The 55,811-nt window shown below is 67.1% G+C and carries 56 protein-coding genes, 5 tRNA genes, 1 other RNA gene and 1 pseudogene (1 of these 63 running past the window's edge); 23 read left to right on the top strand and 40 right to left on the bottom strand.

The window, feature by feature from the left end:
• The 5 genes from clpX to AC1DZV_RS16760 form a co-directional block, all read right to left on the bottom strand.
• Positions 1-342 carry the beginning of an ATP-dependent Clp protease ATP-binding subunit ClpX gene (gene clpX, locus AC1DZV_RS16780; RefSeq protein WP_476856918.1) on the bottom strand. Its footprint begins 942 nt before the window's first position, so only the first 342 of its 1,284 coding nucleotides appear in the window; its start codon is at positions 340-342; the stop codon falls past the left edge of the window.
• A 131-nt stretch (positions 343-473) separates the two neighbouring features.
• Positions 474-1,133: an ATP-dependent Clp protease proteolytic subunit gene (locus AC1DZV_RS16775; protein ID WP_026266422.1), complete on the bottom strand. Its 660-nt coding sequence runs from the start codon at positions 1,131-1,133 to the stop codon at positions 474-476.
• 38 nt (positions 1,134-1,171) lie between these two features.
• Complete coding sequence (locus tag AC1DZV_RS16770; protein WP_028277848.1) at positions 1,172-1,810, bottom strand: ATP-dependent Clp protease proteolytic subunit; 639 nt, start codon at positions 1,808-1,810, stop codon at positions 1,172-1,174.
• Between the two features lie 280 nt (positions 1,811-2,090).
• Positions 2,091-3,485 (bottom strand): trigger factor, encoded by a 1,395-nt coding sequence (tig, locus tag AC1DZV_RS16765; RefSeq protein ID WP_476954160.1) that lies wholly within the window; start codon positions 3,483-3,485, stop codon positions 2,091-2,093.
• Between the two features lie 68 nt (positions 3,486-3,553).
• Positions 3,554-3,628, bottom strand: a tRNA-Pro gene (locus AC1DZV_RS16760).
• 132 nt (positions 3,629-3,760) lie between these two features.
• On the opposite strand from AC1DZV_RS16760, the gene AC1DZV_RS16755 reads away from it, so the two are divergent.
• A tRNA-Gly gene (locus AC1DZV_RS16755) sits at positions 3,761-3,831 on the top strand.
• Between the two features lie 117 nt (positions 3,832-3,948).
• Here AC1DZV_RS16755 and AC1DZV_RS16750 read toward each other — a convergent pair.
• The 3 genes from AC1DZV_RS16750 to AC1DZV_RS16740 all read right to left on the bottom strand — a co-directional run bounded on the left by AC1DZV_RS16750 (position 3,949) and on the right by AC1DZV_RS16740 (position 6,600).
• The gene (locus tag AC1DZV_RS16750; protein WP_476954159.1) at positions 3,949-4,866 is read right to left on the bottom strand and encodes an Fpg/Nei family DNA glycosylase; all 918 of its coding nucleotides are present in this window, start codon (positions 4,864-4,866) and stop codon (positions 3,949-3,951) included.
• Positions 4,866-5,357, bottom strand: coding sequence for a ribose-5-phosphate isomerase (locus tag AC1DZV_RS16745; protein ID WP_476954158.1), 492 nt, complete (start codon positions 5,355-5,357; stop codon positions 4,866-4,868). The genes AC1DZV_RS16750 and AC1DZV_RS16745 overlap by 1 nt, the downstream gene beginning before the upstream one ends.
• A 241-nt stretch (positions 5,358-5,598) precedes the next feature.
• Positions 5,599-6,600, bottom strand: coding sequence for a hypothetical protein (locus AC1DZV_RS16740; RefSeq protein WP_476950798.1), 1,002 nt, complete (start codon positions 6,598-6,600; stop codon positions 5,599-5,601).
• A 422-nt stretch (positions 6,601-7,022) separates the two neighbouring features.
• On the opposite strand from AC1DZV_RS16740, the gene pepN reads away from it, so the two are divergent.
• Positions 7,023-9,578 carry an aminopeptidase N gene (pepN, locus tag AC1DZV_RS16735; RefSeq protein ID WP_476954157.1) on the top strand — a complete coding sequence of 852 codons (2,556 nt, stop codon included), beginning with the start codon at positions 7,023-7,025 and terminating at the stop codon, positions 9,576-9,578.
• Positions 9,579-9,665: 87 nt separating this feature from the next.
• Complete coding sequence (locus AC1DZV_RS16730; RefSeq protein ID WP_476954156.1) at positions 9,666-10,154, top strand: OsmC family protein; 489 nt, start codon at positions 9,666-9,668, stop codon at positions 10,152-10,154.
• 3 nt (positions 10,155-10,157) lie between these two features.
• Here the strand turns inward: AC1DZV_RS16730 and AC1DZV_RS16725 are convergent, their stop codons facing one another.
• A complete protein-coding gene (locus AC1DZV_RS16725; RefSeq protein WP_476954155.1) occupies positions 10,158-11,183 on the bottom strand; it encodes an NAD-dependent epimerase/dehydratase family protein in 1,026 nt (341 codons plus the stop codon).
• Between the two features lie 137 nt (positions 11,184-11,320).
• On the opposite strand from AC1DZV_RS16725, the gene AC1DZV_RS16720 reads away from it, so the two are divergent.
• Both AC1DZV_RS16720 and AC1DZV_RS16715 read left to right on the top strand, forming a co-directional pair.
• Positions 11,321-11,980 carry a mechanosensitive ion channel family protein gene (locus tag AC1DZV_RS16720; RefSeq protein WP_476950801.1) on the top strand — a complete coding sequence of 220 codons (660 nt, stop codon included), beginning with the start codon at positions 11,321-11,323 and terminating at the stop codon, positions 11,978-11,980.
• A 4-nt stretch (positions 11,981-11,984) separates the two neighbouring features.
• Positions 11,985-12,443, top strand: coding sequence for a globin (locus AC1DZV_RS16715; protein ID WP_476950802.1), 459 nt, complete (start codon positions 11,985-11,987; stop codon positions 12,441-12,443).
• Positions 12,444-12,471: 28 nt separating this feature from the next.
• On the opposite strand, the gene AC1DZV_RS16710 is transcribed toward AC1DZV_RS16715, so the two are convergent.
• Positions 12,472-13,131: a DUF8185 domain-containing protein gene (locus AC1DZV_RS16710; RefSeq protein WP_459385058.1), complete on the bottom strand. Its 660-nt coding sequence runs from the start codon at positions 13,129-13,131 to the stop codon at positions 12,472-12,474.
• A 62-nt stretch (positions 13,132-13,193) separates the two neighbouring features.
• On the opposite strand from AC1DZV_RS16710, the gene AC1DZV_RS16705 reads away from it, so the two are divergent.
• Positions 13,194-14,156: an acyl-CoA thioesterase gene (locus AC1DZV_RS16705; RefSeq protein ID WP_476954154.1), complete on the top strand. Its 963-nt coding sequence runs from the start codon at positions 13,194-13,196 to the stop codon at positions 14,154-14,156.
• Positions 14,157-14,356: 200 nt separating this feature from the next.
• Here the strand turns inward: AC1DZV_RS16705 and ettA are convergent, their stop codons facing one another.
• The 3 genes from ettA to AC1DZV_RS16690 form a co-directional block, all read right to left on the bottom strand.
• Positions 14,357-16,039 carry an energy-dependent translational throttle protein EttA gene (gene ettA / locus AC1DZV_RS16700; protein WP_026266424.1) on the bottom strand — a complete coding sequence of 561 codons (1,683 nt, stop codon included), beginning with the start codon at positions 16,037-16,039 and terminating at the stop codon, positions 14,357-14,359.
• A gap of 10 nt (positions 16,040-16,049) precedes the next feature.
• A complete protein-coding gene (locus tag AC1DZV_RS16695; RefSeq protein ID WP_476954153.1) occupies positions 16,050-16,613 on the bottom strand; it encodes a DUF6993 domain-containing protein in 564 nt (187 codons plus the stop codon).
• An 89-nt stretch (positions 16,614-16,702) separates the two neighbouring features.
• A complete protein-coding gene (locus AC1DZV_RS16690; RefSeq protein ID WP_476954152.1) occupies positions 16,703-17,269 on the bottom strand; it encodes a single-stranded DNA-binding protein in 567 nt (188 codons plus the stop codon).
• Positions 17,270-17,514: 245 nt separating this feature from the next.
• Here AC1DZV_RS16690 and AC1DZV_RS16685 point away from each other — a divergent pair.
• Positions 17,515-17,587, top strand: a tRNA-Arg gene (locus AC1DZV_RS16685).
• 76 nt (positions 17,588-17,663) lie between these two features.
• Here the strand turns inward: AC1DZV_RS16685 and AC1DZV_RS16680 are convergent.
• Positions 17,664-18,680, bottom strand: coding sequence for a magnesium and cobalt transport protein CorA (locus AC1DZV_RS16680; RefSeq protein ID WP_476950807.1), 1,017 nt, complete (start codon positions 18,678-18,680; stop codon positions 17,664-17,666).
• Positions 18,681-18,996: 316 nt separating this feature from the next.
• Here AC1DZV_RS16680 and AC1DZV_RS16675 point away from each other — a divergent pair, with 316 nt between their 5' ends.
• The gene (locus tag AC1DZV_RS16675; RefSeq protein ID WP_476954151.1) at positions 18,997-19,485 is read left to right on the top strand and encodes a LapA family protein; all 489 of its coding nucleotides are present in this window, start codon (positions 18,997-18,999) and stop codon (positions 19,483-19,485) included.
• A 153-nt stretch (positions 19,486-19,638) separates the two neighbouring features.
• The gene (locus AC1DZV_RS16670) at positions 19,639-20,178 is read left to right on the top strand and encodes a GNAT family N-acetyltransferase (RefSeq protein WP_476954150.1); all 540 of its coding nucleotides are present in this window, start codon (positions 19,639-19,641) and stop codon (positions 20,176-20,178) included.
• Here AC1DZV_RS16670 and map read toward each other — a convergent pair.
• A complete protein-coding gene (gene map, locus AC1DZV_RS16665; protein WP_476954149.1) occupies positions 20,175-20,942 on the bottom strand; it encodes a type I methionyl aminopeptidase in 768 nt (255 codons plus the stop codon). The two genes, AC1DZV_RS16670 and map, sit on opposite strands and share 4 nt — an antisense overlap.
• Before the next feature lie 78 nt (positions 20,943-21,020).
• Here map and AC1DZV_RS16660 point away from each other — a divergent pair, with 78 nt between their 5' ends.
• Positions 21,021-21,704 (top strand): DNA alkylation repair protein, encoded by a 684-nt coding sequence (locus tag AC1DZV_RS16660; protein WP_476954148.1) that lies wholly within the window; start codon positions 21,021-21,023, stop codon positions 21,702-21,704.
• A 12-nt stretch (positions 21,705-21,716) separates the two neighbouring features.
• On the opposite strand, the gene mptB is transcribed toward AC1DZV_RS16660, so the two are convergent.
• A complete protein-coding gene (mptB, locus tag AC1DZV_RS16655) occupies positions 21,717-23,342 on the bottom strand; it encodes a polyprenol phosphomannose-dependent alpha 1,6 mannosyltransferase MptB (protein ID WP_476954147.1) in 1,626 nt (541 codons plus the stop codon).
• A gap of 168 nt (positions 23,343-23,510) precedes the next feature.
• On the opposite strand from mptB, the gene orn reads away from it, so the two are divergent.
• From orn to def, 4 genes are all read left to right on the top strand, one after another.
• A complete protein-coding gene (orn, locus tag AC1DZV_RS16650) occupies positions 23,511-24,143 on the top strand; it encodes an oligoribonuclease (protein WP_308197202.1) in 633 nt (210 codons plus the stop codon).
• A gap of 201 nt (positions 24,144-24,344) precedes the next feature.
• Positions 24,345-24,417, top strand: a tRNA-His gene (locus AC1DZV_RS16645).
• A 93-nt stretch (positions 24,418-24,510) separates the two neighbouring features.
• On the top strand, positions 24,511-25,665 hold the full coding sequence (locus AC1DZV_RS16640) for an acyl-CoA dehydrogenase family protein (RefSeq protein ID WP_476954146.1): 1,155 nt from the start codon (positions 24,511-24,513) through the stop codon (positions 25,663-25,665).
• A gap of 40 nt (positions 25,666-25,705) precedes the next feature.
• Positions 25,706-26,278, top strand: a complete 573-nt coding sequence (gene def, locus AC1DZV_RS16635; RefSeq protein ID WP_476950813.1) for a peptide deformylase — start codon at positions 25,706-25,708, stop codon at positions 26,276-26,278.
• 163 nt (positions 26,279-26,441) lie between these two features.
• Here the strand turns inward: def and AC1DZV_RS16630 are convergent, their stop codons facing one another.
• The 9 genes from AC1DZV_RS16630 to rnpB form a co-directional block, all read right to left on the bottom strand.
• Positions 26,442-27,143 carry an alpha/beta fold hydrolase gene (locus tag AC1DZV_RS16630; protein ID WP_476950814.1) on the bottom strand — a complete coding sequence of 234 codons (702 nt, stop codon included), beginning with the start codon at positions 27,141-27,143 and terminating at the stop codon, positions 26,442-26,444.
• Between the two features lie 9 nt (positions 27,144-27,152).
• Positions 27,153-27,611 (bottom strand): DUF1579 family protein, encoded by a 459-nt coding sequence (locus AC1DZV_RS16625; protein ID WP_476950815.1) that lies wholly within the window; start codon positions 27,609-27,611, stop codon positions 27,153-27,155.
• 30 nt (positions 27,612-27,641) lie between these two features.
• The gene (ppk2, locus tag AC1DZV_RS16620) at positions 27,642-28,514 is read right to left on the bottom strand and encodes a polyphosphate kinase 2 (protein ID WP_476954145.1); all 873 of its coding nucleotides are present in this window, start codon (positions 28,512-28,514) and stop codon (positions 27,642-27,644) included.
• 109 nt (positions 28,515-28,623) lie between these two features.
• Positions 28,624-29,421 carry an HNH endonuclease family protein gene (locus AC1DZV_RS16615; protein ID WP_476954144.1) on the bottom strand — a complete coding sequence of 266 codons (798 nt, stop codon included), beginning with the start codon at positions 29,419-29,421 and terminating at the stop codon, positions 28,624-28,626.
• 109 nt (positions 29,422-29,530) lie between these two features.
• Positions 29,531-29,740, bottom strand: a complete 210-nt coding sequence (locus tag AC1DZV_RS16610; protein ID WP_018773403.1) for a hypothetical protein — start codon at positions 29,738-29,740, stop codon at positions 29,531-29,533.
• An 88-nt stretch (positions 29,741-29,828) separates the two neighbouring features.
• Positions 29,829-31,319 (bottom strand): glyceraldehyde-3-phosphate dehydrogenase, encoded by a 1,491-nt coding sequence (locus AC1DZV_RS16605; RefSeq protein WP_476950817.1) that lies wholly within the window; start codon positions 31,317-31,319, stop codon positions 29,829-29,831.
• A gap of 229 nt (positions 31,320-31,548) precedes the next feature.
• Positions 31,549-33,219: a GMC family oxidoreductase gene (locus AC1DZV_RS16600; RefSeq protein WP_476954143.1), complete on the bottom strand. Its 1,671-nt coding sequence runs from the start codon at positions 33,217-33,219 to the stop codon at positions 31,549-31,551.
• Positions 33,220-33,415: 196 nt separating this feature from the next.
• On the bottom strand, positions 33,416-34,447 hold the full coding sequence (locus AC1DZV_RS16595; RefSeq protein ID WP_476950819.1) for a capsular polysaccharide synthesis protein: 1,032 nt from the start codon (positions 34,445-34,447) through the stop codon (positions 33,416-33,418).
• 189 nt (positions 34,448-34,636) lie between these two features.
• An RNA gene (gene rnpB / locus AC1DZV_RS16590) (RNase P RNA component class A) lies at positions 34,637-35,030 on the bottom strand.
• 112 nt (positions 35,031-35,142) lie between these two features.
• On the opposite strand from rnpB, the gene AC1DZV_RS16585 reads away from it, so the two are divergent.
• Genes AC1DZV_RS16585 through AC1DZV_RS16575 form a run of 3 tightly spaced genes read left to right on the top strand, consistent with a single transcriptional unit; the run spans position 35,143 to position 37,695 of the window.
• Positions 35,143-35,988 (top strand): slipin family protein, encoded by an 846-nt coding sequence (locus AC1DZV_RS16585; protein WP_476950820.1) that lies wholly within the window; start codon positions 35,143-35,145, stop codon positions 35,986-35,988.
• A gap of 27 nt (positions 35,989-36,015) precedes the next feature.
• A complete protein-coding gene (locus tag AC1DZV_RS16580) occupies positions 36,016-36,906 on the top strand; it encodes an alpha/beta hydrolase (protein ID WP_476950821.1) in 891 nt (296 codons plus the stop codon).
• Between the two features lie 24 nt (positions 36,907-36,930).
• Positions 36,931-37,695 (top strand): YaaA family protein, encoded by a 765-nt coding sequence (locus tag AC1DZV_RS16575; protein WP_476954142.1) that lies wholly within the window; start codon positions 36,931-36,933, stop codon positions 37,693-37,695.
• 15 nt (positions 37,696-37,710) lie between these two features.
• On the opposite strand, the gene AC1DZV_RS16570 is transcribed toward AC1DZV_RS16575, so the two are convergent.
• Together AC1DZV_RS16570 and AC1DZV_RS16565 are read right to left on the bottom strand one after the other, a co-directional pair.
• A complete protein-coding gene (locus AC1DZV_RS16570) occupies positions 37,711-38,448 on the bottom strand; it encodes a zinc ribbon domain-containing protein (RefSeq protein ID WP_243177190.1) in 738 nt (245 codons plus the stop codon).
• Between the two features lie 123 nt (positions 38,449-38,571).
• Positions 38,572-39,495, bottom strand: coding sequence for a Nif3-like dinuclear metal center hexameric protein (locus tag AC1DZV_RS16565; RefSeq protein ID WP_476950823.1), 924 nt, complete (start codon positions 39,493-39,495; stop codon positions 38,572-38,574).
• A gap of 99 nt (positions 39,496-39,594) precedes the next feature.
• Between AC1DZV_RS16565 and msrA the strand changes: the two genes are divergently transcribed.
• From msrA to epsC, 3 genes are all read left to right on the top strand, one after another.
• Positions 39,595-40,119, top strand: a complete 525-nt coding sequence (gene msrA / locus AC1DZV_RS16560) for a peptide-methionine (S)-S-oxide reductase MsrA (protein ID WP_476950824.1) — start codon at positions 39,595-39,597, stop codon at positions 40,117-40,119.
• A gap of 65 nt (positions 40,120-40,184) precedes the next feature.
• On the top strand, positions 40,185-41,120 hold the full coding sequence (cysK, locus tag AC1DZV_RS16555; protein ID WP_476950825.1) for a cysteine synthase A: 936 nt from the start codon (positions 40,185-40,187) through the stop codon (positions 41,118-41,120).
• A 34-nt stretch (positions 41,121-41,154) separates the two neighbouring features.
• A complete protein-coding gene (epsC, locus tag AC1DZV_RS16550; RefSeq protein WP_090953239.1) occupies positions 41,155-41,739 on the top strand; it encodes a serine O-acetyltransferase EpsC in 585 nt (194 codons plus the stop codon).
• Positions 41,740-41,745: 6 nt separating this feature from the next.
• Here epsC and AC1DZV_RS16545 read toward each other — a convergent pair whose 3' ends face one another.
• Entirely contained in the window at positions 41,746-42,579 is an 834-nt protein-coding gene (locus AC1DZV_RS16545) for an oxidoreductase (RefSeq protein WP_476950826.1), read from the bottom strand.
• Between the two features lie 115 nt (positions 42,580-42,694).
• Positions 42,695-44,131: an NADP-dependent phosphogluconate dehydrogenase gene (gndA, locus tag AC1DZV_RS16540; protein WP_476954141.1), complete on the bottom strand. Its 1,437-nt coding sequence runs from the start codon at positions 44,129-44,131 to the stop codon at positions 42,695-42,697.
• 276 nt (positions 44,132-44,407) lie between these two features.
• Here gndA and AC1DZV_RS16535 point away from each other — a divergent pair, with 276 nt between their 5' ends.
• On the top strand, positions 44,408-45,136 hold the full coding sequence (locus tag AC1DZV_RS16535; RefSeq protein ID WP_028277812.1) for a FadR/GntR family transcriptional regulator: 729 nt from the start codon (positions 44,408-44,410) through the stop codon (positions 45,134-45,136).
• A 38-nt stretch (positions 45,137-45,174) separates the two neighbouring features.
• Here the strand turns inward: AC1DZV_RS16535 and AC1DZV_RS16530 are convergent, their stop codons facing one another.
• From AC1DZV_RS16530 to AC1DZV_RS16520, 3 genes are read right to left on the bottom strand one after another with little or no spacing between them, the layout of a single operon-like run.
• Positions 45,175-46,239, bottom strand: a complete 1,065-nt coding sequence (locus AC1DZV_RS16530; RefSeq protein WP_476954140.1) for an L-idonate 5-dehydrogenase — start codon at positions 46,237-46,239, stop codon at positions 45,175-45,177.
• Positions 46,239-47,009 (bottom strand): SDR family oxidoreductase, encoded by a 771-nt coding sequence (locus AC1DZV_RS16525; RefSeq protein WP_476954139.1) that lies wholly within the window; start codon positions 47,007-47,009, stop codon positions 46,239-46,241. The genes AC1DZV_RS16530 and AC1DZV_RS16525 overlap by 1 nt, the downstream gene beginning before the upstream one ends.
• Before the next feature lie 3 nt (positions 47,010-47,012).
• On the bottom strand, positions 47,013-47,975 hold the full coding sequence (locus tag AC1DZV_RS16520) for an NAD(P)-dependent oxidoreductase (protein WP_476950829.1): 963 nt from the start codon (positions 47,973-47,975) through the stop codon (positions 47,013-47,015).
• A gap of 65 nt (positions 47,976-48,040) precedes the next feature.
• Here AC1DZV_RS16520 and AC1DZV_RS16515 point away from each other — a divergent pair.
• Positions 48,041-48,976 (top strand): annotated as a pseudogene (locus AC1DZV_RS16515) (NAD(P)-dependent oxidoreductase); the annotation flags it as partial.
• 168 nt (positions 48,977-49,144) lie between these two features.
• Here AC1DZV_RS16515 and AC1DZV_RS16510 read toward each other — a convergent pair.
• The 8 genes from AC1DZV_RS16510 to AC1DZV_RS16475 form a co-directional block, all read right to left on the bottom strand.
• Complete coding sequence (locus AC1DZV_RS16510) at positions 49,145-50,404, bottom strand: MFS transporter (RefSeq protein WP_476954188.1); 1,260 nt, start codon at positions 50,402-50,404, stop codon at positions 49,145-49,147.
• Positions 50,405-50,658: 254 nt separating this feature from the next.
• Positions 50,659-51,456, bottom strand: a complete 798-nt coding sequence (locus AC1DZV_RS16505; protein ID WP_476950831.1) for an IclR family transcriptional regulator — start codon at positions 51,454-51,456, stop codon at positions 50,659-50,661.
• Positions 51,457-51,623: 167 nt separating this feature from the next.
• Entirely contained in the window at positions 51,624-52,454 is an 831-nt protein-coding gene (locus tag AC1DZV_RS16500; protein ID WP_476954138.1) for a fumarylacetoacetate hydrolase family protein, read from the bottom strand.
• Positions 52,455-52,701: 247 nt separating this feature from the next.
• Complete coding sequence (locus tag AC1DZV_RS16495) at positions 52,702-52,980, bottom strand: hypothetical protein (RefSeq protein WP_018773424.1); 279 nt, start codon at positions 52,978-52,980, stop codon at positions 52,702-52,704.
• Positions 52,981-53,105: 125 nt separating this feature from the next.
• A tRNA-Val gene (locus tag AC1DZV_RS16490) sits at positions 53,106-53,181 on the bottom strand.
• Between the two features lie 90 nt (positions 53,182-53,271).
• A complete protein-coding gene (locus tag AC1DZV_RS16485; RefSeq protein WP_476950834.1) occupies positions 53,272-54,204 on the bottom strand; it encodes an NAD-dependent protein deacetylase in 933 nt (310 codons plus the stop codon).
• Between the two features lie 4 nt (positions 54,205-54,208).
• On the bottom strand, positions 54,209-54,724 hold the full coding sequence (locus AC1DZV_RS16480) for a peroxiredoxin (protein WP_476950835.1): 516 nt from the start codon (positions 54,722-54,724) through the stop codon (positions 54,209-54,211).
• Positions 54,721-55,140, bottom strand: coding sequence for a DUF3052 domain-containing protein (locus tag AC1DZV_RS16475; protein ID WP_018773429.1), 420 nt, complete (start codon positions 55,138-55,140; stop codon positions 54,721-54,723). The genes AC1DZV_RS16480 and AC1DZV_RS16475 overlap by 4 nt, the downstream gene beginning before the upstream one ends.
• A gap of 436 nt (positions 55,141-55,576) precedes the next feature.
• Between AC1DZV_RS16475 and AC1DZV_RS16470 the strand changes: the two genes are divergently transcribed.
• On the top strand, positions 55,577-55,811 hold a 235-nt coding region (locus AC1DZV_RS16470), incomplete at its 3' end, for a hypothetical protein (protein ID WP_476954137.1).

Below are 55,811 nucleotides of genomic sequence, written 5' to 3'. Positions count from 1 at the left end.
GTCGTGGTGCACGCCGTCGGCGAGGCTGCCGCTCTTCGGCGCGTGGCCGGCCTGGATCCGCTTGTAGTGGTTGTACACCGCGACGGCGAGCGAACGCTTGGCGGGTTCCTGGCCAATCACGTATTCCTGCAGGAAATCAAAGATTTCGCGGGGCTTGGGCAACTCGAAACTGCCCAGGTCAGCTACTTCCGCGAGTTCCTCTTCGATGATCTCGTTGCAGAGTTCGATGCACTCGTCGCAGATGTAGACGCCGGGCCCGGCAATGAGCTTGCGGACCTGCTTCTGGCTCTTTCCGCAGAAAGAACACTTCAGCAGATCTGTGCTCTCGCCAATCCGAGCCATGTGTGAACCCCTTTAGTAGCTTGCTGCTGGCTGTGACATGTTCCACTCTAGGTCACTTTGGGCCCGTTGGGTGGAAAGCGGACGCCGGTGCGGCCAAGTAAAAATGCCGCACCGGCGCCGCGGATTGCTGATTAGCGCGCGATTGCCTGGGGCTTGATCTTGCGGGAATCGAGGACCTGGTCAATGAGGCCGTACTGCATGGCCTCGGCGGCCGTGAGGATCTTGTCCCGCTCGATGTCGTTGTTGACCTGCTCAGGCGTTCGGCCGGAGTGCTTGGCCAGCGTGTCCTCGAGCCAGGAGCGCATGCGCATGACCTCGGCGGCCTGGATCTCGAGGTCCGAGGCCTGCCCGCCCTGTCCGCCGGACAGCGAGGGCTGGTGGATCAGTACGCGGGCGTTCGGCAACGCGAGGCGCTTGCCCGGCGTGCCGGCCGCGAGCAGCACGGCGGCGGCGCTGGCCGCCTGGCCGAGGCAGACGGTCTGGATCTCGGGCCGGATGTACGTCATGGTGTCGTAGATCGCGGTCATGGCGGTGAAGGAACCGCCAGGCGAGTTGATGTAGAGCGTGATGTCGCGGTCCGGGTCGGTGGACTCGAGCACCAGCAGCTGGGCCATGACGTCATCGGCCGAGGCGTCGTCGACCTGGACGCCGAGGAAGATGATGCGGTCCTCGAACAGCTTGGTGTACGGGTCCTGGCGCTTGAAGCCGTAGGGGGTGCGCTCTTCGAACTGGGGCAGCACGTAACGGCTGCTCGGCAGGTTGCCGGCAGTCGAACCGAAGTTGTAGTTCATGTTCATTGCTCCTGAATTCATTGCTGTCTACCTGCCGGTCAGTTCTCGGTGGCTGTCGCAGCGCCGCCGCTGTTTCCGGAGCCGTTGGCGTTGGTTCCGCCGCCGCCTGCCACGGATCCGGCGTGTGCGGCGATCTTGTCGAAGAAGCCGTATTCGAGGGCTTCCGGGGCCGTGAACCACTTGTCGCGGTCGTTGTCCTTGAGGATGGTGTCCACACTCTGGCCGGTCTGGTCGGCGGTCAGCTCGGCCATGACCTTCTTCATGTGCAGGATCAGCTCGGCCTGGATCTTGATGTCAGACGCCGTGCCGCCGATGCCGCCGGAGGGCTGGTGCATGAGGATGCGGGCGTTGGGGGTGGCGTAGCGCTTGCCCTTGGTGCCGGAGGAGAGCAGGAACTGGCCCATGGACGCGGCGAGGCCGGTGGCAACCGTAACAACATCGTTCGGGATGAACTGCATGGTGTCGTAGATGGCCATGCCGGCGGTGACGGAGCCGCCGGGTGAGTTGATGTAAAGGTAGATGTCCCTTTCAGGATTCTCCGCCGAGAGCAGCAGCAGCTGGGAGCAGATCGCGTTGGCGTTATCGTCGCGGACCTCGGAGCCGAGCCAGATGATGCGCTCTTTCAGCAGGCGGTTGTAAATGTAGTTATCCTGGGCTGCCGGATCGACCGTGGCCATCCGGGGTGCCCCTGCTTGCTGTGACATATGTACTTACCTCTCGCTGGCGACGGTGACGCCACTGGACGACATCACTGAACTTTCCTACAGCGACACTAACCGTTTTCACGCCCGCTTTGTTCGCTGGTGCCGGGCTGTTCGCTGACGGCGCACGATTGCCGGGACCCCGCGCGCCGGGTCCCGGATGCGGGCCCGTCCCGGCTCCCGGACAGAGCGTGCCGGCCGGGCATGACTGCAGGCGGGGGCTGGGGGGCCCGACTGTTCTACGTCTCAGTGACTACTAGAACTTCACTGCTGCGGGGTCATCGCTCGGCGTGGCCTCGGTGCTGGCTTCTGCCGAAGCTGCTTCGTCCTCAACGGTCTCGGCGGCCGGGGCGGCTTCGTCGCCGGGGCGGACGAAGTCGCTCAGGTCAACCTTGTTGCCCTCGGAGTCGGTGACCTCGGCCTGGCCCAGCACGACGGCCAGTGCCTTGCGGCGGCGGACCTCGGAAACCATCATGGGCACCTGGCCGCTCTGATCGATGATCTGGGCGAACTGGTTCGGGTCCATGCCGTACTGGCTGGCGGTGGTGACGATGTAGTCGATCAGCTCGTTCTGGCTGACGTTGACTTCTTCCTTCTCCGCGATGGCGTCGAGGATGATCTCGTTCTGGAAGGCGCGCTCGGTGTTGGCCTTGACCTCGGCGCGGTGCTCCTCGGTGTCGTGCTCGCCTTCACCGTGGGCGTTTTCGGCGTTGAAGTGCTGCTCGAGCTGCTCTTCGACGATCGACGCCGGGACGGGCACCTCGACGAGCTCAACGAGCTTGTCCAGGACCTTGTCGCGGGCCTCGACGCCCTGGTCAACAACCTTGGACTCAGCAGCCTGCTTGGCCAGGTCCTCACGGAGTTCGGCCAGGGTGTCGAATTCGCTGGCGAGCTGGGCGAAGTCGTCGTCGGCGACGGGGAGCTCGCGCTCCTTGACGGCCTTGACGGTGACCTTGACCTGAGCGGACTCGCCGGCGTGCTCGCCGCCGACCAGCGTGGTGTCAAAGATGGCGTCTTCGTCGGCGCTGAGGCCGGCGACGGCCTCGTCGAGGCCTTCGAGCATGGTGCCGGCGCCGACCTGATAGGACAGGCCGGAAGCGGAGTCAACATCGGCGCCGTCGATCGAGGCTGCGATGTCGATCGTCAGGAAGTCGCCATCGGCGGCCGGGCGGTCCACAGACTTCAGCGTGCCGAAGCGGCCGCGGAGCTCGTCCAGGGCCTTGTCGACGTCGGCGTCCGAGGACTCGGCGGCGGCGACCTCAACCTTGATGCCTGCGTAATCGGGCAGTTCGATCTCGGGGCGGATGTCAACCTCGGCGTGGAACTTGAGCTCGCCGTCGGTGGCGGACGGGTCCGGAACCTCGGTGATCTCGACCTCGGGACGGCTCAGGGGGCGGATGCCGGTTTCCTGCACGGCGGCCTGGTACCAGCCGTTGAGGCCTTCGTTGATGGCCGTCTCCAGGACGTAGCCGCGGCCAACGCGCTGGTCAATGAGCTTGGAGGGGACCTTGCCCTTGCGGAAACCGGGGACCTGGATCTGCGAAGCAACAGTCTTGTATGCCTCTGCGATGCTGGGCTTCAATTCCTCAAAGGGGACCTCAACATTGAGCTTGACCCGCGTGGGGGTGAGGTTCTCGACAGCGCTCTTCACAGTCTAAGTACTCCTGGTGTGGGGGGTATGGGGTTCTGCATTGCCACGTGCTGGCAGTGCTTGCAGAGTCGGGGTGACAGGATTTGAACCTGCGACTTCCTGCTCCCAAAGCAGGCGCTCTAGCCAAGCTGAGCTACACCCCGTAAGTGCACAGAACAGTCTACGGTCATACTGTGCCGATTTGCACATTTGACACCGGGGCCTGGAATTGGGTTTAGTTGTATCCGGCTTGAACAGCCGCCCGGAAGTTTTGCTGGAGTTCCAGTGAAATCCCCGGGGACGTAGCTTAATGGTAAAGCCTCAGTCTTCCAAACTGATTACGCGGGTTCGATTCCCGTCGTCCCCTCAGAAATATGACGAAAAAAGCCCCTCTCCGGAGGGGCTTTTTTCGTTCCCCTCCCGGCCCCGGTGGCCGGAGCGCCGGAACTTGGAAGGGCAGGCGTGGAAGGGCAGGCGTACCGGCTCAGGCCTGCTGGCAGGCCGGGCACCAATAGAGCTTCCTGGCGCCGAGCTCGGTCAGCGCCACCGGCGTTCCACAGTCCCTGCAGCCGAGTCCGTGCCGCCGGTACACGAAGTGGGCCTCTTCCGGGGCCGGCAGGACGCCGCGGGATACGCCGGCTCCGGCCCCGTTCCAGTACTGCGGCGGCGTCGTGATGATCCGGCCGTCCCGGACGCCGTCGGTCATCATGGCCGCGGTGTCGTCCCAGAGCCGGCGGGCCGCGTCCGGTGTCAGTTCCGCGCCGGGCAGCCAGGGGTTGAGCCGCTGCCTGAACAGGAGTTCGGCCCGGTAGACGTTCCCGACGCCGGCAATCACCTTCTGGTCCATCAGCAGGGCCGCCAGCGGTGTGCGTTTGGCCGCTACGGTGGCGCTGAAAGCGTCCCGGTCGCCGGGAAGGTTCCGCAACGGGTCCGGGCCGAGCCGCGCCAGTACGGCCGCCGCTTCCGTGTCCGTGATCGCCTCGCACGTGGTCGCGCCACGGAGATCAGCCCAGCCGTGCGCGCCGGCGAGCCGGACGCGGACGGCACCGACCGGCGCGGGCGGGCCCTCATATGAGGCCGGCCCGGCCGCCTCAGCGTCGTCGTAGACTTCCCGCTCCCCCACCTTCCGGGGCGCGCCGATGCTGGACGCGCCGCGGAAGGCGGCGTCGCCGCCGAAATCCCAGGCGCCATAGAGGCCCAGGTGGACGTGCAGGAGAAGCCCGTGCCCGAACTCCAGGAAGAGGTGCTTCCCGTGCGCCACGGAACTGACGAGGGTGTGGCCGTCCAGCAGCGCAGCGCCCTGGGCAAACCGGCCCTGCGGACTGGAGACCGCGAGCCGCTCCCCCGCGAAGACGTCCCCGAACTGGCGGGCCAGCCGGTGGACGGAATGCCCCTCCGGCACTAGTCGATGACCTCGCCGGTGCGCTCGTACGTGGCGATCTTGCCGATCCGGCGGACGTGGCGCTCATCGTTGCTGAAAGGTTCGGCCAGGAACGCCTCGATGATTTCCGTGGCCTCGTCGACGCTGTGCTGGCGGCCGCCGACGGCGACGACGTTGGCGTCGTTGTGCTCACGTGCCAGCTGGGCGGTGGACAGGTTCCAGGCCAGCGCGGCCCGGACGCCCTTGACCTTGTTGGCGGCGATCTGCTCGCCATTGCCCGAGCCGCCGAGGACGATGCCGAGGGCGTGGGTTCCGGCTTCCTGGTCCGCGACGACGGCGAGGGCGGCGTTGATGCAGAACGACGGGTAGTCATCCAGGGCGTCGTAGACCTTCGGTCCGTGGTCCACCACCTCGTAGCCCTTGGCGCTGAGGAGGCTGACCAGGTGGGCGCTGAGCTCCATTCCGGCGTGGTCGGTGGCAATGTGCACGCGGGGCAGGTCAGAAATGGTCACGGCTGTTCCGTTCGGTTGCGGCGCCGGGCGGCGGCCGGGGCGGTTGGGGTCTGGTCCAAGCGTACTAGGCCAAGCCTCCCGGGACCGTGCTGCAGCCGGCCGGACCCCTCACTGGACGGTCGTGTTACACGGGCCCGGCAGGCCCTCGTACTCCACCGTCTTGCCCCACCGTCCTACTCCACCGGGGACCGACGCCGCGGACCGACACCGGGGCCCGACACTGAGGACCGACACCGCCGCGTTACACGGCGGGGGTCCCGCCGTTCCGCCGGGCCCTGTCCGCCACCCGGGACAGCGTTTGGGCAATATTGTCCGCCGCGGTGGCGCTGCCGCCGCTCACCGCCAGCCGGCGCCCGTCCGAACGGTCGATGACCACCGCGGGGCCGCTGCTGACCAGCATCGCGGTGGTGTTGCCATGGGTCCGGTAGCCCCACCCGCCATAGTCCGCCGCCGTGACATCCCTGGGCGTCGCGGCGTCGATGGCCGCGGCCGGAACCTCCATCACCCGGACGAAGCCTGCCGCGAAGACGTGCAGCCCGCCGCGGTCAACCCGGATCCGGGCCACCAGGAACGCCGCGGCCACCAGGGCCGCCGCCACCAGGAGGACAGACAGCCACGGCACGGCAATGGTCAGGAGGGCGGCCGGCAAAATCGTTGCGATGCCTAGCATGACGAAGATTGAGCTGCGGGCGTGGACCCAGAGGCTGACCCGGTCCCTGGCCAAATCCGGATCCTGTTCGCGCTCAAGGGCCTGCCTGACGGCGACGTCGTCATCGACGGACCAGCGCTCGTCGGCCTTGAAGACAAAACCCATCACGATGCCCAGGCCGAGGGCCGCGCCGCTGCCGAGGGCCAGGACCGAGGCGTCCACATGGGATCCCCGCGCATCGGGCAGGCCCAGCTGGCCCACGAGCACGGCGGCAAGGACTGTGGTGACGAAGAGGCTCATGGACAGGCCGGCGCCCATCATGATGCGGCGCATCATCGCGGGGCGCGACAGCGGCACGGCCTGCAGCAGCACGGCCCAGCCGATCACCACGATCAGCGAGGCTCCGGCTCCCGCGACTGTCACGAACGGCGCGAAGTCGGCGGCACCGGCGGCGGTCCAGCGGACGGCCAGCGGCTCGGGCAGATCCGGGCGTACCAGAAGCGCACACAGCACGAATCCTGCCGCCAGCATCAGGGGGAAACCGATGGCAAAGCGCAGCGCTCTGGCATCGACGGAGTCACGGATCTTTCCCATGCTCCAACGCTACCGCGGACGCACCTTGATGGATCTGGGGACATGCGCGCAGGTCAGCAGGTGGGCGGGAAGCAATTGTGGGATCAGGCACGCAGTCCGGCGCCCGGACCTCGCCACGACCAAGAAGAGATCGCCGGGGCAACGTCAACGTGGCCACCCCAACCGCAGCCATCTGACACGAATGGCCGCTAAGGGCAGGCGGTTTCTAGGGGTGTTGCAACGACCGTTAGAACCCGCCGCATCGGCTGAGCGGCCATTCGTGGCAAATCGTTGACTGGGCACAAAGGCCTAGGGGCCGGTTGTGACCGGGCTAACTTGCCAAGGGCCGCTAACGTGAAAGAATAATTTCACAGTAACGTCGGCGACCGCGGCCGCGGCCGGCCGGCAGTATCCATCTTCTTCTGGAGGCCCCTTTGCCCGGTATGAATCTGACCCGCGCCGAAGCCCGCGAGCGCGCCGCCCTGATCGACGTTGACTCCTACGAGGTCAGCCTGGACCTGACCCGCGGCGAGAAGGTCTTCGGCTCCACCACGGCCGTGAAGTTCCGGGCCAAGCCGGGCTCGTCGACCTTCATCGACGCCGTCACCCACGCCGTGCACAGCGTGAGCCTCAACGGCCGCGAACTGGATCCGGCCGAGGTCTCCGACGGCGTCCGGATCCAGCTCCCGGACCTCGCGGCCGAGAACGACCTGCTTGTGGTCGCCGACGCCCCGTACATGAACACCGGTGAAGGCCTGCACCGCTTCGTGGATCCGGTGGACAGCGAGGTCTACCTGTACACCCAGTTCGAGGTCCCGGATTCGCGGCGCATGTTCGCCGTCTTCGAACAGCCCGACCTGAAGGCCAGCTTCACGTTCACCGTCACCGCCCCCTCGCACTGGGATGTCGTGTCCAACTCCCCCACCCCGGTGCCGGTGGAGACCATCCCCGGCGCGGACGGGGGCGCCCGCTCTGTCTGGGAGTTCACGCCGACACCGCGGCTGTCCTCCTATGTCACCGCGCTGATCGCCGGGCCGTACCAGTCGGTGCGCAGCGAGGTCACGTCGGCGGCGGGCAAGGTCACCCCGCTGGGCATCTTCACCCGCAAGTCGCTCATGCAGTACCTCGATGCGGACAACATCTTCGAGCTCACCCGGCAGGGCTTCGAGTTCTTCGAGGCCCAGTTCGGCTGCCCGTACCCGTTCGAGAAGTACGACCAGCTCTTCGTGCCGGAGTTCAACGCCGGCGCCATGGAGAACGCCGGGGCCGTCACCATCCTGGAAGGCTACGTCTTCCGCGGCAAGGTCACCGACGCCCAGGTGGAACGCCGCGCCATCACCGTGCTGCACGAGCTCGCGCACATGTGGTTCGGCGACCTCGTCACCATGCGCTGGTGGAACGACCTCTGGCTCAACGAGTCCTTCGCCGAATACATGTCCCACCTGGCCGCCGTCGAGAACACCGAGTTCGGCCACGCCTGGACCACGTTCGCGTCCGTGGAGAAGTCCTGGGCCTACCGGCAGGACCAGCTGCCCACCACGCACCCGATCTTCGCCGAGATCAATGACCTCCAGGACGTCGAGGTGAACTTCGACGGGATCACCTACGCCAAGGGCGCCTCGGTGCTGCGCCAGCTCGTCGCCTGGGTGGGACCGGAGCAATTCATGTCCGGGGTGCGGGAGTACTTCAGCAAGCACGCCTGGCAGAACACCGAGCTCAGCGACCTCATGGCCGAACTCGAGAAGGCCAGCGGCCGCGACCTGGAACGGTGGGGGCAGCTCTGGCTGGAGACCGCCGGCGTGAACACCCTGACACCGGAAATCTCGGCGTCCGCGGACGGCACCATCGAGTCCTTCGCCATCGTGCAGTCGGCGATCGAGAGCGAACCGACCCTGCGCCCGCACCGCCTCGCCGTCGGCTTCTACAACCTCAACGGCGCCGGCAAGCTGGAGCGGGTGCACCGCGAGGAGCTCGACGTCGACGGCGAGCGCACCGAAGTTCCGGCCCTGGCCGGCGTGGCCCAGCCGGACCTGATCCTGCTCAACGACGACGACCTCGCCTATGCCAAGGTCCGCCTGGATCCGAAGTCCCTCGCCACCGCAACGGCGCACCTGAAGGACTTCAGCCAGAGCCTCCCCCGCACGCTCGTGTGGGGCTCGGCCTGGGATGCGGCGCGCGACGGCGAGTCCCCGGCCCGCGGGTACGTGGAGCTGATCCTCGCCAACATTGCCGAGGAATCCGATTCCTCCGTGATCCTGGTCCAGCTCCGGCAGCTGGCCACCACCCTGACCTTCTACGTGGCCGAGGAGCACCAGGAGGCCACCGCCGTGGCCGCGGCCGACAAGCTCTGGGAGCTCGCCTCGGCGGTGCCGGCCGGCTCGGACGCCCAGCTGCAGTTCGTGAAGTCCTACGCCCTGCTGGCCCGCAGCGCCGGGCAGCTGGACACGGTCTCCGGGCTGCTGGACGGCTCACTCACCCTCGACGGGCTGAGCGTGGACCAGGACCTGCGGTGGGAGCTGCTGGCTTCCCTCGTGGCAGGCGGCCGCGCCGGGCAGGAGCGGATCGACGAGGAACTGGAGCACGACAACACCTCCAACGGCCAGAACGCGGCGGCCCTGGCCAAGGCCGCCATCCCCACCCCGGAGGCCAAGGCCGCGGCCTGGGAATCGATTGTGGTCAAGGGCGACCTGTCCAACGCCCTGCAGGGCTCCGCGGTGACCGGCTTTACCCGGGTCCTGGACACGTCCCTGCTCGAGCCGTACGCCGAGAAGTACTTCGAGGCCGTCCCGGGCATCATGGCAAGCCGCACCCACGCGCTGGCCTCGCAGATCGTCGTCGGGCTCTACCCGGCCCAGCTGACCACGCAGGCCACGGTGGACCGCACGGATGAGTTCCTGGCCTCGCTGCCGGAGGGCAGTGCGGCGCTGCGCCGGATGATGCTGGAGAACCGCGACGGCGTTGCCCGCGCCCTGCGCGCCCGCCAGGCCGACGTCGGCTAACGACCTAGGCACCGGACCCCCGGCAAGCCTGGAACCCCGGCACCGCCCCTGTGCGGCGCCGGGGTTCTGTCGTTCTAGGCTGGAGTCATGAGCCTTGACGAACATCACTATGCGCTGACCGTCCGCTGGACCGGGAACCGCGGGGCCGGGACGTCCTCGTACCGCGGTTACTCACGGGACCACGACGTCGAGATCCCCGGGCTGCCGGTGCTGCGCGGCTCGGCCGATCCGACCTTCCACGGGGACCGGGAGCGCTACAACCCCGAACAGCTGCTGCTGGCCGCGCTCTCGCAGTGCCACATGCTCTCCTTCCTGCACGTGGCCGTGAAGCACGGCGTTGTGGTGACGGCCTACGAGGACCGGGCCGAGGGCCTGATGCGGACCAACCGGGACGGCAGCGGGCAGTTCGAATCCGTCACGCTGAGGCCCCGGGTGACGGTGGCGGAAGCGGCGGCACCGGATGTCCTCGAGGAACTCCACGTGGAGGCCAACAAGGTCTGTTTCATCGCCCGCAGCGTCAACTTCCCGGTGCTGCACGAGCCGACGGCTGTGGTGGAGGCCAGGCCGACTGAATAGTTTTCAGGCGGCGCCGTCAGCCGGGCCGGCCGAGGACTCTGCCCGGTACTCGGACACCAGCCGGCGCTCCGTCTCCGGGCTCATGCCGGCCTTGCGTTCACGGCCGAGTCCGCGGCGGCGTTCATCCGCCAGGGTGTCCCGCAGCGTGTCCATCCAGGGCCGGAGCCGGAGCCCTGCTGCCCGGGCAGCGTCGTTGCTGCGGGTCGCGAAGCCCTCGTGGCCTGGCGGCAGCCACAGCGGCAGCGAGTCCGGGCCGGCCCAGTGGTTTGCACCGTGCGACGCCAGCCAGCCCTCGGGGGCGACAACCACCTCGGAGTCGGCGTCGGCGAGCTGGCGGGCTTCCTCCAGATAGGCGGCAAAGGGCACCGGCTCACCGGTGGCGTTCAGCGCCCCCGTGGTTCCGTTCTTGGCGGCGGTGAGGATCCAGGCGGCGAGGTCGCGGACGTCGATGATCTGGGTGGCGTCGGCGGGAATGTCCGGGACCAGGACGGGATCGTTGTCCCGGGCGAACCGGGCCGGCCAGTACCCGTAGCGGTCGGAGCCGTCCCCGGGTCCGCCGATCAGGCCGGCGCGGCAGAGGTGCGCCTTGCCCCCTGCCAGTTCCCGGGTCAGGTGCTCGATCGCGGACTTGGCCTCGCCGTAGTTATCCATGGTCAGCTCCGTGCCCGGAGCCAGCGGCGGGAGCACCAGGGCGTCTTCTGCCTCGCCGGCCACTGAGTGGTCCGCGTAGACCGAGCAGCTGGAGATGAAGGTCCAGTGCCGGGCCGAGCCGGCCAGCGTCTCGAGGGCCTCCCGTGCCTGCTCAGGGTCCCGCGAGACGTCGACGACGGCGTCCCACCCGCCGCTGCCGGCGGCCCCTTCGTACGCGGCCTTCCCCTGCGCGCGGTCCGCACGCAGCCAGGTGGTGCCGTCGGGCGCCGCGGCGGCGGTACCGCGGGCCAGGCACGTGACGTCGTGCCCGGCGGCGAGGGCGTGCCGGGCTATTTCAGCTGACAGGAAGACGGTGCCGCCAAGGACCAGGATGCGCATGGGGCCACGCTACGGCGCTAATGTTGAAGTAGACCAGAGCGTTATGCGCCCGGCGAACGCCAGCCGCCTTTCCGGACGCCCAGCCCTGCTGCCGGCCGGCAGCAGGGCTGCAGTAAACAAGGAGTTTTCCCTCACCGATGATCAGCCTGACCACCATCGAACCAATCACCGCACCGGACATCTCGGCTGTCAACCTGCCAGGTGGCCTCATCAGCCTGGGCATCGGCGTCGCCGTGTGGCTGGTGGCATCCTTCGTGATCACCGGTATCACTAAACGGGTCGCGGCGGGCAGCACACTCTTCAAGAAGTCGCACTTCCGCTGGGTGGCTCCGGCGTTCCGCGCCCTGGACCACGAACGCCGCGTCCAGCGGGCAGAGACAATCGGCGCACTGCTCCGCAGCGTGGTCGGCGTCCTGATTGCCGTCCTCACCATCGTGTACGTGCTCAAGTACCTGAACGTGGACGTGGCTCCCATCCTGACGAGCGTCGGGATCCTCGGTGTGGCGATCGGCTTCGGTGCCCAGCAGTTGATCCGCGACTTCCTCGCCGGCATCTTCATTACCTTCGAGGACCAGTACGGCATTGGCGACATCATCGAGACTTCCGAGGTGGTGGGCACGGTCGAGGCCATGAACCTGCGGATCACCCGGGTCCGGGCCGACGACGGCACCATCTGGTACCTGCGCAACGGCGAAATCCTGCGTGTGGGCAACCGCTCCCAGGGCACGTACATTCCGCCCGAGACGTCCCCGGCGGCCGAGGCCGACAGTGCACCCCAGCAGAAGGCCGGAGAATAGTGAAATGACGATTCCCAGCGCCAGCGAACCCAGCCAGCCCAGGCAGCTGCTGCAGAACGATCCGTTCAGCCAGCCCGGCTACACGGACAACTTCTATGACGCCGTGGGCGGCCACCAGACTTTTGTGAAGCTCATCGACGTCTTCTACGACGGCGTCGCAACTGATCCGCTGTTGCGCGCCATGTACCCGGAAGAGGACCTTGGCCCGGCCAAGCGCCGCTTCCTGATGTTCCTGGAACAGTACTGGGGCGGGCCGACGACGTACGGCGAGGAGCGCGGGCATCCGCGGCTGCGGATGCGCCACATGCCGTTCCGGGTGACACCGGAGGCCAAGGAACGCTGGCTGTTCCACATGCGTGCCGCGGTGGATGCCCTGGAACTGCCGCCGCTGTATGAGGGAACGCTCTGGGACTACATGGAGCGGGCAGCCCTGTCCATGGTGAACAGCCCGTCGGAGGGCTGAGCGCGGAGGGCGCCGGCGCCGGAGCTTCCTAGAGCCCGGTGCCGGTCCGGACCAGCACGTGGCCGCGGGTGCCGCTGAGCCGGAACCAGCGCCCGGCCCGGTAGAGCCGTTGCTCGCTCTCTGCCAGGAAGCCCAGGGTGAGCGCGGCGAACGCGGCCCCGGCCGGCAGGCCGCCGGCGTCGGGCAGTTCCCGGCCCCAGACCGTTGCCCTCGCGTTGTTGACGATCAACGCACCGGGCTTGTCCGGAATGATCGCGGCGATCTCCCTGATCCCGGCCTCCGCTGCGGTCCGCAGGGCGGTGTCCTGGACGGTGCCGAGCAGTTCCCAGCCGGCCCGCGGCGCGCCGATCCCGGCCCACGACTCGCTGACGGTCACCGGCGGGACGGGAAGTTCGACGTCGTGCTCCCCCGCCCGTGCCAGGCGGTCCAGCACGGCGGACAGCGGCACTGTCACGTCAGTGTCCGCCGGCTGCGCCAGCGCCATGGTCCGCAGGCCCAGGATGGTGGGGGTGGATTCGCCCAGGAGCCGGGGCCGCAGGACGCAGACGTAGGCGGCCAGGACGGGGCCAGCGGCCTGGAGCCTGATGGCGCCGTCGTCAATGGACTTGGCGCGCGTCGCGAAGGTGCGCAGGTCGTCGAGGTCGCGGGGATCGGTGAACTGCAGGGGCTGGGTTAGGACATCAGACACACTACTGACTCTACCGGCTGCGCTTCTTTGGAGCGGCGCTGGACGCCGTCTAGAGTCAGACCATGACTGAAGCCGAAGCCGGACTGCTGGGGCTCCCGACCCAGGACCCCACCTCCTCGCTCATCCAACTTCTCAACCTCGGCGAGCTTGAGGGCGCCCGGACGGACGAGGACATCTTCATGGGTCCCTCCCAGCAACAGCCCAAGCAGCGCGTCTTTGGCGGCCAGGTGCTGGCGCAGTCCCTGATAGCCGGCAGCCGCACCGTCGATCCGGACCGCAGCGTGCACTCCATGCACGGTTACTTCCTCCGGCCCGGAGACGCCAACAAGCCGATCACCTTCGGCGTGCAGCGCCTGCGCGACGGGCGGTCGTTCTCGGCCCGCCGGGTCCACGCCTATCAGGAGGGCATGCCCATCCTGTCGATGATTGCGTCCTTCCAGGCCGAGGACGAGGGGATCGAGCACCAGTCCGAGATGCCCGCCGGGATCCCGGACCCCGAATCGCTGCCGAGCACGGCCGACCTGCTGGGCAAGTTCGATCACCCCGTGGCCCGGCACTGGGCCTACGAGCGGCCGTTCGACATCCGCCACGTCGATCCGGCGCTGTATGTCTCGGCCAAGGGACCCCGGGAGGCCCGCAACGCCGTGTGGATGAAGACCTTCGGCCCGATGCCCGACGACGCCGGCCTGCACCGGGCGGCCCTGGCCTACGCGAGCGACTACACCTTGCTCGAATCCATCCTCCGCAGGCACGGCATGAGCTGGATTACGCCGGGGATGTCCGTGGCAAGCCTGGACCACGCCATGTGGTGGCACCGGCCGGTCAGGGTCGACGAGTGGCTCCTGTACGTCCAGGAATCGCCCAGCGCGCAGGGCGCACGGGGCCTCGCGACGGGCAAAATCTTCAGCCGGGACGGCCGGCACGTGGCGACGGTGGCCCAGGAAGGCATGATCCGCGTCCCGAACGACTTCAAAAACACCGACCTGAAGAACACAGAGAAGGGCGCCGTGCAGGCCGCCGTCTGATCGAGGGCGCTGCAGCACCTGATCCGCAAGGCCAAAGGCCGCCAGTATTCCCCCGCGGCGGCTGGCACGCAGCGGCTGGGACACGGTGTCCTCGGCACACGGCGTCAACGGGACACAGGCCCACCGCACACAAAAGCCGGCTCCCCTGAAACAGTTCAGGCGGGAGCCGGCTTTTTCGTGGCGCTGTAAGCCTTGCGGGCTTAGTCGCGGGTGAGGCGGCGGTGGGTTACCCGGTGCGGCTTGGCCGCATCCGGGCCCAGGCGCTCGACCTTGTTCTCCTCGTAGGACTCGAAGTTGCCCTCGAACCAGTACCACTTGGACGGGTTCTCCTCGTCGCCTTCGTAGGCGAGGATGTGGGTGGCCACCCGGTCCAGGAACCAGCGGTCGTGCGAGACGACGACGGCGCAGCCCGGGAATTCGAGCAGGGCGTTTTCGAGGCTGCTGAGGGTTTCGACGTCGAGGTCGTTGGTCGGTTCGTCGAGGAGCAGCAGGTTGCCACCCTGCTTGAGGGTCAGCGCCAGGTTGAGGCGGTTGCGCTCACCACCGGAGAGCACCCCGGCCTTCTTCTGCTGGTCCGGGCCCTTGAAGCCGAATGCGGCCACGTAGGCGCGGGACGGCATTTCGACGTGGCCGACCTGGATGTAGTCGAGGCCGTCGGACACGACTTCCCACAGGGTCTTGTTCGGGTCGATGCCGCCACGGCTCTGGTCGGCGTAGGAGATCTTGACGGAATCGCCGATCTTCAGTTCGCCGCCGTCGAGCGGTTCCAGGCCCACGATGGTCTTGAAGAGGGTGGACTTGCCGACGCCGTTGGGGCCGATGACGCCGACGATGCCGTTGCGGGGCAGGCTGAAGGACAGTCCATCGATCAGGGTGCGGTCATCGAAGCCCTTCTGGAGACCCTTGGCCTCCAGCACGAGTCCGCCCAGGCGCGGGCCCGGCGGGATCTGGATCTCTTCGAAGTCGAGCTTGCGGGTACGGTCTGCCTCGGCAGCCATTTCCTCGTAGCGGGCCAGACGGGCCTTGGACTTGGTCTGGCGTCCCTTGGCGTTGGACCGGACCCATTCGAGTTCCTCGGTCAGGCGCTTGGCCTGCTTGGCGTCCTTCTTGCCTTGGACTTCCAGGCGGGCGCGCTTCTTCTCCAGGTACGTGGAGTAGTTGCCCTCGTACGGGTACAGGTGGCCGCGGTCGACTTCGGCGATCCACTCGGCCACGTGGTCGAGGAAGTACCGGTCGTGGGTGACGGCAAGGACGGCACCAGAGTAGCTGGAGAGGTGCTGTTCCAGCCACAGCACGCTCTCGGCGTCAAGGTGGTTGGTGGGCTCGTCGAGGAGCAACAGGTCCGGCTTCTGCAGCAGGAGCTTGCACAGCGCGACGCGGCGGCGCTCACCACCGGAGAGCAGGGTGACGTCGGCGTCGGCGGGCGGGCAGCGCAGTGCGTCCATGGCCTGTTCCAGCTGGGAATCGATGTCCCAGGCGTCGGCCGCGTCGATCGCTTCCTGCAGCTGTCCCATTTCCTCGAGGAGGGCATCGTAGTCAGCGTCGGGGCTGGCCATTTCCTCGGAGATCGCGTTGAAGCGCTGGATCTTGCCGTAGATTTCGCCGACGCCTTCCTGGACGTTGCCCAGGACGGTCTTGTCTTCGTTCAGCGGCGGCTCCTGCAGCAGGATGCCTACCGTGTAGCCGGGGCTGAGCCGGGCCTCACCGTTGGAGGGAGTGTCCAGGCCGGCCATGATCTTGAGAATGGTGGACTTACCGGCACCATTCGGGCCGACAACGCCAATCTTGGCCCCCGGGAAGAAGGACATGCTTACGTCATCGAGGATGAGTTTTTCGCCGACAGCCTTACGGGCCTTGGTCATTGTGTAGATAAATTCCGCCATGCCTACAAATCTAGTGGTTCGGGCGGGATAACTCACATTCCGTGAGCCCGGATCGGCCACTTAACGGCGTCTGGGCCACGATGCAGTCGCTGCCGTCACGCACTCCGGCCTCGACGGCGTCGACAGCCAGGCCGGTGGGCCTCCGCCCGGCTGTGACTTCCACAGCGTCGGCCGGAATCCCTGCCTTAACCAACGACGCGCGGATGCCCGCCGTTTCGGGCTGACCGCCGGCGCGGATGGCGGAGTTCAGGACCGCCTCGACCGTGGACTTCATGGCGGATTCCCTGTCGGGTTTCAGGCCGGGGTTCGCCAGCGGCGACGTCGTGGATGCCGTTGCGGGTGCCGGCGACGCAGTGGCTGTCGGTGCCGGGGACGTTGCGGAAGGTGTCCCCTGAGAATCCGCGGCTTCAGAGGCCATGGCTCCGCTGCTACCGGCCGGCGTCGCACAGGCGGAGGCCGAAAGCAGGAGCACCAAGGTTGCGGCGGCCGGAACGGCCCAGCCGCGGCGACGGGCGTCCCCTCCCGCGGCGGGGGTGGGCGCCGCCCGTCCCGCAGTGATCCTGGCGTGTTGCATCCGGCAATTCTGCGACGCGGCAGTGCCCCGTTCCGGCGTTCCGGTGCCCGGTCCCGGCGTCCACGGCGTTGCCCGCCGGTCCTGCGGATTCAGGCTGCGGCCCCTTTCAGTTCTCCGGTTTCCTGGTCCACCTCCTCTTCCTCACCGCTCTCGTCATGGATGAACGTCGCGTGGTGGTCGGCACCGTGGTCGCCGTCCCCGTCGTCGTCCCCTGGCTGGCTCTGCGGTCCGTCGCCGTCACCGTCGCCGCTACCGGGCGCATCCGGGGAACCGGGTCCGGCGGCCGCATGGCTTCCGGCTGCAGCTGAGCGGGTGAAGTTGGCAGAGCCCCACATGAGGTCGTGGCCAACTGACTCCGCGTCAATTTCGGCGACGTGGTAGACCCTGCCGTCCTTCTCCCAGCTCCGCATCTTCAGCCTGCCAACCACGATGACCCGCTGGCCCTTCTTGATGCTGCAGCCAATGTTGCCGGCCAGCTGCCGGTATCCCTGGACCGTGAACCAGTTGGTGTTGCCATCCACCCAGGTGCTGGAGCCGCGGTCGTAGCGCCGCTCGGTGGCGCCGAACCGGAAGGACGCCGTGGCCACGCCACCGGGTGTGGTCGAGCTTCTGATCTCCGAGGCGACGAAGCCACGGACCGTAATGTTGTCGCTCATTCTCATGTCCTGTCTCGAATTGTCGTGCCCTGCCGGGCAGTTCCAGCATCCCGCCGTGGACCGTGGCCGGGGAGGACCCGGCTGTGCCATGTGGATAACCGCCTGCCGGCAACGGTGTGGGGGGCCGTGTTGGGGAGAAGTCAGGGCCGGCAGGACCGGCCACCCGCCGGCGTTGACCTCCACCGGCCGTCCGGCACTGTAAACTTTTTGAGGCGTCACCGGCAGCAGCCGGTGGGCGCCAGCGCGCCCCAGTAGCTCAGGGGATAGAGCAGCGGCCTTCTAATCCGCCGGTCGGGGGTTCGATTCCCTCCTGGGGCACAAGAGAGCGGCTCTGACCTGCGACAACGCAAGGTCAGGGCCGCTTCCCATGTCAACTCCTATTTCAACCAGAACATCAGATCCACTTGTTGTGTTTGAACGTCAGGAACAGGATCCCGCCCATGCCGAGCATGAGCGCGAGTGCCATCGGATAGCCGAAGATCCAGTCGAGCTCGGGCATGTCGCGGAAGTTCATGCCGTAAATCGAGGCGATCAACGTCGGCGCAAACAGGATGGCAGCCCACGACGAGATCCGCTTGACCTGCTCGTTCTGGGCGAAGCTCGACTCCGTCAGGAGCCGCATTTCGTCGTTCTGCCGCTGGGCAACGAGGGCCGCGTTGACGGCCAGCGCGTTCTGCAGCAACGCCCGGAAGCCGGACACCCGCTCCCCCAGCCTGATGGCGTGGTCCAGGACGTCGCGGAAATGATCCTGCAGTTCCGGGTCCGGCACGCCGTCCGGTCCGCTGCCCATGAGGCTCTGCAGGATTCCGGCCAGCGGGGCCGTGGCACGCTGGAACGTGATGACCTGGCGGGAGAGTTCATAGATCCTGCGCGATACGCCGGGGTCGGCAGCGAACAGGTCGTCTTCGATTTCATCGATATCGTTTTCCAGCCCTGCCGCCACCGGCTCGTACTCGTCCACCACCTGGTCCAGGATCGCGTACAACACCGCATCCGGTCCGAGCGCCAGGAACGCCGGCTCGGACTCCATCCGCCGGCGCACCCGGGCCAGGTCGGGAGACTCCGCCCGGCGGACAGTCACCACAAAGTCCGGGCCGGAAAACACATGGATCTCGCCGAACTCGACCTTCTCCACGTCGTCCAGGTACCGCGCGGGCCGCAGCACCAGGAACAACGTCTCGCCATAGTGTTCCAGCTTGGCCCGCTGGTGTCCGGCGAGCGCGTCCTCCACGGCCAGGTGGCTCAGGTCAAATTCCTCGGCCACGGAGCGCAGCTCCTCGGCTTCGGGCCGGTAGAGCCCGATCCAGGCCATACCCTGGCGCTGCCGCAGCAGAAAGTACGTCTCCTCGAGCCCTTCCGGGTCGGCGGTCCGGTGACCGTCCACATAGACGGCGTTGTCAATAATCGTCACGGCCGCGCCTCCTCTTCAAGGCATTCGCTTTGCTGTGACGTTATACCGTCCCCGGGCCGGTGCCAACCGCCCGCACCGCCCCGCGGGCGCCGCCGGCTTCCGGGAAGGACCCCGGAAAGATTGCCTGGAAGAACGACGCCGACGGCGGCCGCCAGGGAGAGCCAAAGCACGGTTGCTGGCATGCGGGGATCGCCCGAACCGTGCACACCGTCCGCCCTGAGCCCCGCCAGCCCTCAGCACGCTTAGTATTGAATGGACTGGCAGGCCGGCAGGGACAGCCTGTGCGCCCTGCCCGCAATCGAAAGGTACGGCCGCCATGACCGAGACACCCCGCAGAATCGACCCCACCAATCCAGACGACGCCCCCACCTCCCCCTACGCGGGGTCCGCTGACGCCACACCCGGGCCCGCGTCCGCCGAGCAAGGCCTCAGCACCGATGTGGCCGCCACGACGGCGGGGCGCGCCGAAACCACCCAGCCCGAGGAACCCACGGCTCAGGCTCCCGCGCCGGCGCCCGCTCCGGACACGCGCCAGGTCACCCGTGCGGGCATGGTCTGGGCCGCGGTTGCCTGCGCGCTCGTGGTGCTGATCCTGCTGATCGCTTTCATCCTGCAGAACCAGGAATACGTGCAGGTGAAGTTCTTTGGCCTCGAAGGCTCGGTCCCGCTCGGCATCGCCTTGTTCATCGCGGCCGTCGGCGGCGGCGTTCTGGTCGCCATCGCCGGAGCCGCCCGCATCATCCAGCTCCGGCTCGCCGCGCACCGCGTCCGCCGCCAGGCCAGCCCGGGCACGCGCACGCGCTGACGCTGAAGCCGCCAGGCGCTACCCTCGTTCCATGCGCGACGCAGAACCCCGGGCCCAGCAGCCATCACCACCGCCGCGGCGGACTGGCCCGACGTCGAGCGTCTCTTTGGCGTGCGCGGCGAACCCTCACGATGCTGGTGCCGGTTCTTTGCCTTGACCGGCCCGCAGTGGTCCGCGTCCACCCCGGAGGAGCGGAAGAACCAGGTGCGGGACAAGTTCGACGGCGGCCAGCCGGCGCCCGGGGTCCTGGCCTTCCGCGACGGGAATGCGGTGGGCTGGTGCGCCGTCGAGCCCCGCGGGTGCTACCCAAGGATCCTGCGCTCGAAGGTGCTGGCGTCGGCCCCCGACGCCGCCCGGGATCCCGACGAGGACCGCGTGTGGTCCGTCAGTTGCTTTGTCGTCTCCCCCGGCCACCGACGGACCGGCGTGGCGGGGGCGTTGCTTGCCGCCGCCGTCGAACACGCCTCAGCGCACGGCGCAACGGTGGTGGAGGGTTATCCGGTCGACCCCGCGCAACGGCCCAAGGCCGGCCCGGCGGACCTCTACCACGGCACCCTGGGACTCTTTTTGGCGGCCGGCTTCACAGTAGTAAGCGGCACGGTGGTCAGCGGCGCAGTGGTCAGCGGCGCGGTGCCGGGACGCGCCGTCGTCCGCCTCCCGGTGCCCCGGCCCGGCGGGGACCGCGGGCGCTAGGGCAGCGTCAGGATCACCGGCCCGTCGGCGGTGATGGCCACGGTGTGTTCGCTGTGGGCGGCGCGGCGGCCGTTCGCTGAGCGGAGGGTCCATTCGTCGTCGTCATGGTAGTAGTCGTCCTTGCGGCCGAGAATCAGCATTGGCTCGATGGCTATGACCAGACCCTCGGTCAGTTTGATGCCGCGACCGGGACGCCCGTCGTTGGGCACGTGCGGCTCGGCGTGCATGGTCCGGCCGATCCCGTGGCCGCCGTGGTCGGCGAGCAGCCCGTAGCCTGCCCGGCGAGCCGCCCCGCCGATCGCGTAGGCGAGATCCCCCATCTTGTTCCCGATCCTTGCCGCATCGATCCCCCTCGCCAGGGCGGCGTCCGTGGCGTCTATGAGGGCCTGGTCCACCGGGTCCACGGTCCCCACGATGAAACTGACCGCCGCATCGCCGCACCACCCGGCCAGGAAGGCGCCGCAATCCACGCTTAGGAGGTCCCCGTCCTGGAGCCGGTACTCGTTGGGGATGCCGTGTACGACGGCGTCGTTGACGGACGCGCAGATGACCCCCGGGAACGGCACTGACGCCCACCGCGGCCGGTAGTTCAGGAACGCCGGAGTGGCTCCCGCGTCGGCGATTGATGCTGCGGCGACATCGTCCAGTTCCTTGAGCGAAACGCCGACGGCGGCCGCCTCGCGGACCCGGGCGAGGGTGGTGGCGACCACCCGGCCGGCCTCGCGCATCAGTGCGATCTCTTCGGGACTCTTGATCATGGACATGGCTTTCCCTTCCGACGCGGAGCCGCGGCTTGCTGGCTTCAACTCTAAAGCCCGCCGCGTCGTGTCTACAGTGGCCTCATGACCACCACGGAACTCATTGACGCGATCCGCGGCAGCCTCCAGGCTGCTGCCGATGCTGGCCGCGCCGCGGGGGCACAGGCCTATATGAAATCGCAGATGCCATCCCTGGGCGTGCGGGTTCCCGAGGTTCGCAGCATTGTCAGGGCCGCGGCCGCGGACCACCCGCCGGGCAGCCTGGCGGAACTGCAGTCCGCGGTTCTTGTGCTGTGGCGCAACGCCGGCCACCGTGAGGAACGCTACGCCGCGATCGAGCTCACGGGACTCAAGCCCGCAGCCGGGGAACTGGGCATGCTGGCCCTCTATGAGGAAATCATCCGCACCGGAGCCTGGTGGGACCTGGTGGACGGGGTGGCCCACCGGCTGGGCGCCCTGTTGCAGGCCCACCGGGCAGAACTGACGCCGGTGCTCGAACGCTGGAGCCGGGACGAGGACTTCTGGGTCCGGCGGGCCGCGATCACCGCACAGCTGGGGGCGAAGGACGCCACGGACACGGAGCTCCTGGCCGCTGTGATCGAGGCCAACCTCGAGGACCGGGAGTTCTTCATCCGCAAGGCGATCGGGTGGGCGCTGCGCCAGTACGCCAGGACGGATCCGGCCTGGGTGAAAGCGTTCGTGCGGCGGCACGCGGACCAGCTCAGTCCGCTCTCACGCAGGGAAGCGCTCAGGAACCTGGCGGCCTAGCCAGAACCAGCCCTAGATGATCGGCCGCGTGGTGACCGGCTCGTCCGACTTGGTAAACAGCAGCTTGGTCTTCGGGTCAAGGAAGATCAGGTACAGCGCGAACAGCAACGCAATGATCGCCGCGGCGTTGCGGGCCAGGGCCAGGGCCAGGCCCAGATCCGCGGTCTGCAGGTACGGGAAGACATCGAGCTGGTCCGAGATCGCGTACACCATGAAGAAGGACACGATGAAGTAGAGCGCCTTGACCTGCCAGTCGTCGCGGATGCCCGTGACGGCGAAGAGCGGGATGAGCCAGACGATGTACCAGGACTGGATCATCGGGGACAGCAGCACGACGGCGGCGAACGCCAGGGTGAGCCGGCGCATCAGCCGGTCGTAGTCGCCGCGGAAGATCTGCCAGGCGACGATGCCGACGGCGAGCAGCTTGCCGGCGTCGAACGCCCACTTGGCCAGTCCCCAGCCGTCGAGCCCGAAGGCGTTGGAGATGGAGGCCACGATCAGGCCCACCAGGCCAACAGGCGCATACCAGATCCAGATGCTGCCCGGGGCCGACAGCCCGTTGATCCAGCCGAAGCCGAAGCCATTGACCCGGCTCATGAGATACAGCAGGGCCAGGCTGATGCCGGCCGTGAGTGCCCAGAAGACGAACTTGCGCGGCCAGCTGGCGCCCTTGCCCGCCCAGAGCAGGCCGATGAACGGCAGGAAGACCACCGTGATGGGCTTGACCGAGATGGAGAGCGTGACCAGCACGATTCCGAGGATGACCCGGCGCGTGGCGCAGTAATAAAGGCCGGCCAGGGCCAGGCCGATCATGAGGGCATCGTTGTGGACGCTGGCGATGAAGTTGGTGAGGAACAGCGGGTTGGCCGCCGTCAGCCACAGGGCGCGGTTCGGGTTCACTCCGTGCAGTTCGGCCAGTTTGGGCACGTAGATCACGCAGAGGACCACGCCCACCAGGGCCGCGATCCGGAACAGCATGATGCTGCCTTCAGGGTGCACGTTGGTGGCCCAGACCACGAACTGTTCGATCCACAGGAACAGCTGCCCGTAGGGGACGGGGGCTTCGGTCCACATTCTGTCGGCGCCCAGCTGGAAGTAGTTGGACAGCGCCGAAATGCCGTTTTCGTAGGGGTTGAAGCCCTCCACCATGAGCCGGCCCTGACCGATGTACGCGTAGACGTCGCGGCTGAACAGCGGCACAGAGAACATCAGCGGCAGCCCCCACGCCGCCGTCGCCTGGAGCGTGGCCTTGCGGGCGCCGGCCCCCCAGACCCGGACGCGCTGGCCGAGCCGCAGCCAGGCGCGGACCAGCAGCATGCCGCCGAAGGCCAGCAGGACAATGCAGAGGGCGACGCCCAGGGCCTCGGTGCGCATAAAGATGAACAGCGGGACGCGGCGGAGTTCGGACGCGGGGGCAAGCCAGCCGACGCCGATCGAACCGATCGTCATGAACAGCGAGCCCAGGAACCCGGCAAGGATCGGGGACCGCGGGTTGTCGACGTCGCCGACGCCCCCTTCCCCCTCAGGGGAGGCCGCAGCCGAGGTGAGCGCGGTCCGGCCGGACGCGGAGGGGCGGGACGTGGACGGGCGGGACGTACCGGCAGCCGTTTCCCCCGCCGCAGGCACAGGCGCCGTCATGTCAGGATCGTCCAATCTGTTGTGGGCCACAATTCCGCCCACAGCCGGCCGCAGTGTCCGGCCCGGGGCGCCGCGTCGAAGAAATAAGTGCCGAAATAATTCGGCGGCCGCGTATTCGAAATCCTAGCACCGGACGGCTCTGTGGCGTCGGAACGGTAGGCTGGGCGGGTGCCTATTACTAACGAACGCATCGTCTGGATCGACTGCGAAATGACCGGCCTGGACACCAAGAATGACGCCCTTATCGAGGTGGCCGCCCTGGTGACCGATTCGGAGCTCAACATCCTGGGGGACGGCGTCGACGTCGTGATCAAGCCCGACGACGCCGCGCTGGCCCAGATGAACGACTTTGTCCGCGACATGCACACACGGTCCGGCCTGCTGGCGGAGCTTCCGCACGGCAAGACGATGGCCGAAGCGCAGGCAGCCGTGCTCGCCTACATCAAGAAATGGGTGCCGGATCCCCGGAAGGCCCCGCTCGGCGGCAACTCGGTGGGCACCGACCGCGTGTTCCTTGTCCGCGACATGCCCGACGTGGTGGAGCACCTGCACTACCGGGTCATCGATGTGAGCACCATCAAGGAACTCTCCCGACGCTGGTTTGCCCGGGCCTACTTCCAGTCCCCGGCCAAGCTGGGCGGCCACCGGGCGCTCGGCGACATCAAGGACTCCATCGACGAACTCCGGTATTACCGCGAGGCCGTGTTTGTTCCCGCGCCGGGCCCGGACAGTGCCACGGCGCAGCGGATCGCCAAGCGCGTCATGGGCGGCGAGGCAGCCGAGCCCACCCCGGCGGAGTAGCGGCCGCACACCTCCCCTCCGCGCAGCGGAGCCGATGAAACGTCGCCGGGGACGTGGCGCGGAAAAGTAATCTGCGCCACGTTTCGCGGAAATTTCGGCGAAAATCGCAAAAGTGGCAAAACCACCCCCAAACAGCAGGTAAGCTATTTGTCGTTGCCTTTCCAGCCAGCCGGTTCGCCGGAGGGCCTGATATGGCACATGGTGGGCGTAGCTCAGTTGGCAGAGCGCCTGGTTGTGGTCCAGGAGGTCGCGGGTTCAACCCCCGTCGCTCACCCTCATGAAGGACGGCAGTGATTGTCCGACCTTTTCCAAAGGCCGCACCGGTTATCCGGTGCGGCCTTTGTTGTCTGTATTGGAAGGAATCGCAGTGAAGCGCAAGCTGTTTGAAGAAGACCACGAGATGTTCCGTGAGATGGCCGCCGAGTTCAACGCGCGCGCGGTCGCTCCCCACTACACCCAGTGGGACGAGGACCACATGATGCCCCGGGAACTGTGGTCCGCTGCCGGCGAGCAGGGCCTGCTGGGCCTGGCCGTGCCGGAAGAGTTCGGCGGCATGGGGATGTCCGACTACCGCTTCCGGACAGTGCTGGACGAAGAATTCGCCAAGAGCAACCACCTCGCGGTCGGCCTGGCGTTCCACCTGCACGATGACATGGTCCTCCCCCACCTGCTGGCCTACGGCTCCGATGACCTCAAGGCCCGCTGGCTCCCGGGCATGGTCTCGGGCGAAAAGATCACCTCGGTCGCCTGGACCGAACCGGGGGCCGGCTCCGACCTGCGCGGCATCCGCACCAAAGCAGTCCGCGACGGCGACGACTGGCTGATCACTGGCCAGAAAACGTTTATCGGCAACGGCATATCCGGCGATGCCTCCCTCGTCCTGGCCCGCACTGACGGCGGCACCGGACGCGGAAACCGCGACTCGTTCTCGCTTTTCATGGTCCAGAAGGGTGAGGGCTACAACACCGGCAAGCAGCTGGACAAGATGGGCCTCAAGGCCTCCGACACGGCCGAGCTGTTCTTCGACAACGTCCGCGTCCCGCAGGCGGACCTCGTCGGCGAGGAAGGCAAGGGCCTGCAGTACGCGGCCGAACAGCTCCCCCAGGGCCGGCTGGCGATCGCCGTGGCAAGCTCCGCCGTCGTGCGCGCCACTTACGAGGCGACGGTCCGCTACACGAAGGACCGCAACGCGTTCGGCGAACGAATCATCGATTTCCAGAACAGCCGCTTCGAACTCGCCGACATCCTCACGGAGGTCGAGGTCACCGAAGCGTACGTGGACCAGGCCATCCTGGCGTTCAACGCCGGAGAGCTCGACGCCGCAGGCGCTGCCCGTGCCAAACTGTGGGCTTCCGAGCGCGCCAAGTCCGTCACGGACCGCTGCCTGCAGCTGCACGGCGGGTACGGCTACATCATGGAATACCCGGTGGCCCAGGCCTACCTCGCCGCCCGGCTGCTGACGATCTTCGGCGGCACCAACGAAATCATGCGCGACGTCGTCGGCCGCACCATCGCCGGCTGAGACGCCGCGACTCCACCTGCACCTGAGGAACTTTCCTGATATGACCGTCCTGCCCATCACGATCTGGGGCGAGCCCGTGCTGCACCGCCGGGCCGCGGAAGTCGAAGTCTTCGACGACGAACTCCGCAGCCTGATCGCCGACATGTTCGAGACCAACGACGCCGCCAACGGCGTCGGGCTGGCGGCCCCCCAGGTGGGGGTCGGCAAGCGGCTCTTCGTGTACAAGTACGACAACGACGACGGCGCCGCGCCCACCGGCGTCGTGGTCAACCCCGTCCTGACCCTTTCCAAGATCTCCGGCGCCCTGCCGGACCCCGACGAGGAAGAGGAAGGCTGCCTGTCCTTCCCCGGCGGCCAGTATCCGCTCAAGCGGGCCGAATGGGCGAGGGTCCAGGGCTTCGACGGTGACGGGAAGCCGGTGGAATTCGAGGCGACCGGCTGGTTCGCCCGGGTCATCCAGCACGAATACGACCACCTCGACGGCAAGCTCTACGTCAACCGGCTCATTGACCGCTATGCCCGCCGGGCCCTGAAGCAGGCCAAGCGCAGCGGCTGGGGCGTTCCCGGCCTGACCTGGATGCCGGGAGTGGACCCGGACCCGTTCGGCCACTGACGGCGGCAGTTAGGCGCTGCTGCACGCGGATTTTCCCCACGTTTGACACCGATGCGCAGGAAATCGCCGGCGGTTTGGCAGGACGCGCCGGCGGCGGGTCCCAAAGGTGGGGAATTTCGGCGGGATTTCCCCAGGTCAGCAGTGACCCGGCCGGCCAGTTCCTTTAGGTCCGGTCGACGGCGGCCAGGATGGCGGCGCCGAGCTCGGCCGGCCTGGTGAACTGCGGCCAGTGTCCTGTAGGCAGGTCCACATAGTCGACCTGGCGGATCCGTCCGAGCTCCGCCACGAACGGGTGGCCGCCGGCAACCATTTCCGTCAGCATCGAGGACGGGAATTCGCAGGCGATGATGGTGACCGGAACCTCAAAGCGGCGTTCATCCGAGAGCTGCTGCCGGTCCTGGGCCACGCCGCGGGGCTGCGGGATGGCACGGGCACGGAACCCGGCGCGCAGCTCGTCGGTCAGGTCGGTGAGGTCCTCGTCCTCGAAGAGCTCCCACGGCGGCAGCGGCACCTCGTCGCCGTCGGCCGGCAAGTCGTCATTGATGACCCCGCCCTCCCCCAGCGGTCCGCTGTCCACGTAGACAGCCCGGGCCACCCGGTCCGGGCGGGCATCGACGGCGCCATGGATGATGGCCCCGCCGCCGGAGTGGCCCACCAGGACCACCGGCGCGTCGAAGGAATCGATCTTCGCCACGACGGCGTCGATGTGGGTGCGCAGGCCGATCCCGGCGCGCGGCGCATCGGCTGACTCCAGGCCCGGCAGTGTCAACGGGTGGACCTTGTGCCCGGCCGCGGTCAGCGGCGGGGTGACGTCAGCCCACGACGAGGCGTCCAACCAGAATCCGGGTACGAGGATGATGTCCATGCCGGTACCCTACCGGTCGAGTACCAGCTCCACCACCTGATACGGGTCCTCGCCCGGGACCAGGTTGTGCATGGTGATGCGTCCGCCCGGGCCGTCCGCCGGGTGCAGGTGGATCTGCCAGCCCCAGTCCGGGCCGGTCGGCGCCGCATAGGAGCCGTTGAGCCGGAGGACACCGTCGCCGCCCACGCTCCCGGAAAACTGCATCAGCGCCTTGCCCGTGTGCCAGGAGTCCAGCCACACCGCGGTGGCGGGATCCGCGCCGGACGCGCCGCCGGCCAGGATCAGGAGGCCTTCCTGCTGGCTCTCACCCTCTGACCAGGTGTAGGCGACACTCGCGAAGTGTGCGGCGGTCACCGTCACCGTGGCGGTGGCCGCCGAAGCCTTGTAGTCGTCCGTGGGCATGAGCCGCAAGCGGTTTTGTCCCTGCCAGGTGCCAAGGAACGGTGTCACGTATTTCACAATGTCCATGCGGCAGTCTACTGAGCCCATCGATCCTGCTCAGTCCGCGGCCGGCTTTTCGAATCTCGCCGCGAAGTCCGGGACATAGCGGAACAGTTCCCGCGGCGGGCGCGTGTAGTTGACGGCCTTCGGCCGCTCCGGCAGGGTCACCGGCTCGGTCCGTACTTCGGTGTAGTCGATGCTGGAGAGCAGGTGGGCGATGAGGTTGATCCGTGCCCGGCGTTTGTCTTCGGCTTCCACCACGTACCAGGGTGAATCCGCGGTATCTGTCTGCACGAACATGTCGTCCTTGGCCCGCGAGTAGTCTTCCCAGCGCAGGATTGCCTCCCGGTCCATCGGCGAGAGCTTCCATTGCCGCATGGGATCATCCAGCCGGGATTTGAACCGCCGCTCCTGTTCCCCATGGCTGATCGAGAACCAGTACTTGAAGACCAGGATGCCGTCCTGGATGAGGAGCCGTTCAAAAACCGGGCACTGGGCCATGAAGCGTTTGTGCTCCGCCGGGGTGCAAAAGCCCATCACGTGTTCGACGCCGGCGCGGTTGTACCAGGAGCGGTCCATCAGGACGATTTCCCCGGCGGCGGGCAGATGCGCCACATAGCGCTGGAAATACCATTCACCGCGTTCGCGCTCCGTCGGCGCCGGCAACGCGACTATCCGGGCAAACCGCGGATTCAGGTACTCGGTGACCCGCTTGATTGCACTCCCCTTACCGGCTGCATCCCGCCCCTCGAAGATGATGAGGACCCGCGCCCCGGTGCTCCGGACCCACTCCTGGAGGGCAACCAGTTCTGCCTGGAGCCGCAGAAGTTCGGCCTTGTAGAGTCCGGCGTCGAGCCGGGTCGGCCGCCGTGCGGAGCCCTTCTTGTGGCCGGCGTGCCCCTTGCCTGAATTGTGCGTGCGATGTGCCATGGCTTCCGTTCCAGCATTTGGGGCGCGCGGTTTGTCCCGCCGCGCCCATTGTCGCCGGGCAGCAGAACGGCTGCAAGGGTCCTCCAGCCCGGAAACTGCGGAGGGCGCGTCAGCGCGGCACGATCGTCTGTTGCCCTGGGCACGAGGCCAGGATCCGTTTCATCGCCTCCTTCTCTGCCGCCGTGACCCACAGCCGGTAGGCCGCCTTGACCGAAATTTGGCGGGCGACGTAGTGGCAGCGGAAAGCCTTGTTTGGCGGCAGCCAGGTGGCGGCGTCGGAGGCACTCTTGTCCTGGTTGGCGGGACCGTCGACGGCGATCAGGTTGAGGGGATCGTTGGCCAGGTGTTCGCGCTGCTGCGCGGTGAGCTGCTGGGCGCCTTTTTGCCACGCGTCTCCCAGCGCCACGACGTGGTCGATCTGCACCGCAGCACTGGTTTCGGCGCCGCGCCGGAACACGATCGTGCGGCCGGTGTACGGTTCCTGGAACGTGCCGCCGGCCACCTGGCAGCGGGAGCCACTGACGAATTCGGCGGCCGCCAGGTCGCGGCGGAGGATGTCGTTGCGCGTATCGCAGCCGTTGCGGTCGACGTCGAGCCACGCCTGGCCGAACGCGCCCCGGTCATAGTTGTTCCTTGCCGACCGACCCTTGACCGCGAGGGTGTCGAGCACGCCGGCAGCGCTTCCCTGCGGGACGGCCCGGACGGCGTCCACCGCGTTCATCCACCCTTGGGCAACGACGGGGGCCTCGCTGGGGCCGGCGATTTGCGGTTCCGCGGCGGCAAACTGGCCGGCCGTGAAGAACCAGACCAGACCGGCCAGGACGGCCAGGCCGGCCGCGGCAAGGAGAATCCAGGCCTGGCGGGAGTGGCGGCGGGCGCGGCGGAAATCCATCCAGGTTACGGTCATGTGGGCGGCCGCTCGCGGCGTTTTGGCTGCACGCCCTGAGCCTATGCGGACGCCACCCCACTCGGGCGGTTGTCCACAGTGTTGGGGACCGGTGGCGGAACGCGGGGGCCTATTGCTCCCGTGTGACCCGTTTCAGGTCTTCGTTGGCCAGATCCAGCAGGCCCTGGAGCTGGGTCACCCGGTCGTCGTTGACTTCACCGGACTGGCGTTTGACGAGGGCGTCGTCCAGCAGCCTCTTCGCTTCTTTCGCGTTGCTCCGCGCGACGTCCAGCGCGTGTTCCAGGGTGGTCTCGTGTTCAACAGCCGGGTTCGGTTCCATGGCTCCATTGTGGTTCCCTTTCCCGGCCGATTCCAGTGCATCGGCCGGGAAAGAGGGAACATGTCCCGGTCAGGGACATTCGCCCTGATTAGACCTCGACGGGCAGCCCTGCGGCCTCGAGGATGGACGCAGCGTCCTTGGCGGGGAAGGACGGCGGGTTGACTCCGGCCATTTCCTCCATGACGCGGACCACCTGGCAGCTGTAGCCGAACTCGTTGTCGTACCAGACGTACAGGACGAGGTTCTTGTCGTTGGAGATGGTGGCCAGGCCGTCGACGATGCCTGCCCGGCGTGAGCCGACGAAGTCCGTGGAGACAACCTCGGGCGAATCGATGTAGTCGATCTGCTTGCGCAGCTCGGAGTGCAGCGACATTTCCCGCAGGTAGTCGTTGACCTCGTCCTTCGTGGTGCCGTTCTCCAGGTTCAGGTTCAGGATGGCCAGCGAGACGTCCGGGGTGGGGACGCGGATGGAGCTGCCCGTGAGCTTGCCGAGCAGTTCCGGCAGGGCCTTGGCCACGGCCTTGGCGGCACCGGTCTCGGTGATCACCATGTTCAGCGCGGCAGAGCGTCCACGGCGGTCGCCCTTGTGGAAGTTGTCGATCAGGTTCTGATCGTTCGTGAAGGAGTGGACCGTCTCCACGTGGCCGTGCACCACGCCGTAGCGGTCGTTGATCGCCTTGAGCACGGGGGTGATGGCGTTCGTGGTGCAGGACGCCGCCGAGACGATCGTGTCCGAGCCGTCGATGGTGCCGTGGTTGATGCCGTGCACGATGTTCTTCAACTCGCCCTTGCCCGGTGCGGTGAGGAGAACGCGGGCAACACCCTTGCTCACCAGGTGCTGGGACAGGCCCTCGGCGTCGCGCCAGCGGCCCGTGTTGTCCACGACGAGCGCGTCGTGGATGCCGTAGGCGGTGTAGTCCACCGTGGAGGGGTTGTCCGAGTAGATGACCTGGATCTGGACGCCGTTGGCCGTGATGGTGTCATTTTCGAGGTCAACCTTGATGGTGCCTTCGAATGAGCCATGGACGGAGTCACGGCGCAGCAGGCTCGCGCGCTTGGCAAGGTCGTTGTCTGAACCACGGCGGACCACGATGGCACGCAGGCGCAGGCCGTGGCCGCCGCCTGCCTTTTCGATCAGGAGCCGGGCCAGGAGCCGGCCGATGCGGCCGAAGCCGTAGAGGACGACGTCGGTGCTGGTGCGGTCGTCGCCGCCGCGCTTGCCGACAACCTCGGCGAGTTCGGCGCGGAGGAACTCATCCAGGCTGGCGCCGTCGCCCTCGGCGCGGTATTTCTCGGTGAGGCGGGCAATGTCGATCGCCGCGGCGCCGAGGTCCAGCTTGGTCAGGGCCTCCAGCAGCGGAGCCGTCTCCTCGAGGCGCAGTTCTTCCTTGCTCATCCTGCGGGCGAAGCGGTGGGCCTTGAGGATATTCATGGTGGACTTGTTGATCAGGCTGCGTCCGTGGATGGAGGTCACCACGTTGTTCTCGCGGTACAGCCGGCCGATCACGGGGATCATCGCCTCGGCGAGTGCCTCACGGCCCATCCACGTATCAAGACAAGAATCTGACGTCTGGCTCACAGAACTACCTTCCTAGAATCCACCCCCTACGTCCTCGTAGGGGGAAGTCGGCCGCCGGAGGGTGTCCGGTACCGGGCACCGGCGGGGATTCGGTCCACCCCGGGCGCCTCATCGAGCGCAAAGAAAAACCGCCGGCTGCGAACGCAGACCCGGCGGCAGAACTTCTACGTTCACCATCAATTCTACGGGCGGCCAGGCAGGGTGGGGTGCCTGTTGCGCGTGAATTGACTCACACACTGTCCGGGGCCGCGTCGAAGTCGGCAAAACCATCCGCGCCGGGCGCCAGCCCCGCTGCGTCCTCAAGGATCATGTCGACGGCCTTTTCCGCGATCATGATGGTGGGTGCCTGCGTGTTGGCACTGACCAGCCGCGGCATGATCGAGGAGTCAACGACCCGCAGTCCCTCCAGCCCGTGGACCTTCAGCCGCGGGGAGACAACGGAATCGTCGGTGGTACCCATGGCGCACGTGCCGACCGGGTGGTACGAGGTCCGTCCGTAGGAGCGCACGAAATTCACGTACTCGTCGCGGGTTGACACCCGGGAGCCGTCGCCGATGTGCTCCTTTTGGATGAACTCCGCCATCGATGACTGTTCCATGATCTGCCGGCTCTGCTGCACGCCGGCGATCGTCATCTCCAGATCGTAGTCATCCGCCAGGAAATTCGGATCGATGAGCGGTGTCATTGTGGGATCTGAGGACGCGACGCGGACTGCCCCCCGGCTGTGGGGGCGCAGGAAGTACGAGTTCAGCGTTGCCCCGAATCCGGGCCGCAGCGACGCAATGCCCGGCTCCGACCTCGCCGCGGGCAGGAAGTGGAACTGCAGGTCCGGGGTCTTCTCATCTGTGTTGGCGTAGCTGAAGCCACCGGCCTCGACGAGGTTGGACGCGAACGGTCCCGAGCGGAAAACCAGATACTCGAGGCCCGCCAGGACTGTCGCCGGGCGTACCCGATTGAACCGGTCCAGGCTGTGGTCATCGGTGAGTTCGTAGATGATGTCCAGGTCAAGGTGGTCCTGCAGGTTCTTCCCGACCCCGGGCAGGGCGTGGAGCACGTCGATTCCGGCGGGAGCAAGGTCTGCCGGGTCGCCGATGCCTGAAAGCTGCAGCAACTTGGGCGAGCCAAACGCGCCGCCGGCGATCAGCACCTCGCGCCGGGCACCGTAGGTTCGCGCGACTCCGCCTTCAATCGCCTGGATGCCGACGGCGCGGCCATTCTTGATGACGACCTTGGAGACGGTCACATTGACGCGGACAGTGAGATTGGGCCGCCTGCGCGCGGGTTTCAGATAGGCGACGGCTGCGCTGCACCGGCGGCCATTCCTGGTGGTGGTCTGGTAGAAGCCAACGCCGAACTGCTTCGCCCCGTTAAAATCGTTGTTGTAGGGCAGGCCGAACTCCTGGCCCGCCTGCACGAATGCCGCCGAGAGCGTGTGCGGACGCCGGAGATCCGAGACGCCGAGGGGCCCTGTGGTTCCATGGTGGGGTCCTGAGAGCCTGGTGTTTGACTCCGAGCGAATAAAATACTTGGACACCTCGGCGGCGGACCAGCCCTCACATCCGTAGTCCCCGGCCCACCCGTCGTAGTCCCCAGCCACGCCGCGGGTGAAGACCTGGGAGTTGATGGACCCGCCGCCGCCAAGCCCGCGGCCTTGAGGGAGCGGGATGCTGCGGCCGTTGCTGTGCTTTTGCGGAACACTGCTATACGCCCACTGGTACGGTCCTCCCTTCAATCTCGGGAAGCCCGCGGGCATATGGATGAAAGGATGGCGGTCGGATCTGCCCGCCTCCAGCAAAAGCACACGGACTGAGGGGTCTTCACTCAATCTGCCAGCCAGAACGCTGCCGCCGGTACCACCCCCGGCGATCACATAGTCGTACTCAGCATCGTCCGGCACCATGACTCCTCAACCATCGCCGAAACTACCGCTCCTTGAAGCGTTGATTGAAGTGTGTTAGTTAAGCGGGCATGATGTCAAGCATCCGGGCTGGCGTGCAAAGCCGCAAGGAGGCGGCACGCGGCGGAACCGGCACTGGCACCGGATGGCCCCCATCCTCACATTGCAGGTGCTTCCGGGGGCCAAATGCGCGCTTTGGCTACGAGGCGGTGTTTTGACTCGTGCTCAAGAATGATCCATGGACCAGCTCATGGAATACAGTACCCGGGCCTACGTCTGCAGGGTCCGGTTTGTAGGAGAGCTTGTGCACAATGCTGGCACTGACGATCTTTTCGGCGTCGACGTCTTCCGCGCGGCGCTTGAGCACCCGGCCAAAGGTGCGTGGATCGTACGCCGGCCGGGGTACCTTCGACCAAATCCGGTCCGAACGCCTATCCAGCATATGCACTAGTTGGAAGATGAAATGGAGATAGAAGTAGGTCACCGGCCTGTCAAAGACACGCCAATACAGACGCAGTGAATCCCTGACGAGATGAGTCAGATAGTGTCCGGGACGACTGGCCAGGAACCAGCTGGAAATGGTTTTTTCCTTGGTTTCGAACGCGAAAAACCCTGCCTCGCCTACCAGTTCGTCGAAGTGATCCTGGAGACGCACGGTGGGCAAGCACGTGGCATCGATCCAGATGCCGCCGTGCTTGGCGAGGAGCTCAAACCTCAGAACGTCCGAGAACGCGGTTCGGTTGTCTCCCAGCATTTCCCGCAGGCCGGGCGGCAACTCAACCCAGTCCGACAAATTTTCGTCTGTTAGGACCACGATGTCATCGGCGTTATGCAGGCGGTGGAGCTCCGCGTGGCAGAACCTCACGATCTCAGGAGCATTCTCGAAACCCTGCCCCCAATAGACAAAGATCTTCGGCGTCCAATCCTCAGGCACCACATACTCTGCATTGAACACTTTGGCGTCCCGGGCCATTGGAGCCATGCGGAGGCGAAGGAGGTTCCTTAGCTGCACGCGCGCCCGGAAGGCCCGTGGCGATTCTGCCAGAAGGTCCCAATCGTCTTGGCACGCATAGACGTCCTTCTCCAACGCTTCGGCAAAGAGCTTCCGCGCCTGCTCTTTTGTCTCTTTTTGTCGCGCTGCGATGGTTCCTGCACGATTAATACGATCAATTTCGCGACGCAGCTCAAAGCCCGATGTCAAGGTTTCCCCCCATTTGTTCGATGTGTCCAATGATCCTGCTGGCGGCCAGCCTGCCTGATGCACGGTCGGACCGTGCTCCCCGCCAAGCGTGAACGGCGGGGCTTCCACCAGCCAAGCCCCAGGAACTTCGTCAGCGCCCCAGCACGACTGTCATTACGACAATATTAGGGCCTGGAACCCGGCCCGCCACATCGGCCTCTTCGCGGTAACCGGAGTGAATGGATGGGTTGACCGATACGCCGGGTTCTGTGTTCCCGCGCTGTTGCCGGCGCGGGACTAGCGGCCATCCATCTACGGACGCCGTTGCCGACGCCCTCCAGCGGCCTACCCGGACACTCGGGCGAGCAGCCCTCAAACGTGCCCTGTCTGGCCTTGCTCCGGGTGGGGTTTACCTAGCCTTCCCGGTCACCCGGGAAGCTGGTGGTCTCTTACACCACCGTTTCACCCTTACCTGCCCTGCTGCCTGTGCAAGCACACGCCGCATGGAGGCGGTCTATTCTCTGTGGCACTGGCCTGCGGGTTACCCCGAGTGGGCGTTACCCACCACCCTGCTCTGCGGAGCCCGGACGTTCCTCGAGCCACTTGCGTGACGCGCGGCCGCCTGGTCAACCCATCCGCTGTCCAGTCTACGTTCTCCCGGCCGGCGCAGCCGCACCGCGGCCTTTCGGGGCCGCCGGTGGGAGAATTTAAGCAGGGTTCCTGCTACTCAAGGAAGAGTGATCCCGGTGAACTGGACCGCCATCATCATCTGGCTGTTGGCCATCGTCCTGGTGGCTATTCTCGCCAAGATGTCGATCAAGATTGTGCGCCAGTACGAACAGGGCGTCCTGTTCCGCCTGGGCCGGGTGGTCGCGGTACGGATGCCCGGCCTGCGGTTCATCATCCCGGTGGTGGACCGGCTTCAGCTGGTGAGCCTGCGGATCGTGACAATGCCGATCCAGTCACAGGGCATCATCACCCAGGACAACGTCAGCGTCGATATCTCGGCAGTTGCGTACTACCGGGTGATCGACTCCGTGAAGTCCGTCGTGGCGATCGAAGACGTGGCCGCGGCCATCAACCAGATCGCCCAGACCACCCTGCGGAAAGTGGTCGGCCGCCACAGCCTGGACCAGACGCTGTCGGAGACTGAGCGCATCAACAGCGACATTCGGATAATCCTGGACGCGATGACCCTGGAATGGGGTGTCGAAGTGACGCTCGTCGAACTCAAGGACATCCAGCTCCCGGAGAGCATGAAGCGGGCGATGGCCCGGCAGGCGGAGGCCGAGCGGGAGAAGCGGGCGAAGATCATTTCGGCCGAAGGAGAGGCGATCGCCGCCGTGGCGCTCGGCGCGGCATCTGACACGATGATGGCCCACCCGGTAGCCCTGCAGTTGCGGAATCTTCAGTCCCTTGTCGAGATCGGGGTGGACAAGAACTCAACCGTCGTCTTCCCGGCGCCCCTGATGAGCACCATCGCCGAACTGGCCGCTTTCCTGGCACGCGAGGACCATGTGGCCAAGACAGCGATGCCGGCGACGGCGACGCCAGAGGCAACGACACCGGCGCCACCGATCAAAGCGGCATAGCGTCCGCGTCAGGCCTACTATCGAGGAATGGACGAGTCTGCCCTGACCCGGCGCCGGCTGCTTGAGCTGGCAGGGATCGGCTTGGGCGTGTCCGCGCTCACCGCCTGCACAGGCGGCATCCCGCCTCCCGACACCTCTGCGCGCATGCCAACCGGTACCCTGACAGCGCCGCCGGCTCCCCCGGCGCGGCTCAGAGTCCGGACGAGCTCAGGTTCGTTCCTCTCGGCTTTCCGCCCCGGAATCTCCACCCGTTGGTCGCTGGCTGCACCCGAATTGCCGCCCGGCGGCTCGCAGCCCGAATTGCCCGTGGCAGTGTTTCTCCACGGACTGGGCGGCAGCCACGCCGTCCTGCTGGAGGACCTGGCGGCCCACGAGCCCCTCCAACGGCACCTCGACGACGGCGGCACACCCTTCGCGATGGCTGCGGTGGACGGCGGAAACACGTGGTGGCATCGCCGCGCCGACGGCAGCGACACCCAGTCGATGCTGGTGAAGGAGTTTGTTCCGCTCCTGGGCAGCCAGGGCTACGACCTTGGCAGGATCGGCCTCGTCGGCATCTCCATGGGAGGCTTCGGCGCCCTCCTCCTGGCCTCGCAGGGCCGGCTGCCCGGAGTCCGCGCCGTCGCGGCCATGAGTCCGGCGGTCTGGGACCACTACGACCCCCGGGAGGGATCCGCCTTCGACGGACCGGCCGATTTCGCGGCACATGACGTGTTCGCGCTCCGGTCCCGGCTCGCGGCGGTGCCGAAACGGATCGACTGCGGCACCGGGGACGATCTTGCCGCCACGGTCCATGCGTACCGTGCAGGACTGCCGGGCTACGTCGAGGGTGGTTTCCGGCCCGGCGGCCACGATAGCAGCTACTGGCGGTCCGTCCTGCCCGAGGTGGTGTCATTTTTGGGCGTCAACCTCGCCTGAACCCGCCGCCGGTAGGATCGTACGGTGCTAATTCTGTTGCCGCCCTCCGAGGGCAAGACTCCCGTTGCGCGCGGGGACGCCGCCGACTGGGGCGCCTTGAGCTTTCCCGCCCTCAACAGCTCCCGCGCCAAGGTCCTGGAGGCGCTCGGCACCGTCAGCGCCCACGCGGACGCGCTGGCGCTTCTGGGCGTCGGCGCTTCCCTGAGCGCCGACGTCGAACGCAATACGCGGCTGCACGCGGAACCTGCCGCCCCGGCCCACCAGGTGTATTCCGGGGTGCTCTTTGACGCCCTCGGCTACAACTCGCTGACCCCGGCGCAGCGGAGGAAGGCCGACGAATCGGTGCTGGTGGTCTCCGCCCTGTGGGGCGCCATCCGCTTCGCCGACCGCGTGCCCGCCTACCGGCTGTCGATGGGGACTTCGCTGCCCGACGTCGGACGGCTCGCCTCATTCTGGAAGCCGCAACTGAACGACGCCCTGGCGGCGGCCACTACGGGTGAGTTGTTAGTGGATTGCCGGTCCAGCACCTACGCCGCGGCGTGGACTCCGCCGCCGGAACAGACGGTGGCCGTGAACGTCTTCACCGAGACCGCCGGCGTGCGCAAGGTGGTCAGCCACTTTGCCAAGCACACCCGGGGCGAACTGGCACGGCATTTGCTCAGCCGCCGGGGCAAGGCGCCCCAAACCCCCGCACAGCTGCAGAAGGCGGCGGCGGAGAAGTGGGTTGCCGAACTCGTTGAGGGCACGGCCCGGAAGCCTCACACCCTGAACATCATCCTGCCGAACTGACGCGCAGGCGGGTGCTTAGGCCCACTCGGACGAGCGCACAAGGATGCAGCCGGAGTCCGGGCAGAACACGATGTCGTCCTCGGCTGCGGCCTTGATCTCGGCCAGGTCGCCCGGGCTCAGGTGCATGCCGGAGCCTTCCGAGGTGCCGTGGAAGAGCCGGGCAGCGCCGACGCCACGCTTGGCCAGGGTCTTCTCGTAGACGGCGAGCATTCCGGCGTCGAGTCCGGCGGCGAACTCGGCACGCTGCCCGCGCACCACCGTGGCTTCGGCGGCAATCTCGGCCAGCTGCTCGTCCAGCTCGGCACGGATGGAGCCGAAGGAGCCTTGGATGTCGTCCACAATCTGCTGCTGGGCCGCCTGGCGGGCGCGGAGCGAGTCGAGCCGTTCGAGGACTTCGAGCTCCACGTCCTCGAGGTCCGAGCGGCGCTTGTTCAGGGAGACAAGGTCCCGCTGCAGGGCGACGAGGTCCTTGGACAGCCCCGTGCCGCTGTTGAGCCTGGCCTCGTCGCGTTCGATCCGGGAGGCGACCTGCTCGACGTCGGCCTCTGAGCGCTTGAGCTCCAGTTCAGCATCGTGGACGGCCACCTTCGCGGCACCGAGCTCACCGTTGGCCACGCTGAGGGCGGCTTCCAGGTCCGTGATGCGGGAATCGCTTTCAAGGCTTCGCCGGCGGTTGGACAAGGACTTGAGCTTGGCATCGAGTCCCTGCAATTCGAGCAACTTCAACTGTTCCGCCGGTGCTGCCTTGGCCACTATTTACCTCCGCTAAATCCAATCCGGCCGAAGCCGGGCACCGTCCCGGCGCTCCTTAGACTCTAGCGCCTAGCGTACTCCCCGGCCTCGCTACGCTCACCCGGGGCCCCTCGCACGCCAGGCTTAGCCCGGAGTCAGAATGAAGTCCCACGGGTCGCTGTTGGTGCTGCTCACCCGGATCTCGACATCATGGCCCTGGTCGCTGAGCACATTGCCCAGCGCTTCGGCGGCCGCCGGCAGCCACAGCCATTCGCTGGCGAAGTGGGAAACGTCGATCAGGTACGGCCGGTCGTTGACCGCCGCCTCCCGGGCTTCCGATGCCGGGTGGTGCCGCAGGTCCGCCGTGACGTAGACGTCCGCGTTGCTCGCCCGCACCTCGCCGAAGAGGGAATCGCCGGCGCCGCCGCAGACAGCCACCCGCCGGATCAGCCCGTCCCGGTCCCCCGAGACACGCACGCCGCCAGCCACCGAGGGCAGGATGCCGTACACGCGGGCCGCGAAATCACCCAGCGTCAGGACCTCGTCGAGGTCGCCGACGCGGCCGATGCCTTCCTCGGGGAGCCCGTTCGCGGCCGGCGTCAGCGGGGCCACGTTCTGCAGGCCCAGCGCGTCCGCCAGGACGTCGGAAACGCCCCCGACGGCGGAGTCACCGTTGGTGTGCACGGTCAGCAGCGCGGTCCCGGACTCGATGAGACGGTGCACGGCCTTGCCCTTGGCCGTATTCGCAGCCACGGACGTCACGCCCTTGAGCAGCAGCGGATGGTGCGTGATGAGCAGCTCGGCACCGAAGTCGATCGCTTCCTCGATCACGTCAATTGTCGGATCGACCGCGAACATGACCCGGTGCACCTCGGCGCCCGGATGGCCCGCCACGAGGCCCACCTCGTCCCAGTCCTCGGCCAGCGACTCGGGCCAGAGCTCCTCCACGGCCAGCTGGATCATGCCCAGCGTCGCGGAGCCGGAGGCCTCACCGGCGCCAGTATCGCCGTCGACGGCGGCAGCAGGGCGGTCGGATTCCGCTGAAACATCGGTGTTCACAGGTTCCATACCCCCATTTTTACCCTATCCGCGCGCGCCCCGGTCACTCGTAACACTCCCGTAAGGTGGGTGGGGAATCATCGGGGCCCTCGAACCATTGAACAGTGCATGAGAACTTTTGTGCTCGGCGGAGGCTGCTTCTGGTGCCTCGACGCCGTCTACCAGAAAACCAAGGGCGTCAGCTCGGTCGTCTCGGGCTACACCGGCGGCCATGACCACAACCCCGACTACTACTCTGTGTGCTCCGGGACCACAGGCCACGCCGAGGTGGTGGCGGTGACATTCGACGAGGACGTCATTCCCGCCGAAGTCATCCTGGACATGTTCTTCGCCCTCCACGACCCAACCACGCTGAACCGGCAGGGCTACGACGTCGGGACCCAGTACCGTTCCTCAATGTTTTACGAGACCACCGAGGAAAAGATCCTGTTCGAGGAGGCGATCGAACGGAACCAGGCCCTGTGGCGGCACCCGATCGTCACCGAGGTCAGCCGGCTGCCGAAGTTCCATGTGGCCGAGGAAATCCACCAGGACTTCTTCGCCAAGTACCCGGAGCAGGGCTACTGCCAGGTCATCATCAACCCGAAGCTGGCTAAGGCGAGGAAATATTACTCTGCATGGCTTAATGCTTAGCTAGGGCCTGTGACCGCTCGTTAGGCTGACCTCAGTCAACCCTCTTCAAAGACAGGCATACATACATGGCACCGATCTATGACGATGTAACCCAGCTGGTGGGCGGAACTCCGCTGGTCCGGCTGAACCGGCTGACAGAAGGCCTGGACGCCACTGTGGCGGTCAAGCTGGAGTTCTACAACCCGGCCAACAGCGTCAAGGACCGGATCGGCGTCGCCATCATTGATGCTGCCGAGAAGTCCGGTGCCCTCAAGCCCGGCGGCACCATTGTCGAAGGCACGTCCGGCAACACCGGAATCGCCCTGGCCATGGTGGGCGCGGCCCGCGGCTACCGGGTCATCCTGACTATGCCGGAAACCATGTCCACCGAGCGCCGGGTCATGCTGCGCGCGTACGGCGCCGAGATTGTCCTGACCCCCGGCTCCGAGGGCATGCGCGGTGCCGTGGAGAAGGCCCAGGAGATCGTGGCCAACACGGAGAACTCCATCTGGGCCCAGCAGTTCGCCAACGAGGCCAACCCGGAGGTCCACCGCCGCACCACGGCCGAGGAAATCTGGGTCGACACCGACGGCAAGGTGGACATCTTCGTCGCCGGTGTCGGCACCGGCGGCACCGTTACCGGCGTCGGCCAGGTCCTGAAGGAACGCAAGCCGGAGGTCCAGATCGTCGCCGTCGAGCCGAAGGACTCCGCCATCCTCAACGGTGGCGCCCCGGGCCCGCACAAGATCCAGGGCCTCGGCGCGAACTTCGTCCCGGAAATCCTGGACACCAACGTCTATGACGAGGTCATCGACGCCACGCTGGAAGACTCCGTCCGCGTCGCGCGCGAGCTCGGCATCAAGGAAGGCATCCTGGGCGGCATCTCCTCCGGCGCCATCGTCTGGGCGGCCCTGGAGCTCGCCAAGCGCCCGGAGAACGCCGGTAAACTCATTGTTGCTGTGGTTTGCGACTTTGGTGAGCGTTACATCTCCACCGTGCTGTACGACGACATCCGCGGCTAAGTCCGCTGACCCACGATTGCCCAGAAAGGTCTTTGTGAGCTTCTTCGCAAGACTGAAGGAAGACCTCGACGCCGCCCGGTCCCACGACCCGGCGGCTCGAGGTTCTTTTGAGAACTTCTTCGCCTATTCCGGCCTGCACGCGATCTGGTTCCACCGCCTGACGCACCGGCTGTGGCAAAACCCGGCCCTGCGGTTCCCGGCGCGGCTCATCTCCCAACTCGCCCGGTTCCTCACCGGCATCGAGATACACCCCGGCGCGACCATCGGCCGGCGCTTCTTCATCGACCACGGCATGGGCGTGGTCATCGGCGAGACCGCCGAGATCGGCGAGGACGTCATGATCTACCACGGCGTGACCCTCGGCGGCCGCTCGCTCGCCAAAATCAAACGCCACCCCACCATCGAGGACCGCGTGGTGATCGGTGCCGGGGCCAAGGTTCTGGGCCCCATCACCATCGGCCGGGACAGCGCCGTCGGCGCCAACGCCGTGGTGGTCAAGGATGCCCCGGCCGAATCAATCGTCACCGGCGTGCCGGCCACCTGGCGGCACCGCGACGCGCAGCGCGAGACCAAGCCCGCCGTCGACCCGGCCGAATACCTGATCGATTACCACATCTAGGGCGTCTTAGCCGGGGAACCGTTTGTAGATGTTCCAGAGGACGGCGTCGAACGCCCGGTCCGGCAGCAGGTGGCGCAGCAGCAGGATCCCCCGGGCGCTGGCACCCACCGGGTACCGCGTCTTGGGCCGCCGCGCGGTCGCGGCGTGCAGGATCGCCTCGGCCGCGAGCTCGGGCCGCGACGACGTTGCGGGGTTGTCCGTGGTGCCCAGCGCCGCCGCCACCACCTTGGCCTGGGCCGCATAGGGGCCGTTTCCGGAGCTGGCCAGCAGCCCCTGCGCCGCAATGGCGCCCCACTCGGACTGCGTCCCGGCCGGCTCGATGACGGCCACATCAATACCGTGCGGCTTGAGCTCGAGCCGCAGCGAATCGCTCAGGCCCTCCACGGCGAACTTGGTCGCGTGGTACCAGGCGCCCAGCGGCTCGTACATCTTGCCGCCGATCGATGAGATGTTGATGATCCTGCCCGAACGGGCGGCCCGCATGGCGGGGATCACGAGCTGAGTCATGCGCGCCAGGCCGAAGACGTTCACGTCGAATTGCCGCCGGCCCTCAGCCAGTTCGACCTCCTCGAGCGAACCGTACGTCCCGTAGCCGGCGTTGTTGACCAGGACGTCGATCCGGCCGTGTGCTGCCAGCACGTCCCCGACGGCGGCGCTCATCGAGGCCTCATCGGTCACGTCCAGTGCCACCACCTTGACCCCGGATGCCTTCAGCGGCTCCATCAGCTCCACCCTGCGGGCCCCGGCATAGACGGTGAAGCCGGCCGAGGCAAGCTTTTTCGCGGTTTCGAAGCCGATGCCGGTGGAGGCACCGGTGACAAATGCTACGGGCTGGGGCATGAGTTGAACTCCTAGGGCGCTGAACTCCCGGGGCAGGAGCGGTGCGGAAACACGGACGGCCGGCGCCTCCCAGCGTATCTGGAAAGCACCGGCCGTCGCGTCGGAACGGGGTGGGTCAGTGGGTGTCGACTGCCTCGATCTCGGACTTGTCCTCGCCCCAGAGGGTGTGGAACGTGCCCTCGGCGTCGACGCGGCCGTAGGTGTGCGCCCCGAAGAGGTCACGCTGGCCCTGGATGACGGCGGCCGGCAGGCGCTTGCGGCGCAGGCCGTCGTAGTAGGCCAGCGAGGAGGAGAACACCGGCACCGGGATGCCGAGCTGCACCGCGGTGGACACCACCCGGCGCCAGGCCGGAAGGACTTCGGCGATCGCCTTGGTGAACGCCGGGGCGAAGAGCAGGTTGGCCGGCTTCTCCTCAGCGGCGTAGGCCTTGGTGATCTCCTTGAGCAGTTCCGCACGGATGATGCAGCCGCCGCGCCACAGCGAGGCGATTTCATCCAGCTTCAGGTCCCAGCCGTATTCCTTGGCCGCGGAGGTGAGCATGTCCAGTCCCTGGGCGTAGGAGACCAGCTTGGAGGCGTAGAGCGCCTGGCGGACGTCCTCGACGAAGCTCTCGGAGACCTCGACGGCGGCCTCGCCGCCGGCCAGCAGCTCCTGTGCCAGCACGCGCTGCTCGGCCTGTGAGGACAGGGCCCGGGCGAAGACGGACTCGGCAATGCCCGACGTCGGGGAGCCGAGCTCAAGGGCGGAGATGACCGTCCAGCGGCCGGTGCCCTTCTGGCCGGCGGCATCCACCACGACGTCGACGAACGGCTTGCCGGTCTTCGCATCGACGTGGCCGAGGACCTCGGCGGAGATTTCGATCAGGAAGGAGGCGAGGTCACCCTTGTTCCACTCTTCGAAGATCTTGGCCTGCTCGGCCGGTTCGATCCCGGCGCCGGAGCGCAGGAGGTCGAAGGCCTCGCCGATGACCTGCATGTCGGCGTATTCGATGCCGTTGTGGACCATCTTGACGAAATGGCCGGCGCCGTCGGTGCCGATCCAGGCGCAGCAGGGCTGGCCGTCGACGTGCGCGGCGATCTTTTCCAGCAGCGGGCCGAGGRCGTCGTAGGACTCCTTGGAACCGCCCGGCATGATTGAGGGGCCGTTGAGGGCACCTTCCTCGCCACCGGAGACACCGATGCCGACGAAGTGCAGGTCCTTCTTGGCGAGCGCAGCCTCGCGGCGGCGGGTGTCCTCGTAGTGCGAGTTGCCGGCGTCGATGATGATGTCGCCCGCTTCCAGCAGCGGCTCAAGCTGCTCGATCACGGAGTCGACCGGCTTGCCGGCCTTGACCATGATCAGCACGCGGCGCGGCTTCTCCAGCGAATCAACGAGTTCCTGGAGGGTCTCGGTGCGGACGAAGTCGCCCTCATCGCCGTACTTGGCGAGCAGGGTGTCTGTCTTTTCCACGGACCGGTTGTGCAGGGCAACGGTGAAGCCGTTCCGGGCCAGGTTGCGTGCGAGGTTGGCCCCCATCACCGCGAGGCCGGTAACACCGATGTGTGCTGACATCAAAAACTCCAATTCATTTTTGTACACGATGATTTCTGTAGACCACGTGTACGGCGATTCGTCTCAGACGTTCATCTAGGACTCGGCAGGTTGCGCCGCGGAGGGCGGAACCCGCTCTTGAGGATTGTGGCTGTCCTTAAACCATATGTATATCCGCGGGCCGCGGGAAAGCCGCGCCCACGGAGCGGAATGCTGCGCGTCATAAACAGTCTATGATCACCGGCGTGCGCCCCTCCGGTCGGCCCGGACCATGCCCACCGCATTATGCTTACGACTATGTCAACCAGCCTCCACCACCGTGCCATTGAGCACCTCGGGACCCGGATCGTGGCCGGCGAGCTTCCGGCCGGTCACGTCATGCTTGCCGAGCACCTTGAGGACGAACTCAAGGTCTCCCGCTCCGTGGTCCGGGAGGCGGTCCGGGTCCTCCAGTCCCTGGGCCTGGTGGAGACCATCAAACGCGTCGGCATCCGGGTGCTGCCCTCGAACCGGTGGAACCCCTTCGACCCGCTCGTGATCCGCTGGCGGCTGGCCGGCGAAGGCCGCGGCGCCCAGCTGCGCTCCCTGGCCGAACTCCGCACCGCCGTCGAGCCGGTGGCCGCCGAGCTGGCCGCGGCCAACGCCCCCGAGGAGCTCCGCCGGGAACTCGTGGAGATCTCGCACGCCATGCGCGACGCCGGGCAGGCCGGGGACGTGCCCCGGTTCCTCGAGCTGGACATCCTGTTCCATTCCCTGCTGCTGACCGGCTCGGGCAACGAGATGTTCGCCAACATGGTGGGCCAGGTGACCGAGACGCTGACCGGCCGCACCATCCACGGCCTGATGCCGGACCATCCGCGGGAGACGGCGCTGCGGTGGCACGTGGAGGTCGCCGAGGCCATCGCCGCCGGGGATGCCGCCGCCGCCCGCGAGGCCTCGAACCGGATCATGCGCGAGACCATTTCGGAGATGGAGCCTAGCTGGAAGAACCAGCCGCGGGTGTTTGTCCCGGTCGAGCGCCACTAACCCGCCACTGGCCGTCCCGGGCCCGACGGCGGCGCTCCTCACGCCGGTGCCGGCCTGAAGTCCAGCAGCACCTTCCCCGAAACAGCCGCGTTCCTGGCGACCTCGAACGCTTCCAGTCCGCGGTCCAGGCCAAAGGTATGGGTCACCACGGGGTCCACCCGCAGGGAGCCGTCGGCGAGCGCCGCTATGACGTCATCGATTTCGTCATTGAAGCGGAAGGAGCCCACCAGCTCCAGCTCGCGGGTAATGGCCAGGGAGATCAGGACCGGCTGCGGGCCGGAAGGAAGCAGCCCCACCATCACCACCCTGCCGCCACGGACCGCGCCCGTGATCGCCGAGGCCAGGCCCCGGTGGCTGCCCGAGGACTCGATGACGACGTCCGCCTCAACCGCGGCGATCGCCCCGGCGTCGTCCCCCTTGAGGACCGCGTCGGCCCCCACGGCACGGGCTATCTCCAGCGGCCGCTCGTGCATGTCCACGGCCACGATCCGGCCGGCGCCGGCGCGTTTGAGCACGGCCACGGCCAGGGCCCCGATGGGACCGCTGCCGATCACCAGCGCCGTCTTTCCCGCCACGGCCCCGGCGCGCGACACGGCGTGCCAGGCGACGCTGGCCGGTTCCGCCAGGGCCGCGGTCCGCAGGTCCAGCCCCGCCGGCAGCGGCCGGAGCATCCGGGCCGGCAGGTTCACATACCGGCTGAATGCCCCGTCCGTGTGCGGAAACCGTGCGGCGCTGCCCAGATAGGTGCAGCCCGGTGACAGATTCGAACGCTCCGCCGGGTACCGGGCGCCGCCCGGGCCCGGCGTGGCGGGATGCACCGCGACGGCCGTGCCGGGCCCCGGCCCCGAGCCGTCAGCGGCGGCGCGGATCACGGTCCCCACGATCTCGTGGCCCAGGACCATGGGAGCCTTGAGGACGGATTCGCCCGCGGCGCCGTGCAGCCAGTAGTGCAGGTCTGAGCCGCAGATGCCGCCGAAGGCCACGTCGATGACGGCTTCACCGGGCGCCGGCGCGGGCACGGGGATATCCTCGATCCGCAGGTCGCCCGCGGCGTGGGCCACCACGGCCGCGGCCGTGGCCGGAAGTGCTGCCACGGTGCCCATCAGACCACCACCGTCATTCCGCCGTCGATGAAGATGGTCTGGCCGTTGACGAAGTCTGACCCGTCGGAGGCCAGCCACACGGCGGGTCCGGCCAGGTCCTGCACGGTCCCCCAGCGGTGCGCGGGGGTCCGGCCCAGGATCCAGGCGTTGAACTGCTCATCGTCAACAAGGTTTTGGGTCATCTCGGTGTGGATGTAGCCCGGCGCGATCCCGTTGATCTGCAGGCCCGAGGCGGCCCATTCCGCGGTCATGGCCCGGGTCAGGTTCCGCAGACCGCCCTTCGCCGCGATGTAGGGCGCGATGGTGGGCCGGGCGAGGTCGGTCTGAACCGAGCAGATGTTGATGATCTTGCCCCGGCCCCGCGGGATCATGTGCCGGGCCGCTTCCCGCCCCACCAGGAACGCGCTGGTCAGGTCCGTGGAGATCACCCGTTCCCAGTCGGACACGTCGAGCTCGAGCATCGGGACCCGGTGCTGGATGCCGGCGTTGTTGACCAGGATGTCCAGCGGGCCAACGTTCTCCTCCACCCAGGCGATGCCCCGGGCAGCCCCGGTGTCGCTGGTGACGTCGAAGGCGCAGCTGTGCACCCGGCCCGGCGCGTAGTCCGCGGCCATCGCGGCCTCGGCGGCCTTGAGACGCTCGGGGTTGATGCCGTTGAGCACCACGGTGGCGCCGGCGTCGGCCAGGGCCCGGGCCAGGGCGTTGCCGATTCCCCGGCTCGAACCGGTCACCAGGGCCACGCGCCCGGTCAGGTCAAAAAGTCCACTCATGGTTCACTGATCCTCATTGGTCTTTGCTGCTGTGTTGGCTGTTGGCTTGTCGCTGGGGTTGTCACGTGCGTTGTCGCTGAGGTTGGAAATGGCCTGCCGCACGACGGCGAGGTCCCGGTCCCCCAGCCCCTGGCGCTTGAGTTCCGCGTAGAGCTCGGCGCCGGCGGCCGCCATCGGCACTGCGGCACCCGCGGCCGCGGCGCTCTCGAGCACGAAGGAGAGGTCCTTGTGCATGAACTTGGCGGGTCCGGTGGGCTCGTAGTCCCTGGCGGCGAGCCGCGGGCCCACGATGTCCAGGACCCGGCTGCCCGCCAGTCCGCCCGCGAGCACCTCGTAAAGGGCGGGCACCTCCATGCCGGAGCGTTCGGCGAGCTCCGCGGCCTCGGCGAGCGCCGCCGTCGTGGTTCCCACGATCAGCTGGTTGCACGCCTTGGCGAGCGACCCCGATCCCAGCGGTCCCAGCCGCCGCACGGTGCTGCCCATCGCGCCAAAGAGCGGCAGGAGCCGGCGGAAGTCGCCGTCGCTGGCGCCCGCCATGATGGCAAGGGTGCCGTCCGCCGCGCCCTTGGTGCCGCCGCTGACGGGCGCATCAACGACGACGGCGTTGCCTCCGCTCGCCTCCGCGACCCGTGCCCCGAAGTCCCGCACGCCGGACGGCGAGACGCTGCTCATCACCACGACGGCGGTTCCGGGCGCGGGCGGGCTGGCGGTCCAGCCGGCCAGGAGCGCGGCACTCGCGTCCTCAATGTCGGACAGATCCGGCAGCATGAAGACGATGACGGGCTGGTCGCGGAGCCCCTCGACCTTGGCCACGCGCGAGCCGCCCTGGGCCTCGAAGGCGTCCAGCGCAGCCGGCGAACGGTTCCAGGCGGTGACGGTCCATCCTGCCGCGAGGAGGTTGGCGGCCATCGGCGCGCCCATCAGGCCGAGGCCGACAAACCCGGCCTCCCTGCGGTCCATCTCCATGCGTTGCCCTCACTTCGTCGTGGTTAATCTTGGAATTCTGTTCAGCATCCTAGCCTCCATTCAGTATGATGAACACTATGACGACCAAAACCACCGTCGCGATCGCCGTCCCGCTCGAAGCAGAGCTGGTGGACCGCATCCGCGCCGTAGATCCGTCCGTGACCGTCCTCTACGACCCCGAGCTCTTGCCGCCGGAACGTTTTCCCGCCGACCATGCGGGTGACCCGGACTTCCGCCGGACGCCGGAACAGGAAGAGCGCTACTGGGACATGCTCAACACGGCCCAGGTCCTGTACGGGCTCCCCAACGAAAGCCCGGCAGGCCTCGCCCGGATCGCCGGCAGCAATCCCCGGCTTGAGTGGATCCATGCCATGGCGGCCGGCGCCGGCGGTGCCGTGAAGGCATCGGGGCTGGACGCCGCGACGCTGCAGAAGTTCAGGGTCACCACCTCGGCCGGGGTGCACGCCCTGCCGCTGGCCGAGTTCGCCGCCCTGGGCATCCTCAACGGCTTCAAGCGCAGCGCCGAGCTGGCCCAGGACCAGGCGGCCAAGCTCTGGCCCGAGCTCCGCACCCCCACCCGCCTGGTCAACGGCTCCCGCCTGGTGGTCACCGGGCTCGGCGAGATCGGGCTCGAGACCGCACGGATCGCCCGCGCCCTGGGCATGAGCGTCAGCGGGACCAAACGGACCGTGGAGGCCATCGACGGGATCGAGACGGTCACGGACAACGACGGCCTCGCCGGCCTGCTGGGCACCGCCGACGCCGTCGTCAATACCCTGCCCGGTACGCCGTACACCGAGAAGCTCTTCAGCCGCGAGGTCTTCGCCGCAATGAAGCCCGGAACGGTCTTCGTCAACGTGGGCCGCGGCACCGTGGTGGATGAAGAGGCGCTCCTGGAGGCCCTGGGCAACGGCCAGGTCTCCTATGCCTGCCTGGACGTCTTCGCCGTGGAGCCGCTCCCGCAGGACAGCCCGCTGTGGACCCACCCCAGGGTGATGGTGAAACGGGCGGCCCCCCGCAACCGGGGGGCCGCCCTTTGCGTTGGGCGAGGCAGGTTCCGCCCGTCGACGTGGTATTCGGGTCGCGCAGAAACGGGGCCGGCCCCTTCCTGGGTGGAAGGGGCCACGGCCTGTGCTGCGCGGACGGAGCGTCTGCGGCCCGGATACCGCCTAGTGCGCATCCTCCGTCAGGAGAAGGTCGCGTCCCACCGTCTCGGGCGTGAAGAAGGTGGTGACGAACGAGATCAGCGCCAGGACCAGCGAGTAGATGGCGAGCACCAGCCAGGAATGGTCCGTGGCGGCCAGCAGCGCGGCGCCGACCAGCGGGACCAGTCCGCCGGCCAGGACGGCGGAGAGCTCCCGGCTCATGGCCACGCCGGTGAAGCGGTACTGCGAGCCGAAGAGTTCAGGCAGCAGCGGGCACTGCGGGCCGAGCATGGACTGAACGCCGAGGGCGATGCCCACCACCATGACAATCCAGACCAGCGTGACATTGCCCAGCGTCACCAGGTAGAACGCCGGCAGCGCGATGAGCGCCTGGAACAGTGCACCGTAGCGGTAGACAGGCACCCGGCCGAACCGGTCGGACAGCGCACCGAACGTGATCACCATGACGGCCGCGAAGCCCGCGGCGATGAGCAGGCCGACCGGACCGATGAACTTGTCGCCGGGAAAAACGCCGTCCTTGGCCGCCAGGAACGCGATGAGCAGGGCGGAGTAGATCGAGGAATTGCCGTTTTCGCCCATCCGCAGGCCGATGCCGATCAGCACGTTCTTCTTCGAGTGCTTCCACAGCTGGCCGATGGGGTTCTTGACCACGTTCTTGTGCTTTTCCAGTTCCTGGAAGACGGGCGTTTCCTTCAACCGGAGACGGATGAAGATGGCCACCACAACCAGGAGCACGCTGGCCAGGAAGGGCACCCGCCATAGCCAGCCCTCCAGGACGGCCTTGTCTGCCATGGCAATGAGCGCGAATGTTCCGGCGCCGAGCAGGGTTCCCAGCTGGATGCCGACGAACGGGAGCGACGCGAAGAAGCCACGACGGCGGCGCGGCGCGACTTCGGAAATGAGCGTGGTGGCACCGGCCTGTTTAGCGCCGGCACCCAGTCCCTGCAGGATGCGCAGCGTCACCAGAAGAACGGCGCCGAGCATGCCGGCCTGTTCGTACGTCGGCAGCAGGCCGATGGCGAAGCTGGCGGTCCCCATCAGGCCGATGGTGAGGATCAGGACCATCTTGCGGCCGAACCGGTCGCCGATGTAGCCGAAGACCATCCCGCCGAAGGGCCGGGCCGCGAAGCCCACACCGTACGTGGCGAAGGATGCAATCAGGGCCCCGTCCTCGCCGAGCGGTTTGAAGAACAGCGGGCCGAAGATCAGGGCGGAGGCCAGCCCGTAGATGTAGAAGTCGTAGTACTCCAGCGCGGAGCCCACAGAGCTGGCAAGCGTTGCCCGTCGCAGCTGTTCCGGATCGACGACGGCGCCGTCCGCTTCAGCGAGCGGTGTATTAGTACTAGTTGTCACAAGCACTCCCTCAAGAACACTCCAGACCCCCGTTGGTCTGGTGGGTGTGAGCAACCCCAAGGAGTCGATCACTATGCTGAACAGCGTACAGCATAGTGATCGCCTAGCCAATGAATAATCAGATTTATTCCGGGGCGTCCCAAAACGCCCCGCGGCGCGGGCCCCTAGCCCATGGGATTGCCGAGGGACCGGGCGAGGTCCTGGAGTTCCTTCACCATCATGGCGCCCTGCTCCTGCGAGTAAGTCGCCTTCAGCGCGGTGACCGAAAGGCCGAGGCTGGGCCCGTGTGCGCCCCGGGTCGGGACGGCGACGGCCAGGCACACGACGCCGGTGGTGGATTCCTCGTCCTCGAACGCATACCCCTGCTCCCGGATGAGCGTGAGCTGCGCCTTGAGCTCGGCACCCGTGCGGAGCGACTTCGGCGTCAGGACCGGAAGAGTCGCGTCGTCGGGAAACATCTCGTCGACGTCGTGGTCATGCAGCCGCGCGATCAGTGCCTTGCCCACAGCACAGAGGGACACGGGCATCTTGTCGCCAATATTGGACGTCAGGCGCACCGCCGGGTGCCCTTCGTAGCGGGCGAGGTAAATGACATTTGTTCCGTCCAGCATGGCGATCCGGACCGTCTCTCCCGAAAGCGTCGGGGCTTGTTCACAGAAGCGGTAGAACTCCTGGACCTCGTCGAGGCGGCTGAGGTAGGCAGCACCGAGCTCAACCAACTTCCGGCCGAGGGTGAACTCCGCGCCCTGGCGGCTGATCAGCCTCGCCTCCTCGAGCGCGAGCAGGAGGTTGGAGGTGGAGGACTTCGGGATTCCCAGTTCCCGGGACAGGTCACTGAGCGTGAGGCGTCCGGTCGCGGATGCCGCCAGGGCTTCCATCACGGCGGCGGCACGGGTGACAGCCGGTGCGGGTGACGCGCTCCCCAATCCGTCGGAGGGTCGGGAAACTCGGGAATCGGCCATGATTCTCCTTCAGGTATCGCGCGCAAGTCGCCGCGCCACTCGTTCGAATGCCGTCCAGTCAGCTGAACACTAACCATCATAATGTCTGGCGCCTTGAACCGGGACCGGCAGGGCCCGTGCATCCATTGCTCCCCCGTCGGCGGGCCTCGTCGGGGACCGCCGGTCCCTTAGGCGGCAGATACCACGGGGTTCGTCAGCTCGCCGATGCCGGCAATGTGGCACGTGACGGTGTCGCCGGGGACGATCGGCGCACACTCGGCGGGGAATCCCGTCAGCACCAGGTCACCCGGGTGAAGGGTCATGAAGGATGTGAGATAGGTGAGGATTTCCTCGACATTCCAGCCAAGGTCGGCGGAGCTGGCTGCCTGGAGTTCCTGACCGTTGTGTTTGATGCCGATCGCCAGGTCGTCACCGTTCAGGTCCGTGACGATCCAGGGCCCCACGGGCGTGAACGTGTCCTGGCTCTTGGCGCTGATCCACAGCTCATCGGATTCCTGCAGGTTCCTGGCGGAGACGTCATTTCCAATGGTGTAGCCCAGGACCGCGCCCATGGCGTTGCCGGGCGTCAGTCCGCGGGCCCTGCTCCCGATGACGAGGGTCAGTTCGGCCTCCGGCTCGACGCGGCCCACGCCCGGCCGGAGTTCAACCGCGTCCCCCGGGCCGACCACGCTGGTGGACGCCTTGTGGAAGGCCTGCGGCGGAAGCCCGCGACCGGCGGCACCGGTATTGTGCGCCATGCCCAGGACGTTGGCCGGGACACAGGGCGCGAGGAACGTGAACGACGCTTCCTCCACCGTCGCGCCGACCTCCCAACCTCTGCGGGGCAGGCTGCCGGCATTGGCGGCAGAACCCGGGAACGGAGAGGGTGTCACCGTCCACACCCTGCCCGCCGCACTGCCAAAGTCCGCTGCGTCGTTGGCGACGAAGAAGTATTCGTCCCCGGCAGCCGGGGAAAGCGGGCGGACTCTGGCGATTCGGCGGGCACTCGTGGCGGTCATGAAAACATCCTAGGCGGCGGGCTCGCGGGGCCCGCGATTAGGCCATCGACTGGCGTAATTTTGGCGCGCAGAAACGCCGCCGGTGTTTCACATTTCCAAGCGTTCACGGTATATTCATTACAAGCCTTCCACCGCGGCATCCCCCAATAGTCGCGGTGGAAGGCTTTTCCAATGCCCGGGTGATACCACGGTCCGGGGTCCCCTTTTGAGCGGGCCGGGCCGGGCGATTGTTGCCCTCTCAGGCAGCCTATGCGGCGTCCGCAACGGCCCCCCGCAGCCGCCAGCCCCCACCGAGGCCGTCCCGGATCAGTTCCATGGTGGTCAGGGCAGATCCGCGGTTGCGGCCGAGCCTCGCCTGGACCTGCCAGACCTCGACATCCACACGGCTCAGGCCCTTGGGCATCCGGCGCTCGGCCTCCCACCAGCTGACCCGCTCGAACCAACGCACGGGCTCGGCCCCGATCAACCACTCCCTTCCCCCGCGCACTACCGCCAGGGGCCGCCCGTCCGGGCCTGTTTTCACCATCACGTGTTCCATGCCCGTCACAGTAGGGCGGAGCCCTGACATTTTCGGGGCGCGCAGCATCCCCCGCCGGGACGCACAAAACCCCGCCTTCCGGACCGAGTGGTCCGTAAAGGCGGGGTTTTCTGTGGTGGGTCCTACCGGGATCGAACCGATGACATCCACGGTGTAAACGTGGCGCTCTACCAGCTGAGCTAAAGACCCAAACCGCGGTATCCGCGCCTCAGCGCTTCAACCAACGAACAGCTACTGTACCGGACATCACCGGCCAAGCGCCAATCGGCCCGGCCATCGCTACAGGGGCGGCAGCTCGGCGGCGAGCCAGGTCAGGGCCCCGCTGACGCCTGCCTCCAGCTTGATGGTGGCGAGGCCGTCCCCGCGGGTCGGTCCCCTGTTGATGATAACCACGGCTTTGCCCTGCTTCGCCGCGTGGCGGACAAAACGCAGGCCGCTCATCACGGTCAGCGACGAGCCCGCCACCAGGAGCGCCCGCGCTGCGTCGACCATGGCGTAGGAGCGCTCCACCCGGTCCTTGGGCACGTTTTCCCCGAAGTACACGAAGTCCGGTTTCAGGGTGCCGCCGCAGGCCGGACAGCGGGCGACGATGAACGATCCAATCAGTTCGGTGTCCTCGACGGCGGCATCGGCGTCCGGTGCCATTTCAACCACCCCGGCCGCCTGTGCCCGTTCCAGGAACCCGGGGTTGAGTTCTTCCAGGACACCGGCCAGCATCCGGCGGCTGAACCGCCGGTGGCAGTCCAGGCACACCACCTGGTCGAACCTGCCGTGAAGGTCCACGACGTTAACGCTGCCGGCGTCCTCGTGGAGCCGGTCCACGTTTTGGGTGATGAGGCCGGTGAGAAGCCCCCGCTGCTCCAGCCGGGCTACAGCGGCATGGCCATCGTTCGGATCCGCCCTGCGCAGATGTGACCAGCCGATGTGGTTGCGGGCCCAATAGCGCTGACGGTTTCCCGGCTCGCCGATGAATTCCTGGTAGGTCATGGGGGTCCGCGGTGCGGCGCCGGGCCCGCGGTAGTCCGGGATGCCTGAATCCGTACTCAGGCCGGCGCCCGTCAGCACGGCGAACTGCTCCCCGGACAGGAGGCCGTGGATGCCTTGCAGGGCCTCCAACTCGGTGCGCTGGAGTTCCGCGGCGCTCCCGGCTGCCGTAACCGGCGGGAGGCTGGCAAACCCGGTCATGCCGATTCCTGGCCGCCGCTGCCTCACCGGATCAGCTCCCCCCGAGTCCCGCGAGGGCCGCCCGGTATTCGGCGAAGTCCCGGGCCTGGCCGCGCGGATTCACCACGACGTAGCGGACGATTCCCGCCGCGTCGATGATGAAGGTGCCGCGCAGCGCCATGCCGCTGTCAGGGTCGAACACGCCGTAAGCCGAGGCCACGGCGCCGTGCGGCCAGAAGTCGGCCAGCAGATCGAAGCCGTAGCCTTCCTTTTCGGCATAGGCACGCTGGGCGAATTTGCTGTCTACCGAGACTGCCAGCACGGCGGCGTCGGCATCCTCGAACAGTGCCAGGTTGTCCCGGATTTCACACAGTTCCCCGGTGCAGATCCCGGAGAAGGCAAACGGGTAGAAGACTATGGCGACGTTGCGGCCGCGGAAGTCCGAGAGGCGCACCGGTTCGCCGAATTGATTGGCGAGCTCGAAATCCGGCGCGGCATCGCCGATGCCAGGAACGGCGCCGGGAACAGGACTCACGGCGGAGCCCTCGTGCTGGACCGCTTGGGTCACTTGTTCTTCCGCGTGACCAACCGGGTGGCGCTCCAGTCCTTCGAGACGCCGGCGGAGGTGGTGTAGTGGAGCCCTGCGGTGGGCGCGGCGTCCTGGATGTCGGCGGGCGAGACGTAGCCGTCCCGGCCGGACTTGGGAGTCAGGACCCAGACAACGCCGCCCTCGGTGAGAGTGGTCAGCGAATCGACCAGCGTGTCCACGAGGTCTCCGTCACCTGCCCGCCACCAGAGAATGGCGGCATCGACGACCTCGTGATCGTCCTCATCGAGAAGCTCAGAGCCCGTGAGATCTTCGATATCGTCCCGCAAGTCGAAGTCGACATCGTCGTCATAACCGAATTCCTGAATCAGGTCCCCGTCTTTGAAACCCAGTTTCTCCGCCACATTTACCGAAGTGGCGGCGTCGGCCTCGCTCACGTGTTGCTCCTATGCTTTTTGAATTGCTTCATGTTTTCAATGGCACTAGTGATTTCCATTACTCCAAGCCAACACCCTTTGAGCTCTCGCTTCAAGCTGTTGGCACCGCGATCCGCCATATTCTGCGTCACACAGACCGATCCGGAGGCTGCCGGGCAGCGCTTCGTCACACAACCAGTATGCCCGTGAAATACGGGGACGGGTCCATAGGGCGGCTACGCATCCATCAGCCCACACGGCTAGAGTGGCTGATGACGACTACGCCTGAGCGGGCAACCGCCCGGCTAATACAGGCAGGCGTACCGTGATTGGACCTTGCCCGGCGCATACGACCGGGCTGATGTAACCGATATGTCGCACACGTCGCGTTCACGCCAGGCAGTCACCCTGCCCGGAGCTGAGGGTGCCGATAGATGCGCTCAAAGAGAGGTTGGACGTGGCTGCAGGAGAAGATACCTCCCATATCCTCAGCGGGTTGACAAACCAGCTGCCTGATCGTGATCCGGAAGAGACCGCCGAGTGGCTGGAGTCCCTGGATACCCTGATTCAGGAACAAGGCACCGAACGTGCCCAGTACATTATGCGAAGCCTGCTCCAGCGGGCCGGCGCGCAGAGCGTGGGTGTTCCGATGGTCACCACCACGGACTACGTCAACACCATCCCCCGGTCGA

It is taken from the genome of Arthrobacter sp. P1_D12 (assembly GCF_056406175.1).
The sequence above is the reverse complement of the archived record's forward strand: the minus strand, read 5'-3'. Positions and strand labels throughout refer to the sequence as shown.

Coding starts and splice junctions, on each gene's coding strand:
- AC1DZV_RS16715 (WP_476950802.1), top strand. CDS start 11,985: ATGACGATTCCCAGCGCCAGCGAACCCAGCCAGCCCAGGCAGCTGCTG.
- AC1DZV_RS16725 (WP_476954155.1), bottom strand. CDS start 11,183: ATGCGCATCCTGGTCCTTGGCGGCACCGTCTTCCTGTCAGCTGAAATA.
- mptB (WP_476954147.1), bottom strand. CDS start 23,342: ATGACGGCGCCTGTGCCTGCGGCGGGGGAAACGGCTGCCGGTACGTCC.
- AC1DZV_RS16705 (WP_476954154.1), top strand. CDS start 13,194: ATGACTGAAGCCGAAGCCGGACTGCTGGGGCTCCCGACCCAGGACCCC.
- AC1DZV_RS16520 (WP_476950829.1), bottom strand. CDS start 47,975: ATGGAGATGGACCGCAGGGAGGCCGGGTTTGTCGGCCTCGGCCTGATG.
- AC1DZV_RS16610 (WP_018773403.1), bottom strand. CDS start 29,740: ATGGAACCGAACCCGGCTGTTGAACACGAGACCACCCTGGAACACGCG.
- AC1DZV_RS16775 (WP_026266422.1), bottom strand. CDS start 1,133: ATGAACTACAACTTCGGTTCGACTGCCGGCAACCTGCCGAGCAGCCGT.
- AC1DZV_RS16530 (WP_476954140.1), bottom strand. CDS start 46,239: ATGGGCACCGTGGCAGCACTTCCGGCCACGGCCGCGGCCGTGGTGGCC.
- pepN (WP_476954157.1), top strand. CDS start 7,023: ATGAATCTGACCCGCGCCGAAGCCCGCGAGCGCGCCGCCCTGATCGAC.
- cysK (WP_476950825.1), top strand. CDS start 40,185: ATGGCACCGATCTATGACGATGTAACCCAGCTGGTGGGCGGAACTCCG.
- AC1DZV_RS16695 (WP_476954153.1), bottom strand. CDS start 16,613: ATGCAACACGCCAGGATCACTGCGGGACGGGCGGCGCCCACCCCCGCC.
- AC1DZV_RS16660 (WP_476954148.1), top strand. CDS start 21,021: ATGACCACCACGGAACTCATTGACGCGATCCGCGGCAGCCTCCAGGCT.
- AC1DZV_RS16500 (WP_476954138.1), bottom strand. CDS start 52,454: ATGACCGCCACGAGTGCCCGCCGAATCGCCAGAGTCCGCCCGCTTTCC.
- AC1DZV_RS16615 (WP_476954144.1), bottom strand. CDS start 29,421: ATGACCGTAACCTGGATGGATTTCCGCCGCGCCCGCCGCCACTCCCGC.
- AC1DZV_RS16720 (WP_476950801.1), top strand. CDS start 11,321: ATGATCAGCCTGACCACCATCGAACCAATCACCGCACCGGACATCTCG.
- AC1DZV_RS16740 (WP_476950798.1), bottom strand. CDS start 6,600: ATGGGAAAGATCCGTGACTCCGTCGATGCCAGAGCGCTGCGCTTTGCC.
- def (WP_476950813.1), top strand. CDS start 25,706: ATGACCGTCCTGCCCATCACGATCTGGGGCGAGCCCGTGCTGCACCGC.
- AC1DZV_RS16580 (WP_476950821.1), top strand. CDS start 36,016: ATGGACGAGTCTGCCCTGACCCGGCGCCGGCTGCTTGAGCTGGCAGGG.
- AC1DZV_RS16625 (WP_476950815.1), bottom strand. CDS start 27,611: ATGGACATTGTGAAATACGTGACACCGTTCCTTGGCACCTGGCAGGGA.
- AC1DZV_RS16600 (WP_476954143.1), bottom strand. CDS start 33,219: ATGGTGCCGGACGATGCTGAGTACGACTATGTGATCGCCGGGGGTGGT.
- AC1DZV_RS16730 (WP_476954156.1), top strand. CDS start 9,666: ATGAGCCTTGACGAACATCACTATGCGCTGACCGTCCGCTGGACCGGG.
- AC1DZV_RS16770 (WP_028277848.1), bottom strand. CDS start 1,810: ATGGCCACGGTCGATCCGGCAGCCCAGGATAACTACATTTACAACCGC.
- AC1DZV_RS16630 (WP_476950814.1), bottom strand. CDS start 27,143: ATGGACATCATCCTCGTACCCGGATTCTGGTTGGACGCCTCGTCGTGG.
- AC1DZV_RS16535 (WP_028277812.1), top strand. CDS start 44,408: ATGTCAACCAGCCTCCACCACCGTGCCATTGAGCACCTCGGGACCCGG.
- AC1DZV_RS16545 (WP_476950826.1), bottom strand. CDS start 42,579: ATGCCCCAGCCCGTAGCATTTGTCACCGGTGCCTCCACCGGCATCGGC.
- AC1DZV_RS16565 (WP_476950823.1), bottom strand. CDS start 39,495: ATGGAACCTGTGAACACCGATGTTTCAGCGGAATCCGACCGCCCTGCT.
- map (WP_476954149.1), bottom strand. CDS start 20,942: ATGTCCATGATCAAGAGTCCCGAAGAGATCGCACTGATGCGCGAGGCC.
- AC1DZV_RS16525 (WP_476954139.1), bottom strand. CDS start 47,009: ATGAGTGGACTTTTTGACCTGACCGGGCGCGTGGCCCTGGTGACCGGT.
- msrA (WP_476950824.1), top strand. CDS start 39,595: ATGAGAACTTTTGTGCTCGGCGGAGGCTGCTTCTGGTGCCTCGACGCC.
- AC1DZV_RS16505 (WP_476950831.1), bottom strand. CDS start 51,456: ATGGCCGATTCCCGAGTTTCCCGACCCTCCGACGGATTGGGGAGCGCG.
- ettA (WP_026266424.1), bottom strand. CDS start 16,039: ATGGCGGAATTTATCTACACAATGACCAAGGCCCGTAAGGCTGTCGGC.
- AC1DZV_RS16690 (WP_476954152.1), bottom strand. CDS start 17,269: ATGAGCGACAACATTACGGTCCGTGGCTTCGTCGCCTCGGAGATCAGA.
- AC1DZV_RS16495 (WP_018773424.1), bottom strand. CDS start 52,980: ATGGTGAAAACAGGCCCGGACGGGCGGCCCCTGGCGGTAGTGCGCGGG.
- ppk2 (WP_476954145.1), bottom strand. CDS start 28,514: ATGGCACATCGCACGCACAATTCAGGCAAGGGGCACGCCGGCCACAAG.
- AC1DZV_RS16675 (WP_476954151.1), top strand. CDS start 18,997: ATGACCGAGACACCCCGCAGAATCGACCCCACCAATCCAGACGACGCC.